The following is a 56,411-nucleotide window of genomic DNA, read 5'->3' as shown; positions in this document are numbered from 1 at the left end:
GTTGCCGGGGTAGGGGCCGATCCAGTCGCTCCCGGCGAACTGCGCCAGCTCCACCCGTTCCTCGGCGGCGCTCCCGGCCCGCCGCCGTCGGTGTGCGTACAAGGCGCCCCGGGCCGCCGCCGTACGCGCGTACCGGCCCCCGGGCGGCCGCGTGTGCGCGCCCGGGCCGCCGGGGCGGGGCCGGTACGGCCCGCCGTCCGGTCAGTGCACCGGCCCCGCCGTCCGGTCCGCCGTCCCGGCAGGGCTTCGGCCCCGCCGGCCGGTCAGGGCAGGGCCTCGCTCAATGCCTCGACCACCATCGTCCACATCGGCTGCGCCCCGGTGCCGAAGGCCGCCGCCAGCGCGTAGCCCACGGCCGCGTCGACCGGCCGGACCTTCGCCTCCGGGCGCCATTCGGCGTCCACCCGGCCGTCCCCGGTGGAGGTGAGGGCGCCTAGGCGGACTCCGTCCCGGGTGAGCCGGCTGTCCGGGACCGAGTCCGGCCGGAGCCGGTACGCGGCCCCGTCGTACGTGGCATCGACCCGGTACGACCGGCGGCTGAGCCGTCCCTTGGCGGGCCGGAGGGCGGCCTCTGCGCCGTCCACGGTGAGGGTGAGGTGCTCGGGGGCGCGGGTGCCGATCGGGATGTGCTCGTCCTGCTCCGACTCCGGCGCGCGGGTGATCTCCACGCGCGGGACGGCGTCTCCCTCGACCACCAGGCGCTGCCCGCCGGACGGGGTGGCGGCCAGGGTGACGGTGAGGGCGCCGAAGAGGGTGTCCTCGGCGGTGGTGGTGACGGTGGCGGTCTCGGGGCTCAGGGTGCTTCCTCCAGGATGCCCGACTGGGCGATCAGATAGCCGAGTTGGGCCCGGCTGCCGCTGCCGAGGGCCGCGTTCAGCTTGGCGATGTGGGCCCGGCAGGTGCGTACGTTCATGCCCAGGCGGCGGGCGATGGAGTCGTCGACATGGCCCTCCACCAGGAGCTTGGCGATGGACCGCTGGACGCCGGTGATGCCGTCGAGCTCGGGCGCGTAGGAGAGCTGCCCCTCCCAGGGGGTGGCGTGCAGCCACAACTGCTCGAAGACGCCCACCAGATAGCGCACCAGCCCCTCGTGGCGGAGTTCCAGGGCGACCTGGCGGTCGCTGCGGGCGGGGACGAAGGCCACCTTGCGGTCGATGATGATCAGCCGGTCGATGATCTCTTCCAGGGTGCGGACCTCGACCCCGTAGGCGCCGACGCGTTCGACGTAGGCGAGGCTCGACGGGTGGTGCCGCGCGGTGTGCTGGTAGAGGGTGCGCATCTTCACGCCGTTGCGCAGCAGGGGTTCCGTGCGGCGCAGGGCGGTCTCCAGGGTGTCGGGCCGGCGCCCGCTGCCCGGCTGGACGGTCAGGAGTTCCTCGTTGCACTCTCCGGTCACGCGGTCCAGAGTGGTGTTGATCAGGCTCAGGCCCTCCAGCACGGTGATCGCGTGCTGGGTGGAGAGGTCCTGGGCGGTGAGGCTCAGGAAGGGCTCGAAGGTGTCCGCGACGGTGAGGGCGAGTTGGCGGCGCTCCTGGATCTCGCGCTCGATGGGGTGCATCAGCTGGTTGAGGGCGAGGGCCGGCGGGACGGGCCGCAGCCACTGCGCGTCGTCGGGATCCGGGCGGAGCAGCGCGAGGTCAAGCAGGCAGGGCGCTTCCTTCACCTCTGAGCGGGACAGTTGGCCGGATCGCAATGCGGCCGCGTAGAGCTTTTTGCCCGCTTCGCAGAGTTCGCCAGCACTGTGACTATGTCCGAAACCATCATGATTAGACACCATTTGACACCCCCTCAGGGTCCTGCAATACAGGAACATGATGCCTGTGCTCGCTGGTGGAAGCATTCGGCGTGAGACATCGTCTTAGACGCGGGGGGAGGGTATTGAACAGAATGGGGTGGAGATCCTCCATGAACAGGATGGTTCGTATATTCTGCGCGCTCGGTCTTGCCGTGGCGGGTTTCGGTGCATTCGCCGCCCTCGGAGACCCGAGCTGGGAGTCCGAGCCGGCTACGGCGACCGTCGCGGCCGGGAACGACTTCTCGTGGGAGAGCGCGCCCACCGGTCGGGGTGCGGACGCATGACCATCCCCCCGGACGACCGGGTCTTCCGGCGCGAGATGGCCACGGCCTACCGGTCCGGGTGGCATTTCATCGATCTCGTCACGGCTATTCCCCACCGTGGCGACTCGTTGATGGTCACCCTGTTCGGCGAGCCGATCGTCGTCGCTCGCGAGGAGGACGAGGACGTCCGCGCGTACCGGTGCCTCCGTCGGCCGCGAGGCGCACCGCAGCCAGTCCGCTGTGCCATCAGGTACGGCATGATCTTCGTCAATCTCGACGCGCGTGACCACCAGCTCGTCGAGTCGGACGCCACCGCCACCCCCCGCAGTGCCTGAGCGGTTCCCCCGTCGTTACAGATCGCTCAGGTGCTTCCCCCACACAACGGCGCCATCGTGGACCTGAAACACGATGGCGCCGTTGTGCTGCCCGGAAACGCCCGGTGCGCTCGCGGCCGGCCCGGGCCGGCCGCCGTCAGGCGCGGCCCATCGCGCGGGTGAGGGTGATCTCGATGACCACCCGGTCCGGGTTGGGGGCGGGGGTGCGCTCGTAGCGGGCCGCGTAGCGGGCGACCGCGTCGGCGACCACGGCCTCCTCCGCGCGGATGCGTGCCACGCCCTCCAGCGTCGCCCAGCGCCCCTTGTCCACCTGGCAGACCGCGACCCGGGCGCCGTCCGGGCCGGCGGCCAGGATGTTGGCGACCTTGCGGCTGTGCTTGTTGGTGATGACCCGGGCCAGACCGCCCTCGGGGTCGTAGGTCACCCCCACCGCCACGACGTGCGGAGTGCCGTCCGCGCGGGGGGTCGTGAGCGTGCTCATGTGGTACTCACGCCAGAAGCTGAGGTAGGACGCGTCGGGGTTGCGCGGGTCGATGGCCATGGGGCGGAACCTATCCCCGGGATTCGCGCGCGCACCACATTGAGTGGAGTAGACTCAACTTTATGCACGTCGACTGAGGCAGTACTCATGACGGCAGCAGACAGCAGGAGAGCACCCGCCCGGGCGAGGAGGAGACACCGAACGTGGACGCCGAGCTGACCAACAAGAGCAGGGACGCGATCAACGCGGCGAGCAGCCGTGCCGTGCAGGACGGGCACGCCGACCTGACCCCGGCCCACCTGCTGCTGGCTCTGCTGACCGGCCGGGACAACGAGAACATCACCGATCTGCTGGCCGCCGTCGAGGCCGACCAGGCCGCCGTGCGCTCCGGCGCCGAGCGGGTGCTCGCCGCCCTGCCCAGCGTCACCGGCTCCACGGTCGCGCCGCCCGGGCCCAACCGCGAGCTGCTCGCCGTCATCGCCGACGCCGGCCGGCGCGCCAAGGAGCTCGGCGACGACTACGTCTCCACCGAGCACCTCCTCATCGGCATCGCCGCCAAGGGCGGGGCCGGCGGGCAGGTGCTCCAGGACCAGGGGGCGAGCGCGCGGAAGCTGCTCGACGCGTTCGCGAGGACCAGAGGAGGGCGCCGGGTGACCACACCCGACCCGGAGGGCCAGTACAAGGCGCTGGAGAAGTTCGGCACCGACTTCACCGCCGCCGCCCGCGAGGGCAAGCTCGACCCGGTCATCGGCCGGGACCAGGAGATCCGCCGTGTGGTGCAGGTGCTCTCGCGGCGCACCAAGAACAACCCGGTGCTCATCGGCGAGCCCGGCGTCGGCAAGACCGCCGTCGTGGAGGGCCTCGCCCAGCGCATCGTCAAGGGCGACGTCCCCGAGTCGCTGCGCGACAAGCGCCTGGTCTCGCTGGACCTGGGCGCGATGGTGGCCGGCGCCAAGTACCGCGGCGAGTTCGAGGAGCGGCTGAAGACCGTCCTCTCCGAGATCAAGGAGAGCGACGGGCAGATCATCACCTTCATCGACGAGCTGCACACCGTCGTCGGCGCGGGCGCCGGCGGCGACTCCGCCATGGACGCGGGCAACATGCTCAAGCCCATGCTGGCCCGCGGCGAACTGCGCATGGTCGGCGCGACCACCCTGGACGAGTACCGCGAGCGGATCGAGAAGGACCCGGCGCTGGAGCGGCGCTTCCAGCAGGTGCTGGTCGCCGAGCCCAGCGTCGAGGACACCATCGCCATCCTGCGCGGCCTCAAGGGCCGCTACGAGGCGCACCACAAGGTGCAGATCAACGACAGCGCCCTGGTCGCCGCCGCCACCCTCTCCGACCGGTACATCACCTCCCGCTTCCTCCCGGACAAGGCCATCGACCTGGTCGACGAGGCCGCCTCCCGGCTGCGTATGGAGATCGACTCCTCGCCCGTCGAGATCGACGAGCTCCAGCGCGCCGTGGACCGGCTGCGGATGGAGGAGCTGGCGCTGAAGAACGAGTCGGACCCGGCCTCCCGGCAGCGGCTGGAGAAGCTGCGCCGCGACCTCGCCGACAAGGAGGAGGAACTGCGCGGGCTGACCGCCCGCTGGGAGAAGGAGAAGCAGGGCCTCAACCGCGTCGGTGAGCTGAAGGAACGCCTGGACGACCTGCGCGGCCAGGCCGAACGCGCCCAGCGCGACGGCGACTTCGACACCGCCTCCAAGCTGCTCTACGGCGAGATCCCGACCCTGGAGCGCGACCTGGAGGCCGCCTCCGAGGCCGAGGAGGAGGCGTCGAAGGACACCATGGTCAAGGAGGAGGTCGGCCCGGACGACATCGCGGACGTGGTCGGCTCCTGGACGGGCATCCCGGCCGGGCGGCTGCTGGAGGGCGAGACGCAGAAGCTGCTCCGCATGGAGCAGGAGCTGGGCCGCCGGTTGATCGGCCAGGCCGAGGCCGTCCAGGCGGTCTCCGACGCGGTCCGCCGCACCCGGGCGGGCATCGCCGACCCGGACCGGCCGACCGGCTCCTTCCTCTTCCTCGGGCCGACGGGTGTGGGCAAGACCGAGCTGGCGAAGGCCCTCGCGGACTTCCTCTTCGACGACGAACGGGCCATGGTCCGCATCGACATGAGCGAGTACGGCGAGAAGCACAGCGTCGCCCGCCTGGTCGGCGCCCCGCCCGGATACGTCGGCTACGAGGAGGGCGGCCAGCTCACCGAGGCCGTCCGGCGCCGCCCGTACAGCGTGGTGCTGCTGGACGAGGTGGAGAAGGCGCACCCCGAGGTCTTCGACGTCCTCCTCCAGGTGCTCGACGACGGTCGGCTCACGGACGGGCAGGGCCGGACGGTGGACTTCCGGAACACCATCCTGATCCTCACCTCCAACCTGGGCAGCCAGTTCCTGGTGGACCCGGCCACCGGCGAGGAGGAGAAGAAGCGGCGGGTCCTGGAGACCGTGCGGGCCTCCTTCAAGCCCGAGTTCCTGAACCGGCTGGACGACCTGGTGGTCTTCTCGGCCCTCTCGCGGGACGAGCTGGCGCACATCGCGGGCCTCCAGATCGACCGGCTCGCGAAGCGGCTCGCCGAGCGCCGGCTCGTCCTGGAGGTCACCCCGGCGGCGCTGGAGTGGCTGGCGGACGAGGGCAACGACCCGGCGTACGGCGCCCGGCCGCTGCGGCGGCTGGTCCAGACGGCGATCGGCGACCGGCTCGCCAAGGAGATCCTCGCGGGCGAGGTCCGGGACGGCGACACGGTCCGCGTCGACCGCGTCGAGGACGGCCTGATCGTGGGCCCGGCGGCCCGGGGCTGACCGCCCGGGGCCGATCCTGTCAGCCCGTGGCTGACAGGGCGCGGCGGGGCTTGCCAGGGGCGGGCGGACATGGGAGAGGATGGCGGCATCCGTACGAAGGGAAATACACGGTGACCATCGATCCGTCCTCGATTCCGAACTTCGGGGGCCAGCCCCAGCCTCAGGCGGAAGGACCGGCGGGCCCCGTCGTTCCCGACCAGGACCTGGTCAAGCAGCTGCTCGACCAGATGGAGCTCAAGTACGTCGTCGACGACGAGGGAGACCTCGCGGCGCCGTGGGAGGACTTCCGCACGTACTTCATGTTCCGCGGCGAGAACGAGCAGCAGATCTTCTCGGTGCGGACCTTCTACGACCGCCCGCACCCGGTCGAGAAGCGCGCCGAGATCCTCGACGTGATCGACGACTGGAACCGCCGCACCCTGTGGCCGAAGGTCTACACCCACCTCCACGAGGAGGAGGACACGGCACCGACGCTCCGCCTCATCGGCGAGGCGCAGATGCTGATCGGCACGGGCGTGAGCCTGGAGCACTTCGTGTCGTCCACGGTGAGCTGGGTGCGCGCGTCGATCGAGTTCGACAAGTGGCTGGTCGAGCGCTTCGGTCTCGCCACCGGCGAGGACGAGAAGCCGGCCGACGAGGGCTGAGCCCGTCGCACACGCCCGAGGGGCCGGCCGGGAGCATCCGCTCCCGGCCGGCCCCTCGGCCTTCCCGGGTGGGTCAGGCGCGCTTCCCGGGTGGGTCAGGCGCGCAGGCCGCGCAGCCGGTCCACCGCCTCCTGGAGCACCGGGCGCCGCTTGCAGAACGCGAAGCGGACCAGGGTGCGTCCGGCCTCGGGGTCGTCGTAGAAGACCGCGTTCGGCACCGCGACCACCCCGCAGCGCTCCGGCAGGGAGAGGCAGAAGGCGGTGCCGTCCTTCTCGCCGAGCGGGGCGATGTCGGCGGTGACGAAGTACGTGCCCTGCGGGCGGTACACCCCGAAGCCGGCCTCGGCCAGCCCGTCCGCGAGCAGGTCCCGCCCGGCCCGCAGCTCCTCGCGGACGCCCGTGACGTAGGCGTCCGGCAGCCGCAGGGCCTCGGCGATCGCGTACTGGAAGGGGCCCGCCGAGACGAAGGTCAGATACTGCTTCGCCGTGCGCACGGCGGCGACCAGGGCCGGGGCGGCGGTCACCCAGCCCACCTTCCAGCCGGTGAAGGAGTAGGTCTTGCCCGCCGAGGAGATCGACACCGTGCGGTCCCGCATCCCCGGCAGAGAGATCAGCGGGATGTGCTCGCCGTCGAAGACCAGGTGCTCGTAGACCTCGTCCGTGACCACCAGCAGATCGCGTTCGACGGCCAGTTCCGCGATCGCGGTCAGCTCCTCGCGGGTCAGCACGGTGCCGGTCGGGTTGTGCGGGGAGTTGAGGAGGATCAGCCGGGTGCGCGGGGTGACGGCGTCCCGCAGGGCGTCCAGGTCCGGCCGGAAGTCCGGGGCCCGCAGGGTCACCGGGACGCGCTGCGCGCCGGCCAGGGAGATACAGGCCGCGTAGGAGTCGTAGTAGGGCTCGAAGGCGATCACCTCGTCGCCCGGTTCGAGCAGGGCGAGCATCGCGGCGGCGATCGCCTCGGTGGCGCCGGCGGTGACCAGGACCTCCGTGTCGGGGTCGACGTCCAGGCCGTAGTGCCGGAGCTGGTGCCCGGCGATCGCGGTGCGCAGCTCCGGGACGCCGGGGCCGGGCGGGTACTGGTTGCCCCGGCCGTCGCGCAGCGCCCGTACGGCCGCCTCCCGGACCTCCTCGGGGCCGTCCGTGTCGGGGAAGCCCTGGCCGAGGTTGATCGCACCGGTGCGGGCGGCCAGCGCCGACATCTCGGCGAAGATCGTCGTCCCGAACCCCGCCAGCCTGCGGTTGAGCAGCGGCCGGGGGCCCGTCTCGCGTCCTGTCATGGGCGCCATCCTGCGCCGAACCTCTGGACTTGCTCAAGTCTGCTTTGACCCGCCCGCGGCGCGGGGATTCCCCTCTCAGGCGCGTGAGGACGGCATAAGCGAACTCACGCGGAAGCAGGAAGCGGTCGCGCAGCGTCGCGGGGGACTCGCTTCGGGGGAACGAGAAGGATGGTGAAGTGATGATCGGAATCGTGATCGCCATCGGCCTGCTGGGAGCCGGCATCGTCGTCGCCAGGACGGTGACCCGGGGCCGCCGGAGGGGCGGCCGGCGCGCGGGCGGCGGCTCGGGCAGCTGGTGGGTCATGGGCGGCGACAGCGGCTCCGGCGGCGGATGCGGCGGGGGCTCCTCGTCCGGCGGCGGGTCGTCGTGCGGCGGGGGCGGCGGAGGCTGCGGCGGCGGAGGCTGCGGCGGCGGGAGCTGACACGGGGCAGCGGCCCGCGCCGGGGGAGGAACCCGGCGGTGAAAAGCCGCCGGGTTCCTCCCTGTTGACGGCCGCATGTGCCCCGGGCAGCCCAGCGCCTGTGGCGTGAAGCCCACTGGCCCTTTTTTCATTGAACAGTTGAACCGTTGGGCCCCCGAGGGGATGGAAACCACCGCACGTTGGGAAAAACCTCTGTGGTCGGCAATCCGTTCATGATTCCCTCATGACAGGGACCGAGCGGTTCCAGCCAGCCCCTCCGAACCGCCGGGAGCCGCGGCGGACCGGCAGGGGTCCGCCCCTCCCCATCGTGCGCTTCCCCGCCGGAGCGCCGGGTCCCGTGTCCACCCGCCGAAGCGCGTCCTGCGGAGCCCACCCATGCTCACGACCATCGACACCGCCTACACCGACACCCGCGCCGACGACCTCGCCTGGGCGCTCGGCCGGGAGCCGCTGCCCGCGCTGGCCGTCCTCGACCTCGAAATGGCCGGGGCGACGGTCCAGTTGAGACTGCTCGGCGCCTCCCACCAGGTGCTGCTGGAGGACGGCCGGATCTCCTGCTCGGAGACCGTCGCCTGTCTGCCCGGCAGCAGTACGCCGCTGCCCCTCGGGGTGGCCGAGCGGATCGGCGACTGGGACTACGAGTTCGCCGCGCGCGTGGAGACCCTGAGCCGGCAGGCCTTCGCCGGGCGGGCCCAGGAACTGCTGGCCCTGGTCGCGGACCACCCGCGCGGTCTCGCGGGCACCTTCCCCGGCGACCCGCACGCCTTCACCGCGCTCTTCGCCCAGCGGGCCGGCCACCAGGTGCAGTGGCGCACCTGGCACGCCTACCCCCAGGAGGGCCGGCTCGTGGTGACCCGCACCCGGGTCGGGGCCGTCCGCCGGACAGCGGCACGAACGGGCCGCGAACACCCCGCAACTCCTGTGAGTTAACTCGTGTGGGTGACAATAGGTAGAACTCTTGTGACGTAGCGTTACCAGGGTGATCGACCAGCACCAGTCCACCCCGCGCACGGACGGGGTGCTGCTGCCCGTCAGCCCCGAAGCCGGGCGGATCCTGGTGCTGGCCGTGGTGTTCGTCTGCGCCGCCTGCGGCCTGGTCTACGAACTGGAACTCGTCGCCCTCGCCTCGTACTTGATCGGTGACTCGGTCACCCAGGCGTCCGTGGTCCTCTCCGTGATGGTCTTCGCGATGGGCGTCGGCTCGCTGCTCGCGAAGCGGCTGCGCTGCCGTGCCGCCGTCGGCTTCGGCGTCCTGGAGGCCGTCCTCGCCCTCGTCGGCGGCAGCTCGGCGATGGTCCTCTACGCGGCCTTCGCGTGGACGGGCGGCTCCCGGCTGGTACTGGTGCTGTTCTCGCTCGCCATCGGGGTGCTGATCGGCGCCGAGATACCCCTGCTGATGTCCCTGATCCAGCGGGCCTCCCGGCGGGACGCCGAGGGCACCGTCGCCGATCTCTTCGCCGCGGACTACGTGGGCGCCCTCGTCGGCGGCCTCGCCTTCCCGTTCCTGCTGCTGCCCTGGCTCGGCGAGCTGACCGGGGCGCTGGCGACCGGCGCGGTCAACGCGGTCGCCGGGGCGGTTCTCGTGCTGTGGCTCTTCCGCCGGGAGATGAGCCGCCGGTGGCGCCGCCGCCTCCTCGTCCTCAACGGGGTGGTCCTCGCCCTGCTCGCCCTCGCGGCCGCGCTCGTCGGCGACTTCGAGGAGGCCGCCCGCCGGGCCATCTACGGCGACCAGGTGCGGGTGGCGGTGCGGACCGGAGTCCAGGAGGTCGTGCTGACCGGTCACCCCGACCGGCCGCCCGACCTCTTTCTCGACGGGCGGCTCACCGTCCGAGGCGGGGACGAGCGCGGCTACCACGAGGCCCTGGTCCACCCCGCGATGAACGGCCCGCACGCCCGGGTGCTGATCCTCGGCGGCGGCGACGGCCTCGCCGCCCGGGAGGTGCTGGGCTACGGGGACGTGGAGTCCCTGACCCTCGTGGAACGGGACGCGGGCCTGATCCGGCTCGCCCGCACCGACGAGCCCCTGGCCGCGCTGAACGGCCGGGCCTACGACGACCCCCGGCTGCGCGCCGTCACGGCCGATGCGTTCTCCTGGCTGCGCGGGGCCCGCCACGGCGCCTACGACGTGATCGTCTGCGACCTGCCCGGGCCCGGGGCCGCCGCGGACCCCAAGCTCTACTCGCAGGAGTTCTACGGCCTGGCCCGCCGTGCCCTCGCGCCCGGCGGCCGGCTGGTGGTGCACGCGGGGGAGCCGGGTTCGCGGCCGGGCGTGTACTGGACCGTCGACGCGACCCTGGTGGCGGCGGGGCTCGCCACCGCGCCGTACCGGGCCCCGGCGTCCGGCGGCGGTTCCTCCGGGGCCGGTGCGCCGGGGCGGGGGGCGCCGGGCCGCGACCACGGGTTCCTGCTCGCCGGGGTGGGGCATCCGCCGGCCCTCGCCCTGGACCCGGGCGCGCCCCGGCTGAGGACCGCCCTCCCGGAGCGCCTGGCCGGATACGGGCAGGCGGCGGAGAGCACCCGGCTGACCGGGCTGCCGCCCTCCACCCTGGTGCGACCCCGGTACGCGCACCAGAGCTGACCGGGCCGCGGCGGCGGAGGCCGGGGCGGGCCGCCGTGCGGGGCACGGGCGTGCGCGCGTGCCGTGTGAAAGGCAGACGCGGCGGGTGCGGCTGAGTAGGCTCGGTTGCCATGGAGCATGAGGCGTTCGTTCCGGTGCCGGCAGAGACCCTCCGACAGGCCCTGAGGGACCCCGCCCGGGTCGCCCGGTGCGTACCGGGGCTCCAGCAGGACGCGGACGACGCGGCCCGGCCCCTCTCCGGGAGACTCAAGCTCCGCGTCGGCAACCACACCATCACCTACCGCGGGGCGCTCCATGTCGTGGAGCAGGGCCGCGCCTTCGTCGTCGAGGGCGAGGGGACGGAGGCCCGCGGCGGCGGCTCGGTGAAGGTCACGCTGACGGTCCGTCCCGAACCGACGGACGGCGGCACCACCCTGACGTTCACCGGCTCCACCCGGGCCGAGGGCCGCCTCGCCGACCTCGCGCCGGCCGCGCGGACCGCCGCCGGGCACCGGCTGCTGGACCGGTTCGCCGAGTCGCTGGCGGCGGTGGCCTTCGACGACCCCTCGGACGGGCCGGCAGACGGCCCGGCGGAGGACGGTCGCGAGGGGCCGGGGCACTCCGGCGCGGCGGCCGTGGCCCCGGAGCCCTGCGTCGACGCGGCGAGCGAGCCCGCGCCGGGCACGGGCGAGGGCGGGACGGTGGACGACGCGGATGCCGGCCCGGCCCCGGGCGAGGCGCCCGCCGCCGGGGACGCCCTCGCGGCGGAGGACACACCCGAGACCGACCCCGCCCCGGCGGACGACCGCGCCGACGCTTCCGGCCCCGGCCGGGGCTCCGTCTTCGAAGTGCCCGTGCCGCCGCCGTCCCTGGGCCCGGACACCGAGGACGCCTTCGACGACGAGTCGGACGACGACGAACCGGGGGACGACGTGGACGACGTCGTCGACCTGGACGGCTTCGACGACCTCCAGGACCTGGACGGCAGCCCGCTCGCCCCCGCCGCCCCCGCCGACCCGGCCGCCGAGGCCGCCCACGCCCGCCGCACGATGATCGGGCGGAGCGCGGAGGAGGTGGACCACGCCCCGCCGCGCGGCCGTTACGCCCCCACGCCCCCGCCCGCCGCGTCCGGCACCGGCGCCGCGCTCCGTTGGGCCGCGCCCGCCGCGGCCCTCGCCCTCGCCTCCGCCGTCGTCCTGCACCGCGTGCTGCGCCGCCGGGGCGGCGGGGTCTGAGCGCGGCCCGCCTCGGACGGACCCGCCCCGGGGCGGACCCGCCCCCGGACGGACCCGTCCCGGGGCGGACCCGAGACCGTCGGTGCCGTCGGCGCGGACCGGCCCGGCGGGCGGCCTCCGCGCGGATAGTGTCCTCGTGTGAAGAGCAGCGAACAGAGCATCCGGCTCGCCGCCGGGGACGTCGAGTTGACCGTGCATCCGGAGAACGGCTGCCGCATCGGGAGCCTGCGCATCGACGGCACCGAACTGCTGCGCCAGGGCGAGCACTACGGCACCTTCCCCATGGCCCCCTGGTGCGGACGCCTGCGGGACGGACGCTTCCGCAACGGCGCCGTCACCCATCAACTCCCGCTCAACGCGGCGCCGCACGCCATCCACGGGACCGTCCGGGACACCGCCTGGCGCACCGCGCGGGCCACGGCGGACGAGGCCGCGTTCACCTGCGAACTCGCCGAGCCCTGGCCGTACCCGGGCAAGGTCACCCAGACCTTCGCCCTCACCCCCGACTCGCTCACCGTCGCCCTGGGTGTGGAGACGGCCGAGAACTCCTTCCCCGCGCAGGCCGGCTGGCACCCGTGGTTCCTGCGGAACCTCGGCGAGGGGGAGGACGCCCGGCTGGACTTCGCGCCCGAGTGGCAGGAGGAGCGCGGCGAGGACCATCTGCCGACCGGGAAGCGGATCGAGGTCCTGCCCGGCCCCTGGGACGACTGCTTCGGCATGCCGGACGGCGTCCGCGCCACCCTCACCTGGCCGGAACGCCTGGAGCTGACGGTCACCGGTCCCGCCCGCTGGGTGGTGGTCTACGACGAGCAGCCGGAGGCGATCTGTGTGGAGCCGCAGACCGGTCCGCCGGACGGCCTGAACACGGACCCCGAGCTGGTCACCCTGATCGAGCCCCTGGAGACCTCCATGACCTGGACCTGGCGGCGGCTCGACGGCTCCTGAACCGCTCCGGTAAGGCTCATGCGCGGCGCCGGGGCCGCTCCGGTACGGCTCCTGGGCCCGCCGGGGCGGCCGCCCGCCGGGCAGCGCATAAGCTCGTGGGCATGACTGACGTTCGCGCTGAGCTGCTCCAGCAGATCAAGGACAAGGCCGTGGTGCACGGCAAGGTGACCCTCTCCTCGGGCATCGAGGCCGACTGGTACATCGATCTGCGCCGGATCACGCTCGACGGCGAGGCCGCGCCGATGGTCGGCCAGGTCATGCTGGACGCCACCGCGCACCTGGACTACGACTGCGTCGGCGGCCTCACCCTGGGCGCCGACCCGGTCGCGACCTCGATGCTGCACGCCTCCGCCGCCCGGGGGCAGCGACTGGACGCCTATGTGGTCCGCAAGGCGGGCAAGGCGCACGGTATGCAGCAGCGTATCGAGGGCACCGACGTGAAGGGCCGCCGCTGCCTGGTGGTCGAGGACGTCTCCACCACCGGCGGCTCCCCGCTGACGGCCGTGGAGGCGGTCCGCGAGGCCGGCGGCGAGGTCGTCGCGGTCGCCGTGATCGTCGAGCGCGGTGCCGCTCCGAAGATCGCCGAGGCGGGCCTCCCCTATGTCAACGCCTACTCCCTGGACGAGCTGGGACTCGGCTGAGGGGACTCGGCCGAACGGGCCGGCCGGATCGGGCCGAATCGCCTCTGACCTGGTCAGACGGCAAGGGCGGGCTGTTTCACGTGAAACAGCCCGCCCTTGGTGCATCCGGGCGCCCCGGGCGCTGTGGTGCCGGAGGGGGAGTCTGGAAAGATAGCCCCGACGATGACGTCGCCCACAGGTCAGGGCCAGCACCACCACACCCGCACATCACAAGGAGCGGACACATGCCCATCGCGACTCCCGAGGTCTACAACGAGATGCTCGACCGGGCGAAGGCAGGCAAGTTCGCCTACCCGGCCATCAACGTGACTTCGTCGCAGACCCTGCACGCCGCCCTGCGTGGCTTCGCCGAGGCCGAGAGCGACGGCATCATCCAGATCTCCACCGGCGGTGCCGAGTTCCTGGGTGGCCAGTACAGCAAGGACATGGTCACCGGCGCCGTCGCCCTGGCCGAGTACGCGCACATCGTCGCCGCCAAGTACGACATCACCGTCGCCCTGCACACCGACCACTGCCCGAAGGACAAGCTGGACGGCTATGTGCGTCCGCTGCTCGACATCTCCGCCGAGCGCGTGAAGGCCGGCCGCAACCCGCTCTTCCAGTCGCACATGTGGGACGGCTCGGCCGAGACCCTTGCCGACAACCTGGCCATCGGCCAGGAGCTGCTGGCCCAGGCCGCCGCCGCGAGGATCATCCTTGAGGTCGAGATCACCCCGACCGGTGGCGAGGAGGACGGCGTCACCCACGAGATCAACGACGAGCTGTACACCACCGTCGAGGACGCCCTGCGCACCGCCGAGGCCCTCGGCCTGGGCGAGAAGGGTCGCTACCTGCTGGCCGCCTCCTTCGGCAACGTCCACGGCGTCTACAAGCCGGGCAACGTCGTCCTCCGTCCCGAGCTGCTGAAGGACCTCCAGCAGGGTGTGGGCGAGAAGTACGGCACGGCCTCGCCGTTCGACTTCGTCTTCCACGGCGGCTCCGGCTCCACCGCCGAGGAGATCACCACCGCGCTGGAGAACGGCGTGGTGAAGATGAACCTCGACACGGACACCCAGTACGCGTTCACCCGCCCCGTCGCGGACCACATGTTCAAGCACTACGACGGTGTGCTCAAGGTGGACGGCGAGGTCGGCTCGAAGAAGACCTACGACCCGCGCACCTGGGGCAAGCTGGCCGAGGCGGGCATGGCGAAGCGCGTCAGCGAGGCGTGCGTCGCGCTGCGCTCCGCCGGTACCAAGATGAAGTAACCGGCTGTCGTACCGCGGGCCCGGCTCCCTCTCGGGGGGTGCCGGGCCCGCGGCGCGCCCGGCAGCGGCAGAACCGACAGAACCGAGGAACAGGGAGGGGAAGCGCATGGGCTCGGGGACAACGGCGTCCGGTCCGGGGGCCGGGTTCGACTTCGACGCGGTGGTGGACCGGCGGGGCACCTGGTGCGTCCAGTGGGACGGGGTGGCCGACCGGTTCGGGGTGGACGGGCTGCTGCCGTTCACCATCTCCGACATGGACTTCCCCTCGCCGCCCGCGGTGCTCGACGCGCTGCGAAGCCGGATCGACCACGGGGTGTTCGGCTACACGGACTGGCAGCACGAGGACTTCCTCTCCGCCGTCCGGGACTGGTTCGCCCGCCGCCACGGGACGCGGATCGACACCGACCGGCTGGTGTACGCGCCCTCGGTGCTCAACCAGCTCTCGCAGCTGCTGAGGATGTGGACGGAGCCGGGCGAGGGTGTGGTCGTCCACACCCCGACCTACGACGGCTTCCGCAAGGCGGTCGACGGCCTCGGGCGGGAGCTGCGCGGGGTGCCCGTGGGCGACGAGAAGGCCCTGGAGGAGCAGCTCGCCCGCCCGGACAGCAGGGTCCTGGTGCTCTGCTCGCCGCACAACCCGACCGGTCGGGTGTGGACGGAGGCCGAACTGCGCCGTACCGCGGAGCTGGCCCGGGCGCACGGTGTCGCCGTCATCAGCGACGAGATCCACTCCGACCTGGTCCACGAGGGCGGCGTCCATCTGCCCTGGACCCGGTTCGCCACGGGCCGCTGGGCGCTGATCACCTCCGCGACCAAGGCGTTCAACTTCCCCGCGCTGACCGGCTCCTATGGGCTGGTCGGGGACGCGGACGACCACGCGGAGTTCCTGCGCCGGATGCGGACGGGGGAGGGGCTCGCCTCGCCCGCGGTGCTGTCGCTCACCGCGCACATCGCCGCGTACCGGGAGGGCGGGCCGTGGCTGGACGCGCTGCGCGGCTATGTGGCGGGGAACCTGCGGCTGGTGGCGGACCGGCTGGACGCGGCCTTCCCGGAGCTGGGGTGGCGGCCGCCGGAGGCTGGCTATCTGGCCTGGATCGACCTGCGGCCCCTCGGCATCGGGACGGCCGTCCCCGAGGAGACGCTGCAACGGGAGCTGATCGACACGGAGCGGGTCGCGGTGATGCCCGGCGGGACGTACGGCTGCCCCGGCTTCGTCCGCCTCAACGTGGGCTGCCCCCGGGCCAAGGCGGAACGGGGCGTGGACGCGCTGATCAGCGCGGTGACCCGGCTCCGCGGGGGCGGCAGCGGCGGGCGCGGCTGACGCGGCGGGGCCGGCCCGGTCGTGAGGGCCCGGCCCCACCGGGCCTGATCGGCCCGGCGCCGCCCGGTCGTGAGGGCCCGGCGCCTGTGGCCTGGGCCCGGCCGGGGCCCTCGGCCGTGGGTCGTCCGCCGCTCCGCCGCTCCGCCGCGCCCCGCCGTCGGACCGTCTGCGGCTCCCGTTCCCGTCAGCGGGGCGGACGGCCGGTGGGCCCGGGCCGCCGGGTCGTCGGGTGGGCGGGCGGCTGGGATCATCGCGGTATGGCCAATCGCCGGGACGAGGAGCCGCCGGAGCCCGGCCCCGCGCCGGGCCGCGCGCCCGCCGAGCACGGCGGCCCCGCGCCGGGCGGCAGCTCCGCGCCCGCCGGGGACGCCGACCCTGACCCGCCCGCTCCGGGGGGCGCCGAGGGCGCGGACCCGCCGGGCCCCGCCCACCCCGCGCCGGGCGGGGACCCCGCGCCGGGCCGCGCGCCCGCCGAGCACGGCGGCCCCGCCGACGCCGAGCCGACCGGTCCGGCGGCGGGGGGCGCCGAGGGTGTGGACGCGCCGGGTCCCGCCCACCCCGCGCCAACCGGCCCCGCCCACCCCGCGCCGGGCGGCAGCCCCGCGCCCGCCGAGCACGGCGGCCCCGCCGGGGGCGCCGACCCCGACCCGCCCGCTCCGGGGAGCGCCGAGGGCGCGGACGCGCCGGGTCCCGTGCCGGCCGGTGCGGCGGGTGCCGCCCCGGGCCCGCCCGGGGCGGAGATCCGGCTCGCCTCGCCCGTCGGCCGGTGGGTGGTGCTGACCACCGTCCTCGGGTCCGGGATGGCGCTGCTGGACTCGACCGTCGTCAATGTCGCCCTGCCCCGGATCGGCCGGGACCTCGACGCCGAGCTGTCCGTCCTCCAGTGGACCGTCAACGCCTACATGCTCACGCTCGCCGGGCTGATCCTCCTCGGCGGCGCCCTGGGCGACCGGTACGGGCGGCGGCGGATCTTCGTCCTCGGGGTGGTCTGGTTCGCGATCGGCTCGCTGCTCTGCGGGATCGCCCCCAACGGCGAGATCCTGGTGGCCGCCCGCGCCCTCCAGGGGATCGGCGGGGCGCTGCTGACCCCGGGGTCCCTCGCGCTGATCCAGGCGAGCTTCCATCCCGACGACCGGGCCCGCGCGGTGGGCCTGTGGTCCGGGCTCGGCGGCGTCGGCGCGGCGATCGGGCCGTTCGTCGGCGGCTGGCTGGTCGACGGGCCCGGCTGGCGCTGGGTGTTCCTGCTCAATGTGCCGCTCGCCGCGATCTGCGTGCCCGTCGCCCTGCGGCACGTCCCCGAGTCGCGCGACCCGCACGCGAGCGGCCGGTTCGACGTGCTGGGCGCGGTGCTCGGGGCGCTCGCCCTGGGACTGGTGACCTACGCGCTGATCGACGCGAGCGTCTGGGCCGGGCTGGCGGGCGTCGCGGTCGCGGTGGCCTTCGTCCTCGTCGAGCACCGGCGGCCCGAGCCGATGCTGCCCCTGTCGCTGTTCCGGATCCGGCTGTTCAGCGCCGTCAACGTGGTCACCCTCTGCGTGTACGCGGCCTTCGGCGGGTTCTTCTTCCTGGTCGCGCTCCAGCTCCAGGTGGTGTCCGGCTACTCGGCCCTCGGCGCGGGCACCGCCCTGCTGCCCACCACGGTCCTGATGCTGCTGCTCTCCGCCCGCTCCGGTGAGCTGGGCGAGCGGATCGGGCCGCGCATCCCGCTCACCGTGGGGCCCCTGCTCTGCGCGGCCGGGATGATGCTGATGCTGCGGGTCGGCGAGGACGCCTCCTATCTCCGGGACGTGCTGCCCGCGCTGCTGGTCATGGGCCTCGGCATGGTCACCCTGGTCGCGCCGCTCACGGCCACCGTCCTCGCCTCGGTGGACACGGCGCGCGCCGGGATCGCCAGCGGGATCAACAACGCGGCCGCCCGCGCGGCGGGCCTGGTCGCGGTGGCGGCCCTGCCGCTCCTCGCGGGCATGGGACCGGAGGCGTACCGCTCGGCGGAGGAGTTCGGGGAGACCTTCCGGCGGGCCATCCCGATCTGCGCCGGGGTCCTGGTCGCCGGGGCGCTGATCGCCTGGGCCACGGTCCGGCGGCCCGCGCCCGTCGCGCCGGAGGCCGACCGCTGCCACCCCGAGTGCCGGATCAACTGCGGTGTGGTGTCCCCGCCGCTGGAGCCCGCCGTCCCGGAGCCCGCGGGGGAGCGCGCGGCCGGCGGGCGGGCCGGCGGCGGCCGGGACGACGGGCCGCCCGGGGCGCCGCCCGGACGGGACACCGGCCGCGGTGACCTGTGACACTGAGGGCATGTCCATCCACGAGAACCTGCTCGGGGGCCCGCCCCCGACCCGTCTGCCCGACGAGCCCGAGCCGCGCGAGCTCCTCGCGAGCGGCACCTCCCCCGCCGATGTGGCGGCCAAGTACCCCACCAGCTCGCTCGCCTGGGCCCGGCTCGCCGACGACGCCTTCGAGAACGGCAGCGTCGTCGAGTCCTACGCGTACGCCCGCACCGGCTACCACCGGGGCCTGGACGTGCTGCGCCGCAACGGCTGGAAGGGCCACGGGCCCGTGCCGTGGGAGCACGAGCCCAACCGGGGCTTCCTGCGCGCCCTGCACGCCCTCGCCCGCGCCGCGCAGGCGATCGGCGAGCAGGCCGAGTACGAGCGCTGCACCACCTTCCTGCGGGAGTCGTCGGAGACGGCGGCCGACACCCTCGGCTGAGCGCTCAGGGCTCAGCGCTGAGCGCGGCGAGAGCCGAGCGCAGCGAGGGCGCTGCGGCCGAGCGGCAGGGACACGGGCCCGCGCCCCTTCGGGGGAGCGGGCCCGTCGCGCGCCCGCGCGGACGGGGCGGAAAAGGGGAGCGCATCTCACCCGTCCGCGCGCCGGAACCTCGCTTTATGATGCCGGTGGGGACCGGGGCCCACACCGGATCAGGAAGGGGCGGACCGCTACCCGGATCGTCGAGGAGACAGCGATGTCACATGACGCCGCCCCGAACCTGGATTTCGCGGGCACCACTCCCTACGAGGACTACGTGCAGGCGGACGTCCTCACCCACCTCCAGCACCCCCTCTCGGACGACCCGGGGGAGATGGTGTTCCTGGTGACCACCCAGGTCATGGAGCTGTGGTTCACCGTGATCGTCCACGAGTGGGAGACCGCCGCGCGCGCCCTGCGCGAGGACGACCTCCCCGTCGCCCGGGACGCCCTCAAGCGCTCGGTGCGCGAGCTGGAGGCGCTGAACGCCTCCTGGCGGCCGCTGGCCAATCTGACCCCCGCGCAGTTCAACTCCTACCGCAGCGCCCTCGGCGAGGGCTCCGGCTTCCAGTCGGCCATGTACCGGCGGATGGAGTTCCTGCTCGGTGACAAGTCGGCGTCCATGCTGGTCCCGCACCGGGGCGCGCCCCGGGTCCACGCGGAGCTGGAGAAGGCCCTCCACGAGCCGAGCCTCTACGACGAGGTGCTGCGGCTGCTGGCCCGGCGCGGCCATGACGTCCCGGCCGGGGTGCTGGAGCGCGATCTGTCGCAGAAGTACGAACCCTCGCCCGAGGTCGAGCGGGTCTGGGCCGAGCTGTACGGCGCCGAGGAGCAGGACACCGACCTGATGCGCCTGGCCGAGGCCCTGACCGACGTCGGCGAGCTGGTGTGGCGCTGGCGCAACGACCACCTGGTGGCGACCCGGCGGGCGATGGGCTCCAAGGTCGGCACCGGCGGCTCCGCCGGGGTCGCCTGGCTGGAGAAGCGCGCCCGCAAGAACGTCTTCCCCGAGCTGTGGACGGCCCGCAGCCATGTCTGAGTCCCTGGCCGGAAAGGCCGCGGCGCTCGACGCCGCAGACGAACTGGCCGGTGCGCGGAAGCTGTTCGCGCTGGACGACACCGTCTACCTGGACGGCAACTCCCTCGGCGCGCTGCCCGCGCACGTCCCCGACCGGGTCGCCGACGTGGTGCGCCGCCAGTGGGGCGAGCTGCGGATCCGGTCCTGGACCGAGGGCGACTGGTGGACCGCGCCCGAGCGGATCGGCGACCGGATAGCCCCGCTGGTCGGCGCCGCCCCCGGGCAGGTGGTCGTGGGCGACTCCACCAGCGTGAACGTCTTCAAGGCGGTCGTCGGGGCGGTGCGCCTGGTGGACGACCCGGCGCGTACGGACGTGCTGGTGGACGCGACGACCTTCCCCACGGACGGGTACATCGCCGAGTCCGCCGCGCGGATGACGGGCCGGCGGATCGTCCCGGTCGACCCGGCCGAGCTGCCCGCCGCGCTCGGCCCGGCCACGGCCGTGGCCCTGGTCAACCACGTCGACTACCGCTCGGGCCGGCTGCACGACCTGCCCGGCCTCACGGCGGCGGTCCACGCGGCGGGCGCCCTCGCCGTCTGGGACCTGTGCCACAGCGCGGGCGCGCTGCCGGTCGGGCTGGACGCGCACGGGGTCGACCTGGCGGTCGGCTGCACGTACAAGTACCTCAACGGCGGCCCCGGCTCGCCCGCGTACCTCTATGTCGCCCGCCGCCACCAGGACGCCTTCGACTCGCCGCTGCCGGGCTGGACCTCGCACGAGGACCCGTTCGCCATGACCCCCGCGTACGCGCCCGCGCCAGGTGCCGTGCGCGGCCGGGTCGGGACGCCGGACATCCTGTCGATGCTGGCGCTGGAGGCGGCGCTCGACGTCTGGGACGGCGTGCCGATCGAGGCGGTCCGGGCGAAGAGCCTGGCGCTGACGGACTTCTTCCTGGAGTGCGTCGCCGCCTACGTCCCCGAGGGCCGGGTCACCTCGCTGACGCCCGCCGCCCACCCGGAGCGCGGCAGCCAGGTGGCGCTGGCCTGCGCGGACGCGCCCCGGGTGATGGACGAGCTGATCGCCCGCGGGGTGGTCGGCGATCTGCGCCGCCCGGACGTGCTGCGCTTCGGCTTCACCCCGCTGTACGTGGGCTTCGCGGACGCGGAGCGCGCGGCGCGGGTGCTGGCGGAGGTGCTGGCGGGCTGATCCCGCGCCGGTCGCGGTGAACACGCGGGAGCCGCCCCGGGGTCCGTCAGGGACTCCGGGGCGGCTCCTTCGCGTCCGGGTCACGGAGCGTCAGCAGGACGCGGCCCGGGGAAGGTTGGGCGTTCAGGGGTTTGTTGACAGAGGAATCAATCTCGACTTAGGTATGCCTTACCTAAGTGCCGCGGGGCTCGCGCGTGCCGGCCGCCGGCCCCCGCGGTGCTGGGGAACAGGGCCCGACGGCCCGCCTTCCGGCACCATCCGACCCCGAGAAAGGCCCCTGTCCGTCATGAGAGCGCTCCCCTCCGCCCGTACCGCCGCCCGCGCGGCCCTCGCCGTCGCCGCCTCCGCCGCGCTGACCGTGGGCCTGGCCGGCTCGGCCTCCGCCGCCACCTCGACCCGCACGGTCACCGACGGCGGCACCACCTACAACCTCTCGCTGACCGGCCCCGACACGGCCGCCGCGGCGGGCCAGGTGGTCACCGTCACGGGCTCCGGCTACAACCCGGGCCAGGGCATCTACGTCGGCCTCTGCGTCGTCGACGGGGCCCCGGGCGCGAACAAGCCCACCCCCTGTCTCGGCGGCCAGGACGAGTCCGGCACCACCGGCGCCTCCCACTGGGTGTCCAACCTGGGCGGCGGCACCCTGCCCAACACCTCTGTCTTCGGGCCCGGCGGCTCCTTCAGCGTCCAGATCTTCGTGAAGGCCGAGCTGTCCGGCGGCCAGGTCTGCGGCGAGGACGTCACCTGCGCCGTGGTCACCCGCGCCGACCACATGGACACCAACGACCGCAGGTACGACGTCCACGTCCCGATCGCCTTCCAGTAACCGCCCGACCGGCCGGGCCCCGACGCACCGGGGCCCGGCCCCGGCATGCCCGGTCCACCCGACAGTGAGGTACCTCCATGGCAGACGCGACGCCCGCCGGCCCCGCGCCCGGCCGCACCCGCACCACTCTCCGTCCGGGGGCGGCGGCCCGCCGGGGCGCGGGCGTCCTGCTCGTCGCCGCGGCCGCGCTGGTGGCCGGGTCCGCGGTCCTCGGCCCCCTCCCGGCCTCGGCCGCCGACACCCCGGGGACCGGACTCGGCGGGGAGGGCCAGAGACTCACCGTCTCCGCCTCCGCCGGCCTGGACCCGGACGGCGAGACGATCCGCGTCAGCGGCGAGGGGTACGACGAGACCAAGGGCGTCTACGTCGCCTTCTGCAAGGACAACGGTCCGGGCCGGGTGCCCACGCCCTGCCTCGGCGGGGCGGACATGACCGGCGGGGGCGGCTCGAAGTGGATCGTCCCGCGCGGCGACAGCTACGAGGGCGAACTCGCCACCGCCTACGGCACCGGCGGCACCTTCGACGTCGGACTCCGCGTCGCCGCCCGGAGCGAGGGCCTCGACTGCACCCGGACCGCCTGCGCGGTCGTGACCCGCGTCGACCACCGCGGGGCGGGCGACCGGTCCCAGGACGTCCGGGTGCCCGTCGCCTTCCGCGGCCAGGACCCGGGTGGCGGCGGTGAGGGCGTGGACGTGCCGCCCGGCACCGTCGACCACCACCCCGCCGCGGTCTTCACCACCGCCGGGAAGCCGCTGGACCTGCTGGTGCACCCGGACTCCGGCACGCTGTACGCGGGCTCCGACAACCTCCCCGACACCGCCGACGTCAACGAGCAGGGCCTCTACGCCCTCGACCCGGCGAGCGGGGCCGTCCTCGCCCACATCGCCCAGGCGCCGGGCTCCACGGGCGCGTTGGCCGGACGCCGGGTCTCGGAACTCGTCCGTCCGCTGCCCGGCGACGGCGTGGTCTTCCACTACCCGCTGCGCGGCATCGGCCAGGCGCGCCCCGGCGACACGGCCGCGAGCGGCGTCTGGCTCGCCGGGGCCACGGTCACCGGCACCGGGCCGGGCACCGAGGCGGGCACGGTGCTCGTCGCCCAGGGCGGCGCGCTCTCCGAGGTCGAGACCGCGACGGGCGCGGTCCGGCGCACCGTGACGCTCGACGGGGGCAGTCTGCTCGCCGTGGACCCGGCCCGGTCGGCCGCCTGGTCCGCCGGGCAGGCGGGCGGCCGGCTCCAGCGGGTGGACACCGGCTCGTTCACCGTGACCGCCACGGCCGGGCTCCCCGACGACTTCACCGGGTTCGTCGAGACGGACCCCGCCACCGGCAACGCGTGGGTGGGCAGCGGGAATTCGGTGCTCGTCTACGGCCGGGACGCGAGGCTGCTGACGACCATCGAGGGCTCCGACGAGGCGGCGGCTGCCGCGTTCGACGCGGAGTCCGGGCAGGCGTACGTGGTCTGGCAGGACAGCGGCGACACCGGTGCGGGCGGGGACAACGACGGTTCGCTCGCGGTCTACGACACCGCGAGCCACGAGGAGACGGCCCTGCCGACCGCCCTGCCCGGCAACCACTCCCAGGTGGGCGGCGCGGCGGTGGCGGTGACCCCGGGCGGCGGCACGGTGTACGTCACCAGCCCGGCCGAGGGGACCGTGACCAGGCTGGAGCGTCGCGTCTCGCCCCGGGTGGTCCGCGCCCCGGCGGACACGACCGTGAAGCCGGGCGACGAGGTCACCCTCGACGCGGCGGCCGAGGGCACGCCGGAGCCTTCCGTGGCCTGGCAGTCGAGCACGGATGGGGGCGGGACGTGGGCCCCGGTCGAGGGGGCGACGGGCCCGGCGCTCACGTTCACGCCCGAGGCGGCGCAGGACGGGAACCGCTACCGCGCGGTGTTCACCAACCCGGCGGGGACGACCCGCACGGCACCGGTGACCTTGACGGTCACCGCGCCGCCCGGCACGGACGGCGGCGCCGACGGTGGTGCGGACGGTGGTGCGGACGGGGGCACGGTCGCCGGTGCCGACGGGGGCGCGTCCGGCGGCACGGACGCCGGAGCCGACGGGGGCACGAGCGCGGGCACCGACGGCGGTGCCGACGGCGGTGCGTCCGGCGGCACGGACGCGGGCGGTACGGCGGCCGGCGCGGACGGCGGCACGAACTCGGGTGCCGACGGCGGCACCACGGCGGCCGGCGCTTCCGGCGGTTCGGCCGACGGCGCTGCCGGTGGTACCCCCGGTGGCACGGAAGGTGGCACGGACGGCGGCACGGACGGCGGGGCCACCGGCTCCGGGACCGGCGGTGTGGTCGGCGGCTCCACCGCCGGGTCCGTGGGCGGCGGCGGTGGCGGTGCCGCCACCGGCAGCCTCGCCGCCACCGGCACCACCGTCCTCTCCGTCGCCGCCGGCGCGGCCCTGCTCGCGGGCACCGGCTGGCTCGCCGTCCGCCACGCCCGCCGGGGCCGCCGCGCTGTGTGACCCGCGGCGGCCGCGCGCCCCGGCCACCCGGTCGCGGCGGCCCGGACGTCACCGTCCGGGCCGCCGCGTACCGCCCCCGCCGTGCTGGTAGCGTCCCGGCTGGCCAGGTCGAATTCGCACGCACCGCGGGACTGTTGGAGCGCACATGCCGGACCCCGTCGCCCGGGACGCCGCCGAGGAAGAGTCGGCGTTCTCCCACCCTCCCGTCGAGCCCGACGCCTCCCTTCCCTACGGCGACCACCCCGATCAGCTCGTCGACTTCTACGCGCCGCGCGGCGGGCACGCGAGCGTCCCCCTGGTCGTCCTGCTGCACGGCGGGGCGTGGCGGGCGCCGTACGACCGGCGGCATGTCACCCCGTTCGCGGACTTCCTCGCCCGCCGGGGACTCGCCGTGGCGAACGTCGAGTACCGGCGGGGACGGGAGATCCCCGGTCAGCGCGGGTCGGGCCCCGTCGCCGGGCGCTGGCCCGACACCTTCGACGACGTGGCCGCCGCCCTCGACGCCCTGCCCGAACTGGCCGCGAAGGCACTGCCCCGGGCGGACCCCCGGCGCACGGTCGTCACCGGGCACTCCGCCGGCGGCCACCTCGCGCTCTGGGCGGCGGCCCGGCACGTCCTGCCCGCCGGTTCGCCCTGGCGGCTGCCCGCCCCGCCCGCGCTGCGCGGGGTGGTCGCCCTCGCGCCGATCGCGGACTTCGCCACCGCCGCCGGGCTCGATGTCTGCGGCGGCGCGGTCGGCCAGCTCCTCGGCCCGGAGGAGGAGTACGAGGCGCGCGCCGCGCACACCGACCCCGCCCTGCTGCTGCCGACCGGCATCGCGACCGTGGTCGTCCAGGGACGGAGCGACATCGTGGTGCCGCAGGCCGTGAGCGAGGCGTTCGTCGACGCGGCGGCCCGGGCGGGCGAGACGGTCGGCTGGACGCTGCTGGAGGAGGTCGGCCACTTCCCGCTGATCGACCCGGCGGCCGACGCCTGCGCGGTCGTGGCCGAGGAGATCGCCCAGCTCGCCTGGTGACACCCGGCTCGCCCGGTGACACCCGGCCCTTCCCGCGCCGGGAACGGCACCGCGTGGCCCGGTGAGTTGCGGACGGAAACCGTCCGCAAGCCCCTCTACGGTCGGTCGCATGACCTATCTCGTGACCGGAGCCACCGGAACCGTCGGCCGCCATGTCGTCGCCGCCCTGCTGGAGGGCGGCCACCCCGTCCGTGCCCTCACCCGCGACCCCGAGGCGGCCGAGTTCCCCGCCGGGATCGAGGTCGTGCGCGGCGACCTCACCGACCCGGAGACCCTGGCCGGGGCGCTCGACGGCGTGACCGGTCTCCATCTGATCACCTTCGCCGGGCCGTACTTCGCCCCGCTGGAGACCGGCCCCCGCATCCTGGAGCAGGCCCGGGCCGCCGGCGTCCGCCGGATCACCGTGCTGCACGGCGGCGGGCCGACCCCGCTGGAGGACGCGGTGCGCGCCGGGGACGTGCCGTGGACGGTGGTGATGCCCGTCGAGTTCATGGCGAACGCCCTGGAGTGGGCCGACTCCGTGCGCACCGCCGACGAGGTGCGCGAGCCGTTCACCGGCCGGCTCAGCGCCATGGTCCACGAGGCCGACATCGGCGCGGTGATCGCCGTGGCCCTCACCGAGGACGGCCACGGCGGCCGCGAGTACGTGGTCACCGGCCCCGAGGCGCTGACCGTCGCGGAGAAGACGGAGGCCATCGCGGACGCCCGGGGGCGGGCGGTCCGGCTGGTGGAGCTGACCGAGGAGGAGGCGCTGGCTCGGTGGCGGGCCGCCGGGATGCCGGAGGAGACCGTCGCCTTCCTGCTGGAGGTGTACCGGGACACCCCGGCCGTGGGCCGGACCGTCGTGGACACCGTGCGGGAGGTGACCGGCCGTCCGGCCCGCCGGTTCGCGGAGTGGGCGAAGGAGCACGCGGACGCGTTCCGCGCCTGACGCGGCCGGGGCGGGACCGGTCGGACCGGGCCCGCCCCCGGACCCCGCCCCCCGGAAACCCGCGTCGACCAGGTCATCCTCAAGGCGGATGCCCCAGGATCCGCAGCGATGCTGACGACCCCCGCCGCCGGGCCGCTTACCTTCGATACGTGACCGAGAAGACTCGCAGCCCCGAGTACCGCCTCGCCGAGGGCGCGCTCAGCGGCCTCCGCCAGGACCTGTTCCGCGACGCGTTCGCCTACCGACCCCTGCCTCCCCTGAGTACGGACGGCGCGCTGCTGCGCCGGCTGCCCGGCGGCCGGATACGTGACGCGGCGCGCTGGCTGCCGCACGCGACCGTGCTCTTCCTGGCCTTCTGGACCTTCCTGATCGCGGTGGCGTCCACGCCGGTCAACGCCCCCGACCTGGTGATCAGCCTGGTCCCGGCGGGGGCCGTGGTCATGACCCTGATCCGGCCGGTCGGCGCCTGGTGGGTCTCGCTGCTCAGCTCGCCCTTCGTGAGCGTGCTCACCGGCAGCTACAGCGAGTGGCCGTGGTCGCCCGCCGGCTTCCTGTCCCATCTGACGGTGATGACCGTGGTCGCCCTGCGCACAGGCCCCCGCGCCGCGGGCTGGATGTGGGCGCTGACCGCCGCGTACTCGGTCTTCGCCGACGTCGTCTTCAGCCGCGGCGACTACGGTTCGGTGGCCGCGCCGATGCTGTTCATCTCCGCGGTGGTCCTGCTGACCGTGAGCATGTTCCTGATCCGGCGCAACGCCGACCAGGAGGTGGCCGCCCAGCAGACCGTCACCGCCGTCGAGCGCGACCGGCGGACCCTGCTGGAGGAGCGCACCACAATCGCCCGTGAGCTGCACGATGTGGTGGCGCACCATATGTCGGTCGTCGCCATCCAGGCCGAGGCCGCGCCCTACCGGGTGGAGAACCCGCCCGAGGAGCTGGAGAAGGCGTTCGCGACGATCCGGGAGAACGCGGTCGCCGCGCTGACCGAGCTGCGGCGCATCCTCGGGGTGGTCCGGGCCGAGGACTACCAGGCCCCCGACGCGCCCCAGCCGATGCTGAGCGATCTCGACAACCTGCTGGCCAACGTCCGCGAGGCGGGTCTGGAGACCGAGAAGACGATCACCGGCGCGGTCCGCGAGCTGCCCTCGGGCGTGGAGCTCTCCGCGTACCGGATCATCCAGGAGGCGCTGAGCAACGCGCTGCGGCACGCCCCCGGCGCCACGGCGAAGATCGAGATCTCCTATGTCCTCGGCGGGCTGGGCCTGCGGATCGTGAACACCGCCCCGCAGGGCCTGGTGAAGCCCGCCCGTCGCCCGACCACCGCCCCTCACGGAGGGCTGCGCCCGCACCTGAGCATCGGAGCCGGCCACGGCATCACCGGCATGCGGGAGCGTGTCACCATGCTCAGCGGTGAGATGACCGCCGAACCGACCGCCGAGGGCGGCTACGAGGTGACCGCGTTCATCCCCGTCGCCGCCGACCGGGCCGCCGGGCCCGCCGGTGGCACGTCCCAGCCGGCCGAGGAGACCCGATGAGCATTCGCGTCATGATCGTCGACGACCAGGCCATGGTCCGCGAGGGCTTCTCGGTCCTGCTGGGCGCGATGCCGGACATCGAGGTCGTCGGCGAGGCCGTCAACGGCCGCGAGGCGGTCGCCAAGGTCGCCGAACTCGCCCCGGACGTGGTCCTGATGGACATCCGGATGCCGGAGCTGAACGGCATCGACGCCACCCGGGAGATCGTCGCCGCCGACACCGGCGCGAAGGTGCTGGTCCTGACCACCTTCGACCTCGACGAGTACGTGTACCAGGCACTGCGCGCCGGGGCCTCGGGCTTCCTGCTGAAGGACGCCTCCGCGCGGCAGCTGGCCGACGGGGTGCGGGTGGTCGCGGACGGCGAGGCGCTGCTCGCGCCGACGGTCACCCGCCGGCTGATCACCGAGTTCTCCAAGCTGGCCGAGAACCCCCGCCCGGCGGCGATGACGCAGGTCGGGGATCTGACCGAGCGTGAGACGGAGGTCCTGGTGCTGATCGCGCAGGGCCTGTCGAACGCGGAGATCGCCTCCCATCTGGTGGTCGCCGAGTCCACGATCAAGACGCATGTCAGCCGGGTCCTGGTGAAGCTGGGGCTGCGGGACCGGACCCAGGCGGCGGTCTTCGCGTACGAGGCGCGGCTGGTCACCCCCGCCTGACGCGACGGAGTGCGAGGGTCCTCCGGGCCGGTCCCGGGGCGGGTCCGGGGCTGGTCAGGGGGACGGGCGCGGGGCTAGCGTCCGGTCATGGAAGACCTCGCTCCCGACAGCCCCGTGGACCGGCTCTTCCGCCCGCAGGACCCGGCCTTCGCCGCCGACCCGTACCCGGCCTTCGCCGCGCTGCGGGAGCGCGGCCGGGTCCACTGGTACGAGCCGACCCGGCAGTACCTCGTCCCGCACCACGCCGACGTCTCGGCGCTGCTGCGGGACCGGCGGCTCGGGCGGACCTACCTCCACCGCTTCGGTCACGAGGACTTCGGCCGCACGGCCCCGCCCGCCGCGCACGAGCCCTTCCACACCCTCAACGACCACGGGCTGCTCGACCTGGAGGCGCCGGACCACACCCGTATCCGGCGGCTGGTCACCAAGGCGTTCACCCCGGGGACCGTGCGCGAGCTGGAGCCGGTGGTCCGACGGCTGGCGGCCGAGCTGGTCGCCGCACTGGTGAAGGCCGGCGGCGGGGACCTGGTGGCCGAGGTGGCCGAGCCCCTGCCGGTCGCCGTGATCGCGGAGATGCTGGGCGTCCCGGAGTCCGACCGGCCCCTGCTGCGGCCCTGGTCGGCCGACATCTGCGGGATGTACGAGCTGAACCCGTCGCAGGAGACGGCGGCGCGGGCGGTCCGGGCGTCCACCGAGTTCAGCGCCTATCTGCGCGAGCTGATCGCCCGCCGTCGCGACGACCCCGGCGATGACCTGGTCTCGGCCCTGATCGCCGCGCACGACGAGGGCGACCGCCTCAGCGAGCAGGAGATGGTCTCCACCTGCGCCCTGCTGCTGAACGCGGGCCACGAGGCGACCGTCAACACCACCGCCAACGGCTGGTGGACCCTCTTCCGCCACCCGGACCGGCTCGCCGCCCTGCGCGCCGACCACTCCCTGCTGCCCACGGCCGTGGAGGAGCTGATGCGCTTCGACACCCCGCTCCAGCTCTTTGAACGCTGGGTCCTCGATGACATCGAGATCGACGGGACGGTGATTCCGCGCGGCTCCGAACTCGCCCTCCTCTTCGGCTCGGCCAACCGCGACGGCGCCCGCTTCGAGCGCCCCGACGAGCTGGACCTCGCCCGCGCCGACAACCCGCACATCAGCTTCGGCGCGGGCATCCACTACTGTCTGGGCGCCCCGCTCGCCCGCGTCGAACTGGGCGCCTCCTTCGGTGAGTTGCTGCGGGAGGCGCCGGGGATGCGGCTGGTCGCGGAACCGGAGTGGAAGCCCGGGTTCGTGATCCGGGGTGTGCGGGAGCTGTGCGTGGAGCTGTGAGGCCGGGTGCGGCCCGACCCCCGTGCGGGCCGCCCGGGGTGTCACGTCCGGAGGTCCCGCCGGCGCAGCCCGCGGTCCCGCCGGCGCCCGGCGAGCCCCGCCGCGACCAGCGCGCCCGCCAGGAGCAGCAGCGCGCCCGCGCCCGTCCACGAGGGGTCGGCCGCGCCCGGGAGCTGCGGGAGGTGGGCGAACGGGGAGAGGTCCAGCACCGCGTCCGGGAGGTCCAGGCCGGGCCGATCCAGCCGATCGCCAGGACCGCGCCCGCCACGCCCCAGGCGGCCGGGGCGGCCGGGGCGGCGCGCGGGACCGCGCCGTGCAGCAGGACCGCGAGTGAGATGCTGGTGCGCTGGCGGGCGCTGCGGGCGGTACGGATGGCGCCGGGGGCACGGGGGTGCAGGGGCCCGGCCCCGACGCCTGAAAAGCGGAGAAGCATATGGTTCGCCCGCTTTAAAGGGATTTCAACGGGTACGCAATGTTCGGGTAAAGGTTGCACCCGGGGCACGCGCCCCACCCGAGCGGAAGGCGTCCACCATGGCCGTCCTACCCGACACGGAAACGGACCCCGGTCCCCGCCCGGACACCGACGACACCCGCGCGACGGCCGCCGCCGAGCCGTCCACCGCCCCGGTCGGCTCGCACAACGAGTGGGACCCGCTGGAGGAGGTCGTCGTCGGGCGGCTCGACGGCGCGACGATCCCCTCCCGGCACCCCGTCGTGGCCTGCAACATGCCGCCCTGGGCGGCCCGCCTCCAGGGCATGGCCGCGGGCTTCGCCTATCCGGGCCGGCTGGTCGAACCGGCGCAGGAGGAACTCGACGGCTTCATCGCCCTGCTGCGCTCACTCGATGTCACGGTCGTCCGCCCGGACGCCGTCGACCACGGCCGGCGCTTCGCCACCCCCGACTGGTCCTCGCGCGGCTTCTGCAACACCTGCCCGCGCGACAGCCTGCTGGTGATCGGTGACGAGATCATCGAGACGCCGATGGCCTGGCCCTGCCGGTACTTCGAGACCCACTCCTACCGGCGGCTGCTCAAGGACTGGTTCCGGCGCGGCGCGCGCTGGACGGCCGCGCCGAGGCCGCAGCTCACCGAGGAGCTCTTCGAGCCGGACTTCCGTCCCGCCGGGGAGGGCGAGCCCGTCCGCCGCATCCTCACCGAGTTCGAGCCGGTCTTCGACGCGGCGGACTTCGTCCGGGCCGGCCGGGACCTCTTCGTCACCCGCAGCAATGTCACCAACCGCTCGGGCATCGACTGGCTGCGCCGCCACCTCGGCCCCGGCTACCACGTCCACGAGATCGAGAGCCGCTGCCCCGCGCCGATGCACATCGACACGACCTTCGTCCCCCTCGCACCGGGCCGGGCACTGATCAACCCGGAGTACGTGGACCCCGACCGGCTGCCCGCCGTCCTGGACTCCTGGGAGATCCTGGTCGCCCCGGAGCCCGACCCGATCGACGAGCGCCTGCTGGGGATCACCTCGATGTGCGGCAAGTGGCTCAGCATGAACGTCCTGATGATCGACGAGACCCGGGTGATCGCCGAACGCCACCACACGGGCATGCTCCGCGCCCTCGAACAGTGGGGCTTCGAGCCGATCCCGTGCGACCTCCTCCACTACGCGCCGTTCGGCGGCTCCTTCCACTGCGCGACGCTGGACGTCCGGCGGCGGGGGGCGTTGGAGTCCTCCGTCTGACCCGGCCACGGCGGCGGGCGTTTCACGGCGCGGGCACCGGCATGCCCCGGGCCTCCGCGACCCGTGCGTACCGCAGCCGCTCCCGGCGCCCACGGACCGGGCGGGCCCAGATCAGCGACCCGCCGCCGGGCGGGGCCAGAACGCCCCCGCGCCGGGCGTCGCCGCACCACCACAGCACCCCGGCGGGGCCCGGGTCGGCCACGGGGTAGCGCTGCTGGAGCGCCACCACCCGCAGCGGCAGCAGCTCGCCGGTGACGGGGTCGGCGAGCACGACCCCGGCGGCCTGCAGGCCCTGCGGCACGGCCCGGGCGGCGCACGCACGCCAGGGTCCGGCACCGAGCGCGGCCGCCATCCGCCGGGCGACGGCGAGCGAGCCGAGCCCGATGGCACACGCCATCAGGGAGAACGTGATGACCGGGGCCATGAGCTGCCCGACGGGCTCCGCGACCCCGGCCGCCATCGCCGCCGCCACGGCCACGGCGACCAGCGCGCCGCCGAGCACCAGCCGCCCGGCCCGGCGACGGTAGGCCCGCAGTGCCCCGGCGGTCCGGGGGTCGGCCGGCGCGGGGGCCGGGACGGGTGCGTGCGCGAAGCCCCGGTCCGCGGTGGGCGCCCCGTCCGCGCCGCTCGGTCCACTGCCCGCCGCGACCGCTCTGCCCGGTTCACCGTTCACGGCGCCCCACCCCTGTCCGCCCTTGATCTGCCGGGAACCCTAGACCCCCTAGCCCCTCCCGCGCGGCGTCCCCGCCCGGTCAGGTGACCGGCAGGGTGAGCCCCCACGCCCCCGGACGCAGGGTCCAGGTGCGGGTGCGGACCGGGCCGGTGACATGCGCGTCGGCCCGGTAGCGGAAGTCCGGGCCGGAGACGGTGACCGTGAGCGCGTCGGCGCGGACCGGGTCCGGGTCGGAGGCCCGGCGGACGACGACCTCGGCGCGGCCGTCCCGGCCCGCCCGGACGGACACCGCGTCCACCGGCTCGTCCAGGTCCGCGAGCAGGACGCCGTCCGCCTCCACGCGCAGGCGCTGCGGCCGGGGCGGGGCGGGGGCCGGCGGGGCCGGGCGGACCAGGGTGCGCACCAGGGAGCGGGCCGCGTTCCACACCGACGCCTCGGCCCGGGCGGCGGAGCGCAGGGCGGGGATGGTCAGCCCGCCGAGGACGACGCCGTCCGACTCGTCGACGAGCAGATCGAGCCGGCGGACCGCCCCGTCGAGGACCGCGCGGGCCGCGGCGACCGCGCCCGCCGGGACGCCCAGCGACTGCGCGAGCTGCACGGACGCCCCGACCGGGACGACGGCCAGCGCGCCGTCCCCGAGCCAGCGGTCGCGGTGCAGCAGGGCGACCGCGCGCAGCAGGGCCCGGTCGTCGCCGACCACGACCGGCCGCCTCGGCCCGCGCCGGGCGAGTGCGCGGGCGAACTCCTCGGGTCCCTCGGGAAGACAGATTTTCGCCTCCGACCCACCGCACAGCACATCCTTCGCGATACGCACGGATTCGCCGTCCGTTCGGCGGGCGACCGGGTCGATGACCACCAGTAGCTGGTCGTGAGCCGACACCTCGGTCCTTCCTCGGGTAGCATCTTTGTGCAAGAGCCCCTTGCGCTATTGCGCCAGGGGCTTCGTCTATTCCGGGGCAACCGGTCCGAAGACTCAGGCACGGCTCAGGCCCCCTGACCTTGGTCTTGCCCCGCCCGGAAGGGGTGTACGCCTGTGCCCGCACTTGTGCTGCTCGGTGCTCAGTGGGGTGACGAAGGCAAGGGAAAGGCCACTGACCTGCTCGGTGGTTCCGTGGACTATGTGGTGCGCTATCAGGGTGGCAACAACGCGGGCCACACGGTGGTCGTCGGTGACCAGAAGTATGCGCTCCACCTCCTCCCTTCCGGAATCCTCTCGCCCGGATGCACTCCGGTCATCGGCAACGGTGTCGTCGTGGACCCGGCGGTTCTGCTCTCCGAGCTGAGCGGGCTGAACGACCGCGGCGTCGACACGTCCAAGCTGCTGATCAGCGGTAACGCGCATCTGATCACCCCGTACAACGTCACCGTCGACAAGGTGACGGAACGGTTCCTCGGGAAGCGCAAGATCGGCACGACCGGGCGCGGCATCGGCCCGACGTACGCGGACAAGATCAACCGCACCGGTATCCGCGTGCAGGACCTGTACGACGAGTCGATCCTCCAGCAGAAGGTCGAGGCGGCCCTCGACACCAAGAACCAGCTGCTGACCAAGGTCTTCAACCGGCGCGCCATCGAGGCCGAGAAGATCGTCGAGGAGATGCTCCAGTACGCGGAGCAGATCCGTCCGTACGTCGCGGACACCACGCTGATCCTGAACAACGCGATCGACGAGGGCAAGGTCGTCCTCTTCGAGGGCGGCCAGGGCACCCTGCTCGACGTCGACCACGGCACGTACCCCTTCGTGACCTCCAGCAACCCGACCGCGGGCGGCGCCTGCACGGGCGCGGGCGTGGGTCCGACGAAGATCAGCCGGGTCATCGGCATCCTCAAGGCGTACACCACCCGCGTCGGCGCCGGCCCGTTCCCGACGGAGCTGTTCGACGAGGACGGGGAGGCGCTGCGCCGCATCGGCGGCGAGCGCGGCGTCACCACCGGCCGCGACCGCCGCTGCGGCTGGTTCGACGCGGTGATCGCCCGCTACGCGACCCGGGTCAACGGCCTGACCGACTTCTTCCTCACCAAGCTGGACGTGCTCACCGGCTGGGAGCAGATCCCGGTCTGCGTCGCGTACGAGATCGACGGCAAGCGGGTCGAGGAACTGCCCTACTCGCAGACGGACTTCCACCACGCGAAGCCGATCTACGAGACCCTGCCGGGCTGGTCCGAGGACATCACCAAGGCCAAGACCTTCGCCGACCTGCCGAAGAACGCGCAGGCGTACGTGAAGGCCCTGGAGGACATGTCCGGCGCCCCGATCTCCGCGATCGGCGTGGGCCCGGGCCGCACGGAGACGATCGAGATCAACTCCTTCCTCTAGCCCGCCCGTCCACCGCACCGACGGCCCGCTCCCGGGGACACCTGCTCCCGGGGGCGGGCCGTCGGCGTGTGGGGGGCGGGTCAGCGGCGGTCCGTGGCCCGAGGGTGGCCCGCCCCGGCGAATGTGATCCAGCATGTCTCGCGGGCGGTGTCCACCAGGTACCAGACGCGTCCACCGCTGGTCACCTCGATCTGCCACTGCTCACAGGTCTGCCCGCGGTACATGACGTGCGCCAGTCCGCCTTTGAGCCTGTGGTGCCGGGGTGTCTCGGTCCTCGGCCGGGGATCGGTCCGTATGACGACCCACGCCTTGTACGTGTTCTCACGGGCCTGCTGGGCCAGGCTCTCCCAGCCCTTGGCTGCGGCGGCGTCGGAGAAGCGGACCTCCCACTGGCCGGCCGGTGCGGGGGGGGCGCGGCGCGGTCGCCGCGGGCGGCCGCTCATGTGAGGCTCCGGGGGTCCGGGACCGGGCCGTAGTCGGTGTCGTGATCCGCGGTGAGCGCGGCGAGCAACTCGGGATCGGAGTACACCTCGGCGGTGTGCTGCCAGGCGACGAGGAGCTGAGCGACGGATGCGTTGTTGTCGACCGAGTCCGCCGCGCGCATCGTCTCGACCAGCTCGACCGCGAACGCGTGGACGTCCGCCTCGGGCAGGAAGCGGACCCACGGGAACGCGTCCGGCAGGATGTCGAGCAGAAACTCCGTGCTTCCCGGCTCGCGCCGTGCCAGGGCCGCCAGCATGCGGGTGGCGGCCGCGACCACGGTCCGGTCCTGCTCTGCTCGTGCCGCGGTGGTGAGGACGAGATCCTCGCCGTCGCGACGGTGCAGCAGCAGTCGCTGGGTCTGCTTGAGTCTGGCCAGCGTCTGCTTGTTCTTGTTCACCAGCTCGGAGAAGTTCACGGCCGCGCTCTCGGGACTCATGTGTTTCAAATTACTTTGAAACTGATCCGCCAGGCGATCGCCCGGAAGGGTGACGTCCCGAACCGACCGGTAACCGGGGCGGGCCGACGGTGGGGGGCGGGGGAGTGAGTGGGATTCGAGGGGTGTGGGGCCGGTTGTCGTCGTTGTCTCGTACCATCCGGGCATGAGCGAGGGGGAGCCCGGGATACGGGTGATCGACGGTCGCTTCGAGCTGGAGGCACGGCTCGGAGGCGGCGGTATGGGCATGGTGTGGCGAGCGCGCGACCTGGTACTGGACCGGGCCGTGGCGCTCAAGGAGGTGCGCCCGCCCGATCCCGGGCTCGCCGAGTACGACCCCGGGGCGGCGGCCATGCTCCGCGAGCGGGTGCTGCGCGAGGCCCGAGCGCTGGCCCGGGTCGACCACCCGAACGTGGTCACCATCCACCACGTCGTGGACGGCGGCGAGCACGCCTACCCCTGGCTGGTGATGGAGCTGGTGACCGGCGGCTCCCTCGCCGACCGGCTCGCGCACGGACCGATGGAGCCGAGAGAGGCCGCCCGGCTCGGCCGCGAGGTGCTCGCCGCGCTGCGCGCCGCGCACGCGGCCGGCATCCAGCACCGGGACGTGAAGCCCGCGAACGTGCTGCTACGCCCCGACGGCCGCCCCGTCCTCACTGATTTCGGCATCGCGGCCATCCGTGAGTCGACCGCGCTCACCGTGACCGGCTCCATCATCGGCACCCCCGACTACATGGCCCCCGAGCGCATCTCCGGCGCCGACGGCGGGCCGGAGTCGGACCTGTGGTCGCTGGCGATGATGCTGTACGTCGCCGTCGAGGGGGACCACCCGCTGCGCAGGGGCACCACCCTCGCCACGCTCGCGGCCGTGCTCAGCGAGGAGCTGCCGCCGCCGCGGCGGGCGGGCGTGCTCGCGCCGGTGCTCGCCGCCGTCCTGGTGAAGGACCCGGCGGCGCGTGCGGGCGTGGAGGCCGTGGACGGGCTGCTCGCCACCGCGGCCGGGGGCGCGGAGCCGCCCGCGGCGAACGGGGACGGCGGGATCACCTCGTACCCCCTCGCGCCGCCGGGACGCACGGCCGGAGCGTCCGGAGCGTCCGCCGGCTCCCCGCCCGCACCGTACGCGCCCCTGCCCTCGCCGGGTTTCGGCCCGCCGTCCGGCGGGGGGTCGCCGGCCGGACCCGCCCAGGAGCCCTGGACGCCGTCCGGTGGCGTGCCGTCCCCGGGCGCGCCGACGCCGTACCCGGCCGGTCCCACTCGCTGGGTGGGGCCGTCCGGCGAGGCCGGGGTCGTGCTGGGCGCCCCGGGGTCGGCGCAGCGGCGCGAACGGGCCCTGCGGCGCCGGCTCTCGGTCGCGGTGACGGTGGTCGCCCTCCTGACCGCGGGCGTCGTGGTGTGGAGTGCTCTCCCCGACCGCGAAAAGAAGTCCCCGGACCCGGTGGCCTCCGGCCTTCGCAGCCCGGTGCCCTCGGTCTCGGGCGGCACAGACCCGGTCGGCGACGACAGCGGCACCGAGCCGGTCGGGGACGGCGGCGACGACGCCCCCGAGGACCTGCTGACCCCGGACGGCATTCGCACCGCCGTGAAGGCGCTGAAGGAGGCCTCGGGCTCGGACCGGATGGCCCGGTTCTCGGTCTACCCGGAGCACGTCTCGGCCAGCGTCATGCTCAAGGGCAGCAAGAGCCGCTACGACAGCTGGACCTACCGGGCGGGTGAGGGGGCGAAAAAGGGCATCATCAGTGGCTCGGTGACGCCGCTCGAAAGCCCCTTCGGCATCGACGACTTCAACTGGGACGCCGTCCCCGGCCTGCTCAAGCAGGCGGACAAGAAGCTCAATGTGAAGGACGTGAAGTCGCGCTATCTCCTCGTCGAGGGGGACGACCCGACGTTCGGCGACCCCAAGAACATGAAGGTCTACCTGTCGAACGCGTACAGCCAGAGCGGTTACCTGGAGGCCGATGCCCAGGGCAAGGTCATCAAGGTGATGCCCAACACCAAGGAGGACTGACCGCGGGCTCACCCCGCAGCGGGCGCCTCGGGGACCTCGACGGTCTTGCCGTCCTCGTCGACGGTGTGCGTGTCCCAGTACACGTCCCACTCGTCGTCGACCTGCTGCGGCACCTTGCCCTCGGGGTAGCGCGTGTACCCCTCCGGGACCTTCTCCCCGTCCTTGACGCAGGCGGAACCGGTCCCGCCGACCGAGAGGACGGGGTACTCGCCCCCGCCGCAGATGTCGTCCCGGAAGGAGAGGCCGGAGCAGCCGGTCAGGGCCACGACCGCGACCGCTCCCGTGAGCGCGGCACCCGCGGCGGCGCGGACCCGGCGGCGGCGTGAGGGGCCGCCGGCGGGACGGGCGGCGGGGCGGGAGCTGCTGGTCAGAGGGGTCAGGGGGGTGGTCACGGTCGTCTCCTGTCGGTCGTTCGGTCTGCCCCCACTGTCGTCCGCGGTGATCGCCGCAGCCTGAGTACCGGTACTCAAGCGGCAGTCCCGCCTCTACTCAACAGGGCCGGTTCCGGCCGTCCTTGGCCGGTTCCCGCTGAACCGGGACGGCCCTTCGGCTGAGTTGCTCCGCTTCAAGAGCCGCGCGTCCGCCACCGGGCTACAGTGCGATCCTGCTCGGCGTACAGCAGCCGTGGGGGGCCGGGGAGTTCGGATGGGACAGCGCGGGAACGACGGGGAAGACGACTACTTCGGTGGCGACGAGCCGCTCGACCTCGGGGCGGCGGACGGCGAACTCGCTCTCGCGCCACCGGCCCAGGGCGTGGGCGGGCCACCGTTCAGCTGGCAGTGCGCACGGACCGAAGGGCGTTGCGACGCCGATGTGCCGGGCAGCATGGACTTCACGCAGGACGGCAGCACCGTGTGCGCGTGCGGAGAGGACCTCACCTACCAGCCGCGCAGGCCGCGGAGCCCGCGGAGCTGAACCGGGCGGCCCCTGCCGGGGCCGGGTGGGGACGGCGGACGCAGGGGGAGGAGGACCGTGGGGATCATCTCGGCGCTCGCTTCGGGACCGGCGAAGCGCTGGACCGCGCTCATCAGCGGCGGCGCGTACGCCTTCGTCGCCGTGGTCGTGCTGCTGCTGCGCCCCTGGCGGCCACCCGCCGCCCGCTGCCCGGGCTCCGGCCTCACCGCCGTGGCGTGCGACGCCGGCAGCGGTGAACCCCTGGCGCTGGCCGCCCTCGGCGTGCTCGCGGTCGTCGCGGCGAGCGGCGCCTCCCTGGTGGTGATCGCCCTCGCGGGCCCGCTCGTCCACCTCCTGGCCGGCACCGCGCTGCCGGTGACCGGGCCGGTCGCCCGCCTGGTCGAGCGGCAGGTGGACCGGCGGGTGCGCGCGAAGCGGCGGCTCACCGCCCGGAGGGACGGAGCCGGGAAGAGCCGTGCCGTCGCCGAGGCCCGCCGGCGGCTGCACCGGCGCCCGGAGCAGGACATGCTGACCGCGCCGACCAGGACCGGGGACAGTTTCGCCGCCATGAGCGAACGCGTCCTCGGGCGCCACCGGTTGGACGTGAACCTCTGCTGGCCGCTGCTCCAGCAGATCTGCGACGAACCCGCCCGCCGCGACCTGGAGCGGGCCTCGGACGTGGTGCTCGGCCGGGCCCGCAATCTGATCTGGGCGGCGCTCACCGCCGTCGCCGTCCCGCCGCTCGCCCTGCTGGACCGCGTCCCCCTCTGGCCCGCCGCGCTCGCCGCTCTCGGCGGCGCCCTGGTCGCCGTGCTGCTCCTCGCCGGACTGGGCAACGGTGTGGACGAGTACACCGACACCGTGGAGGCGGCCCTGCTGCGCCACCGCGACGCCCTCTACGCCTCCGTCGCGTGGCCGCTGCCCGGGAGCACCGGGGACGAGAGGAAGACCGGCACGGCGTTCACCGCCTACCTCCGGCGCACCGACCACCCGGCACCGCAGGTCACCTTCGAACGCCCGCCGCCCGAGGAGCCCCCCGCCCGGTGATCGACTACACCCACCCCGAACGCCGGCCCGGCGGGGGCAGCGATCTGGAGACCGTACTCCGCGCCGCCTCGGACCGTGCCGCGCGCCTCACCCGGCTGCCCGCCCGCGGCCCGGAGGATCCCGTCGGGGAGCTGAACGACTGGCACGAGACGGTGCGGGCGGTGGCGGACGCCTGCGCACGGGCCGTCGCCGGGGCCGTCCCCTCGGCGGCCGTGGCGCGGCTGCTCGACGAGTGGCTGGCGCGGGCCACCGACTGCCTGGCCCCCTGCCGCAGACTGCTCCGCGCGGCACGGCAGCGCACCGAGCCGCCCCTGACCGATGCCGGGACGAGGGACGCCCACCTCGATCTGCTGGAACTGGCGCATATGGTGCACGAGTCGGCGGACCACATCCGCCGGACGCTCGCGGCCCGGCGCGACGGCATCCCCCCGGCGGAGGCCCCCGAACGGTTCGTGCGGTGCAGGATCCTGCACCAGGACCTGATGCGGCGGGCGCTGCGCCTGCTCCCGGAGGACGACCTGCGGCGGGACGAGTGGATGTTCCGGTACGTCGTCCTGGCGCAACGCGTCGCCGAGTACGGCGGCGACAGCCCCGGTGAGGCGGAGGCCGCACGGGAGACGGCGGGGCGGCTGGCCGTGGACGGCCGCCTGGACGACGGACAGCGGGCCCTGATGCGCGCGGCCGAGGCGGCGCTCGCCACCCAGGTGAGCACCGGCGGGGACGCGGCCCGCGCCACCGACGCGGCGGAACTCGCCCTGCGGCACCGCGCGGTGTGGCAGGCGGCACCGAACGACCCCCTGGCAGCCGCTCGTTACGGCGCGGAGCTGCTACGGGCGATCACGGTGGGCGAGAGCGTCGACGGGCTGGGCCTCCAGGACGCGGTCCGGGCACTGGAGCACGCCGTACGCACGATGGACCCCGCCGCCCCGGAGTGGCCGGAGGCCCTGGCGGCGCGAGCCCTGGCGCGTACGCAGGTGATCGGCACCTGGTCGGTCCGGGACCGCGAGGTCGCCGCCGTCGTCCATGAACTGGACGGTGTCCGCGGCCTGCTTCCCGCGGGGCACCCGCTGACGCCGTCGGTCGACCTCGCCTTCGTGCAGCTGCTGGCCCGGCGCGGCTCCGGGGAGGGCGCGCTGGGCGACACCCGCGCCGCCCTCGCCATGCTGCGCCGGGCGCGGGCCCGGCGCGTGGCCGACCCCCTGCACCGGCTGGTCCTGGACTCGGTCTTCGCGCAGGTCCACACCGCGTTCCACTACCACGCGGGGGCCGACGACGCGGACTGCACCGGCACCGGCGACGAGGCCACCCCCGCCCAGGACCGGACCGGGCACGCTGCCCGCACCCATGAGCTGCTGCGCCGGTGCGCGGACCGGGCGCGGACCCTGGCCGCCGCGCGGGAGGACCACAGCCCCGAAGTGCCGGCCCTGGTCCAGCACACCCTGGGCTGGTCGCTGCTCATGGCCGCCGCCTCCCTCGACGGTTCCGGCCCGGGCGGTGCCGAGCGGAACGCACTGCTGGCGGAGGCCCGTACGGTCCTGGCCGACGCGCTGGCCCGGACCGACGAGCGGTCCCCGCAGCACGCCGGACGGGAACTGATGCTGCACATCGCCTCGTTCGTCGGCGCCTGGTCGGAGAAGGCGCCGGCGGCCGTCGTCCGCGCGCACGCGGAGGGCATCGCCCGGCTGGCGGAGCGGCCCGACGTGGCGGCCCGGCCGCCGTTCCGGGAGACGGTGCGCGCCGTCCACCTCTACGCCGGGACGCTGCTGTCCTCCACCGGTGCCGGCGGGGCGGGGGCGGTGGACCGCTCCCGCATACTGCGGCAGATGGAGGAGGCCGTGGCGGCCCGGCCGGACGCGGTGGACACCCCCGCCGTGGATCTGCGGATGCAGCTGGCCCGGGCCCACCGTTCGGGGGATGCTCCGGTGGCCGGGCTCGCCGGACTGCTCCTGCGGGCCGCGCGGACCGGGCAGCCGCCCCCCGCGGCCGCCGGCGGGCGGGACGGGGCCGGCCGCGAGCGCTCCCGCCGGGTGGGACGGGAGGCCCTCGGCCTGCTGGCCCGGCGGGCGCTGGTGCAGGAGGTCGCCGCCGACGCGGTCCTCACCGCGGACCGTGCGGGGGCGCTCTCGCGCGAGGTCGCCGGCTGGTGCGTGGCGGACGGCGCACTGGCGGAGGCGGTGGAGGCGTTGGAGCGCGGCCGGGCGCTCGCCCTGCACACGGAGATGGCCACGGTCGACGTGCGGCGCGCCCTGGCCGGGCTGGGCCGCGCGGACCTGGCCGAGGAGTGGCGCCTCTGGCGCGAAGCGGCCGCCCGCCCGGACCGGGCCGGGGGCGGGGCGGCCGTCGCGGAGGGTGCCGCCGGTGACGTCTGGGACTCGTACACCGAGCACCCCCTGCCGGAGCGGCTCGGCGCCCGGGTCCGGGCGGCGCTGGAGGAAAGCGGCTCCCTGGGCGCCCTGTTGGCCACCGTCACGGTGCCCGGGATCGCGACGGCGCTCGCCGCGACGGGGAACGACGAACTCGTGTACCTGCTGCCGACGCAGAACTCGCCCGCCTCCGGTGGCGCCCTGCGCGTCGGGAGGGACGGCCGCGTACGGTGGACCAGCCTGAGCGGACTCGCCGATTCCGCCCCTCTGGACGCCTATACGGGCGCGCTGGAACTGCTGCTCTCCGCCCCGCGTTCCGAGGCGGTCGAGCACGCCTGGCGGGCTCGACTGGAGGAGTTGTGCGACTGGGCGGGCCGGGCCGTGGTGGAGCCCCTGCTCCGCGTGACGGGGCGGTCCGCCGCGGCGGACGGCGTACCGCGTCTGGTGCTGGTGCCCCTGGGGCCGCTGGCCGCGGTGCCCTGGAGCGCGGCCCGGTTGCCGGAGCGTGCGGACGGCCGACCGTGCCGGGCGGTCGACCGGCTGGTGCTGTCCACCGCTCCCTCCGCCCGGATGTTCGCCGCGGCCGCGGGGCGGCCCGCCGTCCGGGCCCGGGACTCCGCGCTGCTGGTCCTCGGACTCACCGGGGCGGAGGCCCGGATCTCCTCCAGCAGAGCGCTGCACCGGTTGTACCCGGACCCCCGGCTGCTGGCCCCGGAGTCCGGCCGGCCGTCCGGTGGCCGGGCGCGCCCGCCGGACGGCACGACGCGCCCCGCGGAGATCCTGGACGAGATCCGGCGCGCCGCTCTCCGGCACGGCATCGTCGACGTCTCCGCGCACCTGATGGCCGACCCGGCGGACAGCTGGCGCTCGCATCTCGCCTTCGGCACGGTCCCCGGGCAGGACGGGGCGCCCGCCGCCGGGGGCATCGACCGCCTGTCCGTCCAGACCATCGCGGCACAGCGGTTCCCGGTGCCGGCGACGGGGCCGGGGCTCTGCGTCTCGCTGGCCTCGTGCATGAACAGCCTGCCGCGCCGCCAGCACGACGAGGCGTTCACGATGGCGGCCGCGTTCCTGGCCGGCGGTGCGTCGTCCGTGCTGGGGTCGCTGTGGCGGGTGCGGCTGCACGCGACCGCCCTGGTCGACCTGCTGTTCCATCACTGGCTGCGCGCGGGCCGCCCACCGGCGGAGGCACTGCGCCGGGCCCAGCTCTGGATGCTCGGCCCCGCTCATGAGCCGCCGGACGGCCTGCCGGCCGACGTGGGGCGGCTCGCGGCCGAACTGCTGGGCGCGCTGCGGGCCTCGGGCCGTGATCCGGCGGACCCGGCGCTCTGGGCGGGGCTGGTGGCCGTGGGGCGCTGACGGCCGGGCAGCCGGACACCGCACCGGCGGCGCGACCGCGGGCCGCGGTGGGCCCGGGCCCCTCCGGGGCGGACGCGCCGGGTCAGGGGTGCTCGAAGCCCTGGAGGACGCCCGCCCCGGCGAAACACAACGCACCCGCCAGAGTGCCCCAGTTGGCGACCGCCAGGCTCACGGTCGACTCGGAGCCCGGGGTGACCAGGTCGGCGACGGCGGCCAGCATGAACAGCGCCGAGCCCGCCAGGTTCACGGCCACGATCCACCAGCCGAGGTCGTGCACCCGGATGCCCGAGCGGCCGTGGCAGACCTCCGCGAGGGCCAGTTGGCCGGAGATCAGGAAGAGCACACAGCCGATGACGTCCGGCGCCCACACCAGACGGGCCGCCTGCTGGGTGGTCAGACCCTGGAGGAAGGAGTCCAGCAGGTTGACGCCGAACACCAGGGTCCCGACGAACAGCAGGAAGGTGCCGAGCCAGTCGATCCGCATCGGCTCATAGCTCCACCAGCGCCAGGGCACCGGCTCCAGCCGGTCCCCGTCGGCCGAGCGGCGCGGCGCGTTCAGGGTCTGGAGGAGGGAGACATAGCCGCCGGTGTTGAAGAACATCCCGCCGGTGAAGTACGTGACCGTGGTGGCGATCACCTCCCCGGGCGCGGCGATCGCGAGCGAGGCCCCGGCGGCGAACAGGGCCCCGCCGGCGGTGAAGGTGATCGCGGCGAGGGCGTTGAGCAGCCGCAGCCGGGCCAGGGTGCGCCGGTCGGCGGGCCGCAGTACGGCCTCCGCCTCGTGCGCCGCCCGGACGGTGAGCGCCCCCAGCTTGCGCACCGCCCGTGACTCCCACACGGCGGTGCCGCCCTCGGCGCTGCGCCATGTCAGCCGGGTCGTGAACGGCCCGGCGCCCTCGGCCCGCGCCCCGCCCGGCTCCCCGCCCGGCCCCTCGTCACGGTCCGGTTCCCGGTCCCGGCCCGGCTCCTCGTCACGACGCACGCGCGCCAGCGTAGTGAGCCGTGCACGGCGATCCGCGCACCGACGCGGGGATGTGCGAAGCGGCCCGTACCGCGACGGGTGCGGTACACGACGCCCGGTGTCGATCAAGTCAAGATTCAGCGCGGGAGCACGAAGCGCTGCTTCGGTACATGTCCGATATCGCCGCTCGTTGCGAGAAGGCCGGAGCGTCGGTTCGCAATCGGCCGGTAACACTGCGCTCCCCTGCCGTGATGGCAGTTCCGCGAGGTTCCGTTTGGTGACCGCGCAGGTCACATCCGCGAAGCCACAGGGGTGTTCAACCTGAAAGCCCTGTTCAAGTCACCGGTTGGTATGTCCGTTGCCACCCCTGGGTCAAGACGTGACGATCACCCCAAGTAGCGGCGGGGGAACCGATTGCCTGCCGGTTCGGCCACAGCGCACGTTCGCACGGCTCATGGCCGGGAGGAGCGGGCTGTCCGTGGTGGGGCCGGTTGGGTGCGCCGCTCAGTGGTGACGTCCTATACAGGCCAATGGAGGGGAACCCAGAACATGTCCAGGACCAAGAGATTCGGCGTCGCGGCCCTTACCGGTATCGCGATCCTCGGCGCTTCACCGGCCTTCGCCGTCGACATGCGTATGAGCAATCCCGCTGTCGTGGCCCACAGCTACGGCGCCAACGGTGCGATCGCCGTAAGCGACGTCAAGGCCGACGACCGTGAGGTGTACGCCGACTACCACCGGAAGTACAACCGGAACCTGGAACTGCGCAACAGCCGGGGCAACGGCACCAGGGTCACCAGCAGCCACGACACCGGCAACCCCGTGACCAACCTGCAGGCCTGCGTGGCCGTGAACTTCTTCCCCGACACCTGCACGGGATGGTGGAGGTAGGTGGCAGGCCTGACCTGACACGGCAGGGGCGGCGCTCAGGCGCCGCCCCCCATTTCCCGTCCAACCGAAGAAGTCGGGCGGGCTCACGAACAGCGAGACCGGGGCTTCGGGAGACATGAGCGAACCTGTGCTGCACGTCAGAGGGCTTGACCACGCCATGGGAGGCCAACGGCTGTTCGAGTCGCTGAGTCTGGAGGTCCAGGCAGGCGAGTCGGTGGCCGTCACCGGCCCGAGCGGTTCGGGGAAGAGCACCCTGCTCTCCTGCGTCCTGGGGCTGATCCGGCCTGACGCGGGAGTCGTCGAGGTGGCGGGCATCGACATCGCGGCCCTGCGCGGCTCGTCCCTGGCCCGTTACCGCAGCGGGCACATCGGCATGGTGTTCCAATTCGGGGAACTGCTCCCCGAGTTGTCTCCCGTGGACAACGTCGCCTTGGCCGCTCTGCTCGCCGGGGTGCCGCGACGTGACGCCTACAGCCGGGCGGCTTCCCTCTTGGACGAGCTGGGTGTTCCGGCGGCGAAGTCCAGCGAGCACTTGTCCGGGGGCGAACGCCAACGCACCGCGGTGGCACGGGCCCTGATCAACTTTCCTGTGCTCCTGCTTGCCGACGAGCCGACAGGCGCTGTGGACGCCGGGACCCGGGACCGTGTGGCCGACCTCCTGTTCGGCATGCCGGCCCGCCACGATTGCGGGCTGCTCGTCGTCACGCATGACCGCGACATCGCCTTGCGGGCCGATAGGACCCTCGTCCTGACCGGCCGTGCGCTGTCCGCCGCGAACAGCACGGGAACGGGGCCCCGGTGAGAGAGCGTGCGGTGAGCCGGCAGCTGATGCGGGTGGGGTGGGCCGCATGCCGCGGCGCTGAGGCCGGGCGTATCCGGTTCGTCGCGCTGATGGCGGCCACTGTCGCTCTTGCGCTGGGTATCGCCGCCATGGTCGCTGTCCACGCCACCTACCAGGGCCAGGACGAGCGGGGCGTGGCACGCAACCCGATCACGCGGGAAGACCGTCCTGATCTGCCCGCCAAGGTCCGGTGGTCCACATCCCAGGACCATGTTCCCGGCAGCGGGACCTTCTATGTCATTCTCATCGCGCCGACGGCCCCGGACGCACCGCTCCCTCCCGGCCTCTCCGCGTGGCCGGCCCCGGGAGAAGCCGTGCTCTCCCCCCGCTTGCGACAGATCGGAGCCGACGACGGGATCTCCTCCCGTTACGGACGGGCAGTAGGACAGATCGGCGCCGAAGGGCTGCAGTCACCGGACGAACTCCTGGCTTACGTCCGTCCGCGGGCAGACCTTCCGCTGGACGCGCTGGATTCCGTCGTGGGCTACGGCCGTCCGCCCCGCGCCCTCCCGATCAACCCGGGGCAGCTCTCCTACGCCCAGCCCGAGTGGGTGTTCCAGGTGATGCTGGGCGGGCTGGTCCTGCTGCCCGTCACGGTTCTCCTGGTCGTGGCCGTCCGCTCAGGCTCGCACAGCCGGGACCGGCGTACGGCACTGGTGGACGCCTTGGGCGGCACGGCAAGGTCACGCGCTCTGATCGTCCTGGGCGAGGTCAGTGTGCCGGTCCTTGCCGGCTCGGCGTTCGCCACAGCAGTGCTGGCCGGATTCTTGGCCACCGACGTACGACTGCCAGTGACGGGCTTCATCGTGTCCGCGGGTGATCTCCGCCCGCGGTGGGGGGAGTTCCTGCTGGCCGTGGTGGCGGCGGCCGCGCTGGGCGCCCTCGCCTCGGTCGCCGCGGGACGCCTGGTCCGCGTGCGGCACAAGGGCAACCGGCCTGCGGGGGGCCGCCGCTCGCTGACGGGGTGGGCTGTCCTGTGTCCGGTGTTCCTGCTCGTTGCTGTGCGCGGACCGGAACTCTTCCCCACGGGGACGGCCGGGAACGTGCTGACCAACTGGTTCGGCGCGGCCGGCACGCTGGCCACCCTCCCCGCCGCCGTCGCCGTCCTCACCGCCCGGCTCGGACGCCGGATGAGCAGAGCCGGCCGCCGGCTCGGTCGCCCAGGGCTTCTGGTGGCCGGACAGCGCATGTTCGCCCACCCTGGCCCCGTGGCCAGGATGACGGCCGGAGTCGTGGTCTCCCTCGGCATCCTGATCCAAGTCGTGGCCTGGCAGGGCTTGTTCGGAGAACCAGTCAGGGCCGCGCAGGCGACCGCCGACCGGGTGGGCAGCAGCGCGCTCTTCGTCAGGACTAGCAGTGACGCGGCTCCCCGGCAGATGGACGCATTCGTTCGAGCTCTGCCCCGCGGGGTGCACGCGGTCCACCTCCTTACGGACCTCGACCGGAACACCACCACCCTTCAGGGAACGTGCCAGGGGCTGGCCGCCCTCCAACTGCCCTGTGATCGACGAGGAATCGCACTGAAGGGCGTGCCCCGGGACCCTCGGGTCCGCGAGATCACCGCTTGGCACGGGTTGGGGTCCGACGCTGTCACCGTGCGCGAGGCGTCCCGGAGCGCCAGCAGGGAAGCGTCCGACACGATTCTCGTATCTGCCGACGGACGCGACCTGTCCCTACCCGCGCTGAAGCAGCTGTCCTACCGATCCTTCACCGAAGGAGCGTTCATCCACACGCCGGGTGGTGAATGGCTCGTCACCAGTGAGACCACGAAGGCCCACGGACTGTGGATCGGGTTCTTCGGGGTCGTCGGAATCCTTGTCCTGACAGGCGCATCGGTCGTGAGCGGCACCGTCGAGTTCCTGCGCAACGGACGTGCCCTGGCCCCCGTCAGCACGCTTTCGGGAAACCGGCGGATCTACTGGGGCACCGCGGCGTGGAGCCTCCTCGTCCCCTTCGTCCTGGCGGGCGGTGCCGGCTGTCTGATCGGAACGTGGCTGGCGTATCCGAGGACGTCCGGCGGTGCCTCCTCCCTCTCCGGATCGTTCCTCGCGGCCTGCGGTCTGGGCGTGTCGGCGATGGCGCTTCTTGCCTGGGTCTGGGGCGCGAATGTCGCGGCTCGCCAGGCCGTCGCTTGGCGGCCGCGTGGCGAATGACCGGCAACTCGCCGCTCTCCTCTGCCGGCGCCAGGAGCCGGGACCCGGCCCGGCGGGCACCCCCTAGCGGCGGACGTACTCGCCCGGCTCCCCGTCCGCGCTCATCCCGTACAGCAGCAGCCGCTCCCGCCCGTCGAAGCGGTCGGTGCGCAGGTTCTGGGAGGCCGCGTCCCAGGGGCAGTCGGCGTCGGACGCCTTGCGGTCGGGGACGGGCGGGCCGACGACCAGGAGGTTGCCGACGCCGCCGAGGACCGCGGTGGACGCGCAGTTCATGCTGCCGCCGGCCGGCTCGCCCGTCTCGTCGTCCGTGCGCGGGAACACCGTGTCGTAGCGGACCACGGCGGAGCCGACCGGGCCCTGGGTGACCGTGACGCGGCGCTCGAAGAGGTCCGCCTGGCCGCCGTCCCACTCCGGGCCCGTCTCGTCCTCGATCCAGGTGCCGACGTACTTCGCCGGGACCGCCTCCGGGCCCGCGCCCGCCTTGCGGAAGGTGGCGGTGACCGTGCCGGAGGTCCACTCCAGCACGTCGGGGGAGCGGACGGTGAGACTCTGGTGCGCGGCCGGGGTGCACTGCTTCTCCGGGACGCTCACGGTCACATCGCTCTCGCCGAAGACGATCCGGTCGGCGTCCGCGGAGACCAGCACGGACCGGCCCATGCACAGGCGTTCACCGGTGACGGTCACATACACGGCCGTCTTCTCGCCCTGCTCGCCCTGGCCGATCTCGATGCGGCCGGTCGAGCGCGGGGCCTCGGCCGAACCGTCGAGTACGCCCTCCCAGGCGCCGAGGAAGACCTCGGGCACCGCGCCGGAGGTACGCGAGGCGCCGGCCGGGCGCTTGGCGTCGCCGTCGGGCCCGGTGGCGCCGCCGTCGGGCCACAGGGCGACGGCCGTGCCCGCACCGGCGAGCGCCAGCGCGAGGGCCGCCGCGGCGAGGACCCGGCCGCGCCGCCGGGCCGGGCGGGACCCGCTTCCGGGCTCGTGCGGACCGCCCGCGTCGGCGTCACGGCTGCCGGCCGGCGGGGTCGGATCGTGCGGGCCCCGGTCCGAGCCCGGCACCGGGGTGTCCGCGTCCAGTACCCGCGCGGCGCTGCGGCCGACCCGGGCGAGGACGTCCGCGGGCAGCCAGGCCCCGGCCGGACCCTGCTCCCCGGCCGCGAGCACCGAGGCGGGCGGACGCCGGGACGGGTCCTTGTCCAGGCAGGCGCGTACCAGGGGCGCGAGTTCGGACGGCAGGCCGGTGAGGTCCGGTTCGTCGTGCGCGATACGGAACATGGTGGCGTGCGCGCCGCTGTCCGCCGACCCGAACGGGGGTGTCCCGGTGGCCGCGTAGGCGAGGACCGCGCCCAGGCAGAAGACGTCGGACGCGGGGGTCAGCTTCTCGCCGCGCACCTGCTCGGGGGACATGAAGCCGGGGGAGCCGACCACCGCGCCGGTGCCCGTGAGTCCGCCGTCGGTGACGGTGTCCACGGCCCGCGCGATGCCGAAGTCGATGACGCGCGGCCCGTCCACGGTCAGCAGGATGTTGGACGGCTTCAGATCGCGGTGCACGAGCCCGGCCGCGTGGATATGGGTCAGCGCCTCGGCGAGACGGCCCGCGAGCGCCCGCACGGTCGGCGGCGGCAGGGGGCCGAACTCCTCGCCGACGACATCGCGCAGGGACGGGCCGGGGACATAGGCGAGCGCCACCCAGGGGGCCGTCGCCTCGGTGTCGGAGTCGATGACGGGGGCGGTTCCGGCGCCGCCGACGCGCTCCAGCGCGGCCACCTCGCGGGCGAACCGCCGCCGGAACTCCTCCTGTTCGGCGAGCTGCGCGTGGACCACCTTCACGGCGACCGCGCGGCCGCCCTCGGAGCGCGCCAGGAACACCCGTCCCATGCCGCCGGTGCCGAGCCGGCCGATGAGACGGAACGGGCCGATCGCGGCCGGGTCGTCGGGAGTCAGGGCGTCCACGCCCGCGATCCTCGCACAGGGGGCCCGGGGCCGTGGTGGCGTGTTCACGCCGCGTGCGGGGCGCTCGGGGCGGGTCCGGCCACCGGGGCTGAACGCCCCGGCCCCCGGACGCGTATGGAACGGACGAGACGGACGACAACGCACCGGAGCGGACCGGCCCGACCGGACCCGCACCCGGCCGGGCCGCACCGGCCCGCACCGCACCCGCACGACGAGGACCTTGGGGCCGCGCATGAAGCACGCACGACGGAACCTGCGGCGCCTGGTGCGTCTGGCGGCCGCCGGCGGGCTCGTCTGCGGCGGCCTGATCACCACCGGCGCCTTCGCCGCCGACCCCGACCCGGGCGGCGGGACGCGGCAGGCCGCACCCGTCACCGCCCTGGTCGACCGGCTCGGCACCGGGCGCACGGCGGGCAGCTGGACCGCCGCCGACGGGCGGACCGTCGTCGCCGTCACCGACCCGGACGCGGCGGACGAGGTGCGCGAGGCCGGTGCGGAGCCCCGGCTCGTCCGGCACAGCGCGGACCGGCTGCGCGAGGCCACCGAGTCGCTGCGGACCGCGCCCCGGGTGCCCGGGACCGCGTGGGCGGTGGACTACGCGTCCAACGAGGTCCGGGTCCGGGCCGACCGCACCGTCTCCTCCGGCGACTGGTCCCGGATGACCGGACTCGCCGAGAGCATCGGCGACTTCGTCCGGATGGAGCGGACCACGGGCTCCTTCACCACCCGGGTCAACGGCGCCTCCTCCATCGTCGGCGACCAGCGCCGTTGCTCGGCCGGCTTCAATGTGACCGACGGGCAGGACGCGTTCATCCTCACCGCCGGGCACTGCGGGCCGCAGGGCACGGCATGGTTCCGGGGCGGCGGCGGCCAGTCGGAGGGCCTGCTCGGCACGACGACCGCGTCCGCCTTCCCGGGCACCGACTACTCCCTGGTGCGCTACGGCAGCGACGCGGCGGCCGACCTCACCAACGTGGTCGCCATCGGCCAGGGGCGCGGGGTCCGTATCGTCGGCACGGCGGACGCGACCGTCGGCGCCCAGGTCTTCCGCAGCGGCAGCACCACCGGCTTCCGCACCGGCCGGGTGACCGCCGTGAACGCGACCGTCAACTACCCCGAGGGCACGGTCACCGGGCTGATCGAGACCACGGTCTGCGCCGAACCGGGCGACAGCGGGGGCCCGCTGTTCTCCGAGGGGCTGGCGATCGGGCTGACCTCGGGCGGCGACGGGGACTGCGACACCGGCGGCACCACCTACTTCCAGCCGGTCACCTCCGCCCTGGAGGACCTGGGCGTCCGCCTCGCGGGCGTCACCCCGGCGGCCGGGCCGGACGGCACCGGGGCGGGCGACGGCACCGGAGCGGCGGACGGCGGAACGGGCGAGGCGGCCGGCGCGGACGGCGAGGCGGGCGCGGCCGCGGGCGCACCGGGCGACGGAGCGGCCGCGGGTGAGGGCACCGGCCGGGACACCGGGAACGGCACCGGCACGGCCCCGGCGACGGGCGCGAGTTCGGGTGCCGGAGCGGTACCGGGGGCGGCCGCGCCGCCCGGGGACGCCCGCCGGGTCACCAGCATCGTGGAGTTCGACGACCCCGGCCTCGGACTGGGCGTCATCGGCGTCAGTCTGGTGGTCCTGGTGGCCGCCCGCTGGATCGGGTCGGCGCAGGAGCGGCGGGACTTCCGGAGCATCCAGTCCGCGACCTGGGGCTGAGCGGGACGGCATCCCCGGCACACCCCCTGCGCAATCAGGTACGCATACCCCCAACTCGCCCCCGTATGCGCTTCCGGGGGATGCGCATACGGGGGTCGTGCGAAGGACCGGTGTACGTTCTCGGGTGAGGGGCCTGGGAGGGCTGTGCCGCGTGGGGCGGACGGGACCGGTCCCGACAACGACACAAGGGGTGGGGCTGCGTGAAGCGGCGTCGTATCTGGGTGACGGCGGCCGTCGCCGTCACCTGTGTGACCGGGGTGCTGGTCGTGCAGGCATCGGGGGACGGGGGAGCCCGGCCCGCGGCGGCGGACGGACGGCCGGGGCCGGTGCGCGCGGAGGCGCACACCCGGCCGCTGAAGACGGCCGACCAGGGGCGCAGCGCCTCCCTGGCCCGGTCCGGCACCGAGCCGTTCAGCATGCTCGGCGTCACCTGGGCCGACCCGGAGGCCGGCGTCACGGGCACGGTCGAGGCCCGGACCCGTGCGGTCGGGTCCGGTGCGTGGTCGCCGTGGTTGCGGCTGGAGGCGGACAGCGGCCAGGGCGAGAGCGGAGCCGCCCGCGGCGGCACCGAGCCCGCCTGGGTGGGCCCGTCGGACGGCGTCGAGGTGCGGGTCCGCTCCGGGGGCGGCGCGACCGCCGGTCTGCCGGACGGCCTGCGCCTGGACATGATCGACCCGGGCCGGGGCGGTATGGCCCCGGCCGCGTTCGCCTCGGACGGCGACGAGAGCGCGAGCCCGTCGCCCTCGGACCCGGAGCCGACGCCCTCCGACCCCGTTTCCCCGGAGCCGTCGCCCGGACCGGGTGACCCCTCCGAACCGGCGGAGCCGTCGCCCACCGAGTCCGCGCCGACCGCCTCGCCGAGCGTGCCCGCCTCGCCGTCGGCCGCGCCGACCCCGGCACCGTCCCCCTCGGTCTCCACGCCCGTGCCCTCGCCGACGGTCAGCGTGCCGCCGGCCCCGCCGTCCACCGTGCCGAAGCCGGCGATCACCAGCCGCGCGGGCTGGGGCGCGGACGAGTCGATCAGCCCGGAGGCCCCCGGCTATCTGCCCGGGGAGAGGATCAAGGCGGTCGTGGTCCACCACACCGCCGAGTCGAACAGCTACACCTGCGCCCAGGCCCCGGCCGTGGTGCGCGGCATCTACGCGTACCACGTACGGCAGTTGGGCTGGAAGGACATCGGCTACAACTTCCTGGTCGACAAGTGCGGCACGGTGTACGAGGGCCGCAAGGGCGGTGTGGACCGGCCGGTGATGGGCGCGCACGCCTACGGCTTCAACGCCGAGACGACCGGAATCTCCGTCCTCGGCACCTACACCGACACCGCCCCGGCGCAGGCGGCGATGACCGCGGTGGCGCGCGTCGCCGCGTGGAAGCTCGGCCAGTACGGCGTGGACCCGGCCGGCACCACGACGCTGACGGCGGGCGCCGCCGGACGCAGCTACGCGGGCAAGACCTGGGCGAGCGGGGCGAAGCTGACGCTGCCCACGATCCACGGGCACCGGGACGGCTACAACACGCAGTGCCCCGGCAACGCCTTCTCCAGCCGGCTCGGCGCTCTGCGCACCCTGGCCGGCGGGCCCGTGTCGGGGCTGGCGATCACCTCCGTGACGGACGCGCAGGCCGCCGGGTCCACCTACTGGACGCGTTCCGCCGTCACCGTGAACTGGTCGGCGGAGACGCCGAGTTCGCTGGTCAAGCGGTACGAGCTGCTGGTCGGCGGCAAGGTCGTCGCGACCACGGCTCCGAACGTGCTGTCCGCGAAGGCGACCCTCACGGCGGGCAGCCACCAGCTCGCGGTCCGGGCGGTCCACCAGTCCGGCCGGACGGCGACCACGGCTCCGCTCACGGTGGTGGCCGAGACGACCGCGCCCACCTTCCCCGGCAAGCCCGCCCTCGCCCTGCGGACCGGCACGGTCGAGGCCGCCGCCGTCCCCGTGACACTGAGCTGGAAGGCGGCCGACAGCGGTTCGCTGAAGGAGGTCCGGCTGGCGGCCCCGGCCCGGACCTACGGGCCGACCGTGCTCAGCGCCGCGCACTCCGCCAAGCCCGCGGTGGCCACCACCTGGAAGCTGACCGCCCACGACCGGGCCGGGAACACCGCCTCGGCCTCCGTCGCCGGTACGCCGGTGATCCTCCAGGAGACCTCCGCCACCCGCGGCGGCACCTGGACGAGCCGCTCCTCCGGCAGCTACCTGGGCGGCAAGTCCCTCTCCAGCTCGGCCAAGAACGCCAGCCTGAGCTGGACCTTCACCGGTCGGTCGGTCTCCTGGGTGGTCTCCCGCGCGGCGACCTCCGGGCAGGCCCACATCTACGTGGACGGGGTGAAGGCCACCACGGTCGACCTCAAGTCCGCGACCACCAAGTACCGGGACGCGATCTGGACCAAGTCCTGGTCCAGCAGCGCCAAGCACACGGTGAAGATCGTCGTGGTGGGGACCTCGGGACGCCCGACGATCACCACGGACGGCCTGGTCTACCTCAAGTAATCCCGGGGGAGGGGCCGTTGACCCCGGCGGAGGGGCCGTCCGGCGGCCCCTCCGCCTCGATCTCCTCCATCGCCCGCGCCAGGCGCTCCAGGACGTCCGCGGTCTCGGCGAAGGCGGCCGGGCCGAGGGCGGTCAACAGGCGGTCTGCCAGGGCCGCGTGGCCCGGGTCGATGCTGCGGACCGCGTCCCGGCCGCGCTCGGTGGCGTGCAGGAGCTTGGCGCGGCGGTGGGCGGGGTTCTCCCGGTACTCGGCGAGGCCCTGCCCGACCAGGACGTCCGCGACGCGCTGCACGCTCTGGCGGGTGATCCCCATGGCGCGGGCGATGCCCGCGACGGACTGGGGGGCGCGGAGCACCGCGCCGAGGACCTGCCAGCGGGCGGCGGTGAGCCCGCCCGCGCGGGCGAGCCCGTCCGAGACGGAGAGGAAGCGGCCGTTCAGCCGGAAGACCCCGAGGGCGGTGCGGGTCAGCAGCTCCCGCGGATCGGGAGCGCCCGGCTCTGGCCCGCTGGCGCCCGGCGCCGTGGTCGCGTCGGCGGGGGACGCGCCCGGCCCGCCCGTGGTGGCGTCCGTGGTGGCGTCCGTGCCGGTGGTGTGGTGCTCGCTCACGCGGACAGGACCTCGTACGCCGACGGGTCCGAGTCGTGGAACAGGCGGTACCAGGCGTCCAGCTTCTCGCCCTCGTACACGCCCAGCCGTGCGAAGACCTCCCGGGCCAGGGCGACGGGCTCGGTCGGCCCGGCGGTGATCAGGTCGCCGTCCGTGAACGCGTCCGCCTCCACATAGCGCTCGCCGCCCCCGTAGCCGGTGGCCGCGAGGTAGAAGGAGACGGCGCTGGTGTGCGCGCGGTCGTCGAGCAGGCCCTCGCGGGCGAGCCCGGCCGTCGCCCCGCAGATCGCCGCGACCGGGACGCCGGCCGCCAGGAAGGTACGCGCGGCGGCGGCGAACGGCGCGAGCGCGTCCCCGGTGTCCCACAGGGCCGCGCCCGTGAGGATCAGCAGGGAGCTGTCGGCGGGGGACAGGTCCGCCAGGGCGAGATCGGGCTGGACGCGGAGCCCGCCCATGGTGGTGACCGGGCCGGTGGTGAGGCCGACCGTGCGCACGGTGAATCCGTTCTGCGTGAGATGCGCCGTGGTGTGGCCGGTCTCCCAGTCGGCGAAGGTGTCGTAGACGGCCAGATGGACGGTACTGCCGTGGGCGCTGCTGCCGGTCATGGCGCTCTCCTCGGTGTCGGCCCTCGGTGCCGGCCCGTCGTATCGAGCCGATGACAGCAGACTGCCATCATGGCAGCATGCTGTCAATGGATCGGGGTCGACGCCGCCGACGCCCGGCCCCGCGACGGCCGACGGGCCCCGCGACGGCCGACACCCTGCCCAGATATGCGCCCCACCCCCCGACAGGGTGGCCATGTCGGTCCCCGGACCCCTTCCTTACGCTGGCCCGCATGACCCCTCATGCCGATCCGCAGACCGGCGCCGCCGTCAAGGCGGCGGACCGCGCGCACGTGTTCCACTCCTGGTCCGCCCAGGGCCTGATCGACCCGCTCGCCGTCGCCGGCGCCGAGGGGGCGCACTTCTGGGACTACGACGGGAACCGCTACCTCGACTTCACCAGCGGCCTCGTCTACACCAACATCGGGTACCAGCACCCGAAGGTCGTCGCGGCGATCCAGGAGCAGGCGGGCCGGCTCGCGACCTTCGCCCCCGCCTTCGCCGTCGAGGCGCGTTCCGAGGCGGCCCGGCTGATCGCCGAGCGGACCCCCGGCGACCTCGACAAGATCTTCTTCACCAACGGCGGCGCCGAGGCGGTCGAGCACGCCGTGCGGATGGCCCGGCTGCACACCGGCCGTCCCAAGATCCTCTCCGCGTACCGCTCGTACCACGGCGGCACCGCGACCGCGATCAACATCACCGGTGACCCGCGCCGCTGGGCGAGCGACACCGCCTCGGCCGGCGTCGTCCACTTCTGGGGGCCGTTCCTCTACCGCTCGCCGTTCTACTCGGCGACCGAGGAGGAGGAGTGCGCCCGCGCCCTCGCGCACCTGGAGGACACGATCGCCTTCGAGGGGCCGGGGACCATCGCCGCGATCGTGCTGGAGACCGTGCCGGGCACCGCGGGCATCATGACCCCGCCGCCGGGCTACCTCGCCGGCGTCCGCGAGATCTGCGACCGGTACGGGATCGTCTTCGTCCTGGACGAGGTCATGGCGGGCTTCGGCCGTACAGGCAAGTGGTTCGCCGCCGAGCACTTCGGCGTGGTGCCGGACCTGATGACCTTCGCCAAGGGCGTCAACTCGGGCTATGTGCCGCTCGGCGGCGTCGCGATCTCCGAGCGGATCGCCGCCACCTTCGACCGCCGCCCCTACCCGGGCGGCCTCACCTACTCCGGGCACCCGCTGGCCTGCGCGGCGGCCGTCGCCACCATCCGGGTCATGGCCGAGGAGAAGGTGGTCGAGAACGCGGCCCACCT

48 protein-coding genes are annotated in these 56,411 nt (G+C 74.3%); 34 read left to right on the top strand and 14 right to left on the bottom strand.

Translation table 11 applies throughout. From position 1 onward, the window contains the following. Positions 1-263 precede the first annotated feature (263 nt). A complete protein-coding gene (locus tag ABZ457_RS22570) occupies positions 264-695 on the bottom strand; it encodes a hypothetical protein (protein ID WP_359159914.1) in 432 nt (143 codons plus the stop codon). Positions 696-793: 98 nt separating this feature from the next. Then, complete coding sequence (locus ABZ457_RS22565; protein ID WP_359159912.1) at positions 794-1,813, bottom strand: helix-turn-helix transcriptional regulator; 1,020 nt, start codon at positions 1,811-1,813, stop codon at positions 794-796. A 262-nt stretch (positions 1,814-2,075) separates the two neighbouring features. On the opposite strand from ABZ457_RS22565, the gene ABZ457_RS22560 reads away from it, so the two are divergent. Then, positions 2,076-2,393 carry a hypothetical protein gene (locus ABZ457_RS22560; protein ID WP_018845931.1) on the top strand — a complete coding sequence of 106 codons (318 nt, stop codon included), beginning with the start codon at positions 2,076-2,078 and terminating at the stop codon, positions 2,391-2,393. Positions 2,394-2,529: 136 nt separating this feature from the next. Here ABZ457_RS22560 and ABZ457_RS22555 read toward each other — a convergent pair whose 3' ends face one another. Then, positions 2,530-2,934: a TIGR03618 family F420-dependent PPOX class oxidoreductase gene (locus ABZ457_RS22555; protein ID WP_359159909.1), complete on the bottom strand. Its 405-nt coding sequence runs from the start codon at positions 2,932-2,934 to the stop codon at positions 2,530-2,532. 143 nt (positions 2,935-3,077) lie between these two features. Here ABZ457_RS22555 and clpB point away from each other — a divergent pair, with 143 nt between their 5' ends. Then, positions 3,078-5,669 (top strand): ATP-dependent chaperone ClpB, encoded by a 2,592-nt coding sequence (gene clpB / locus ABZ457_RS22550; protein ID WP_359159907.1) that lies wholly within the window; start codon positions 3,078-3,080, stop codon positions 5,667-5,669. Between the two features lie 110 nt (positions 5,670-5,779). Further along, positions 5,780-6,313, top strand: a complete 534-nt coding sequence (locus ABZ457_RS22545; protein WP_018845928.1) for a YbjN domain-containing protein — start codon at positions 5,780-5,782, stop codon at positions 6,311-6,313. A 95-nt stretch (positions 6,314-6,408) separates the two neighbouring features. Here the strand turns inward: ABZ457_RS22545 and ABZ457_RS22540 are convergent, their stop codons facing one another. Then, on the bottom strand, positions 6,409-7,590 hold the full coding sequence (locus ABZ457_RS22540; protein WP_359159904.1) for a pyridoxal phosphate-dependent aminotransferase: 1,182 nt from the start codon (positions 7,588-7,590) through the stop codon (positions 6,409-6,411). 179 nt (positions 7,591-7,769) lie between these two features. Between ABZ457_RS22540 and ABZ457_RS22535 the strand changes: the two genes are divergently transcribed. From ABZ457_RS22535 to ABZ457_RS22445, 19 genes are all read left to right on the top strand, one after another. After that, on the top strand, positions 7,770-8,012 hold the full coding sequence (locus ABZ457_RS22535) for a hypothetical protein (RefSeq protein WP_359159902.1): 243 nt from the start codon (positions 7,770-7,772) through the stop codon (positions 8,010-8,012). Between the two features lie 375 nt (positions 8,013-8,387). Next, positions 8,388-8,942, top strand: coding sequence for a DUF2617 family protein (locus tag ABZ457_RS22530; RefSeq protein WP_359159900.1), 555 nt, complete (start codon positions 8,388-8,390; stop codon positions 8,940-8,942). A gap of 49 nt (positions 8,943-8,991) precedes the next feature. Then, positions 8,992-10,590, top strand: a complete 1,599-nt coding sequence (locus tag ABZ457_RS22525; protein ID WP_359159898.1) for a polyamine aminopropyltransferase — start codon at positions 8,992-8,994, stop codon at positions 10,588-10,590. A 110-nt stretch (positions 10,591-10,700) separates the two neighbouring features. Continuing rightward, entirely contained in the window at positions 10,701-11,804 is a 1,104-nt protein-coding gene (locus ABZ457_RS22520; protein ID WP_359159896.1) for an SRPBCC domain-containing protein, read from the top strand. A gap of 138 nt (positions 11,805-11,942) precedes the next feature. Beyond that, positions 11,943-12,749: an aldose 1-epimerase gene (locus tag ABZ457_RS22515; RefSeq protein ID WP_359159894.1), complete on the top strand. Its 807-nt coding sequence runs from the start codon at positions 11,943-11,945 to the stop codon at positions 12,747-12,749. 101 nt (positions 12,750-12,850) lie between these two features. Continuing rightward, positions 12,851-13,390, top strand: a complete 540-nt coding sequence (gene pyrE, locus ABZ457_RS22510) for an orotate phosphoribosyltransferase (RefSeq protein WP_359159892.1) — start codon at positions 12,851-12,853, stop codon at positions 13,388-13,390. A gap of 224 nt (positions 13,391-13,614) precedes the next feature. After that, positions 13,615-14,637, top strand: coding sequence for a class II fructose-bisphosphate aldolase (fbaA, locus tag ABZ457_RS22505; RefSeq protein ID WP_359159890.1), 1,023 nt, complete (start codon positions 13,615-13,617; stop codon positions 14,635-14,637). A gap of 106 nt (positions 14,638-14,743) precedes the next feature. Next, positions 14,744-15,958 (top strand): MalY/PatB family protein, encoded by a 1,215-nt coding sequence (locus tag ABZ457_RS22500; RefSeq protein ID WP_359159888.1) that lies wholly within the window; start codon positions 14,744-14,746, stop codon positions 15,956-15,958. Between the two features lie 692 nt (positions 15,959-16,650). Next, the gene (locus tag ABZ457_RS22495) at positions 16,651-18,240 is read left to right on the top strand and encodes an MFS transporter (protein ID WP_359159920.1); all 1,590 of its coding nucleotides are present in this window, start codon (positions 16,651-16,653) and stop codon (positions 18,238-18,240) included. 10 nt (positions 18,241-18,250) lie between these two features. Further along, complete coding sequence (locus ABZ457_RS22490) at positions 18,251-18,664, top strand: DUF3151 domain-containing protein (protein ID WP_018845917.1); 414 nt, start codon at positions 18,251-18,253, stop codon at positions 18,662-18,664. A 253-nt stretch (positions 18,665-18,917) separates the two neighbouring features. Continuing rightward, positions 18,918-19,739 (top strand): tryptophan 2,3-dioxygenase family protein, encoded by an 822-nt coding sequence (locus tag ABZ457_RS22485; protein WP_359159885.1) that lies wholly within the window; start codon positions 18,918-18,920, stop codon positions 19,737-19,739. Then, a complete protein-coding gene (gene kynU, locus ABZ457_RS22480) occupies positions 19,732-20,925 on the top strand; it encodes a kynureninase (RefSeq protein WP_359159883.1) in 1,194 nt (397 codons plus the stop codon). The genes ABZ457_RS22485 and kynU overlap by 8 nt, the downstream gene beginning before the upstream one ends. 286 nt (positions 20,926-21,211) lie before the next feature. Then, positions 21,212-21,751, top strand: a complete 540-nt coding sequence (locus tag ABZ457_RS22475; protein ID WP_359159881.1) for a hypothetical protein — start codon at positions 21,212-21,214, stop codon at positions 21,749-21,751. Between the two features lie 77 nt (positions 21,752-21,828). After that, on the top strand, positions 21,829-24,225 hold the full coding sequence (locus ABZ457_RS22470) for a hypothetical protein (protein ID WP_359159879.1): 2,397 nt from the start codon (positions 21,829-21,831) through the stop codon (positions 24,223-24,225). Between the two features lie 145 nt (positions 24,226-24,370). Next, positions 24,371-25,240, top strand: a complete 870-nt coding sequence (locus ABZ457_RS22465; RefSeq protein WP_359159877.1) for an alpha/beta hydrolase — start codon at positions 24,371-24,373, stop codon at positions 25,238-25,240. A 109-nt stretch (positions 25,241-25,349) separates the two neighbouring features. Beyond that, entirely contained in the window at positions 25,350-26,171 is an 822-nt protein-coding gene (locus ABZ457_RS22460; protein WP_359159875.1) for an NAD(P)H-binding protein, read from the top strand. Between the two features lie 149 nt (positions 26,172-26,320). After that, a complete protein-coding gene (locus ABZ457_RS22455) occupies positions 26,321-27,706 on the top strand; it encodes a histidine kinase (RefSeq protein ID WP_359159873.1) in 1,386 nt (461 codons plus the stop codon). Next, positions 27,703-28,362 carry a response regulator transcription factor gene (locus ABZ457_RS22450; RefSeq protein ID WP_018845912.1) on the top strand — a complete coding sequence of 220 codons (660 nt, stop codon included), beginning with the start codon at positions 27,703-27,705 and terminating at the stop codon, positions 28,360-28,362. The genes ABZ457_RS22455 and ABZ457_RS22450 overlap by 4 nt, the downstream gene beginning before the upstream one ends. An 87-nt stretch (positions 28,363-28,449) precedes the next feature. Then, positions 28,450-29,682 (top strand): cytochrome P450, encoded by a 1,233-nt coding sequence (locus ABZ457_RS22445; RefSeq protein ID WP_359159871.1) that lies wholly within the window; start codon positions 28,450-28,452, stop codon positions 29,680-29,682. A 41-nt stretch (positions 29,683-29,723) separates the two neighbouring features. Here the strand turns inward: ABZ457_RS22445 and ABZ457_RS22440 are convergent, their stop codons facing one another. After that, the gene (locus ABZ457_RS22440) at positions 29,724-29,891 is read right to left on the bottom strand and encodes a hypothetical protein (RefSeq protein ID WP_359159869.1); all 168 of its coding nucleotides are present in this window, start codon (positions 29,889-29,891) and stop codon (positions 29,724-29,726) included. Positions 29,892-30,213: 322 nt separating this feature from the next. Between ABZ457_RS22440 and ABZ457_RS22435 the strand changes: the two genes are divergently transcribed. Further along, positions 30,214-31,374 carry an amidinotransferase gene (locus ABZ457_RS22435; RefSeq protein WP_359159867.1) on the top strand — a complete coding sequence of 387 codons (1,161 nt, stop codon included), beginning with the start codon at positions 30,214-30,216 and terminating at the stop codon, positions 31,372-31,374. Positions 31,375-31,396: 22 nt separating this feature from the next. Here ABZ457_RS22435 and ABZ457_RS22430 read toward each other — a convergent pair whose 3' ends face one another. Beyond that, on the bottom strand, positions 31,397-32,047 hold the full coding sequence (locus ABZ457_RS22430) for a hypothetical protein (RefSeq protein WP_359159865.1): 651 nt from the start codon (positions 32,045-32,047) through the stop codon (positions 31,397-31,399). Positions 32,048-32,126: 79 nt separating this feature from the next. Continuing rightward, positions 32,127-32,927, bottom strand: coding sequence for a diacylglycerol kinase (locus tag ABZ457_RS22425; RefSeq protein WP_359159863.1), 801 nt, complete (start codon positions 32,925-32,927; stop codon positions 32,127-32,129). A 153-nt stretch (positions 32,928-33,080) separates the two neighbouring features. On the opposite strand from ABZ457_RS22425, the gene ABZ457_RS22420 reads away from it, so the two are divergent. Further along, complete coding sequence (locus ABZ457_RS22420; RefSeq protein ID WP_359159861.1) at positions 33,081-34,364, top strand: adenylosuccinate synthase; 1,284 nt, start codon at positions 33,081-33,083, stop codon at positions 34,362-34,364. Positions 34,365-34,444: 80 nt separating this feature from the next. Here ABZ457_RS22420 and ABZ457_RS22415 read toward each other — a convergent pair whose 3' ends face one another. Both ABZ457_RS22415 and ABZ457_RS22410 read right to left on the bottom strand, forming a co-directional pair. Then, positions 34,445-34,807 carry a hypothetical protein gene (locus ABZ457_RS22415; RefSeq protein ID WP_359159859.1) on the bottom strand — a complete coding sequence of 121 codons (363 nt, stop codon included), beginning with the start codon at positions 34,805-34,807 and terminating at the stop codon, positions 34,445-34,447. Beyond that, on the bottom strand, positions 34,804-35,283 hold the full coding sequence (locus ABZ457_RS22410) for a hypothetical protein (protein WP_359159857.1): 480 nt from the start codon (positions 35,281-35,283) through the stop codon (positions 34,804-34,806). The genes ABZ457_RS22415 and ABZ457_RS22410 overlap by 4 nt, the downstream gene beginning before the upstream one ends. A 163-nt stretch (positions 35,284-35,446) precedes the next feature. On the opposite strand from ABZ457_RS22410, the gene ABZ457_RS22405 reads away from it, so the two are divergent. Continuing rightward, on the top strand, positions 35,447-37,285 hold the full coding sequence (locus ABZ457_RS22405) for a serine/threonine-protein kinase (RefSeq protein WP_359159855.1): 1,839 nt from the start codon (positions 35,447-35,449) through the stop codon (positions 37,283-37,285). An 8-nt stretch (positions 37,286-37,293) separates the two neighbouring features. Here ABZ457_RS22405 and ABZ457_RS22400 read toward each other — a convergent pair whose 3' ends face one another. Beyond that, positions 37,294-37,551: a hypothetical protein gene (locus tag ABZ457_RS22400; protein WP_359159918.1), complete on the bottom strand. Its 258-nt coding sequence runs from the start codon at positions 37,549-37,551 to the stop codon at positions 37,294-37,296. 379 nt (positions 37,552-37,930) lie between these two features. On the opposite strand from ABZ457_RS22400, the gene ABZ457_RS22395 reads away from it, so the two are divergent. From ABZ457_RS22395 to ABZ457_RS22385, 3 genes are read left to right on the top strand one after another with little or no spacing between them, the layout of a single operon-like run. After that, positions 37,931-38,200, top strand: a complete 270-nt coding sequence (locus ABZ457_RS22395) for a hypothetical protein (RefSeq protein ID WP_359159853.1) — start codon at positions 37,931-37,933, stop codon at positions 38,198-38,200. Positions 38,201-38,257: 57 nt separating this feature from the next. Then, positions 38,258-39,226 carry a hypothetical protein gene (locus tag ABZ457_RS22390; protein ID WP_359159851.1) on the top strand — a complete coding sequence of 323 codons (969 nt, stop codon included), beginning with the start codon at positions 38,258-38,260 and terminating at the stop codon, positions 39,224-39,226. Further along, complete coding sequence (locus tag ABZ457_RS22385) at positions 39,223-42,948, top strand: CHAT domain-containing protein (protein ID WP_359159849.1); 3,726 nt, start codon at positions 39,223-39,225, stop codon at positions 42,946-42,948. Before ABZ457_RS22390 ends, ABZ457_RS22385 begins: the two co-directional genes overlap by 4 nt. 82 nt (positions 42,949-43,030) lie before the next feature. Here the strand turns inward: ABZ457_RS22385 and ABZ457_RS22380 are convergent, their stop codons facing one another. Continuing rightward, the gene (locus tag ABZ457_RS22380) at positions 43,031-43,930 is read right to left on the bottom strand and encodes a hypothetical protein (protein WP_359159847.1); all 900 of its coding nucleotides are present in this window, start codon (positions 43,928-43,930) and stop codon (positions 43,031-43,033) included. Positions 43,931-44,458: 528 nt separating this feature from the next. Here ABZ457_RS22380 and ABZ457_RS22375 point away from each other — a divergent pair. The 3 genes from ABZ457_RS22375 (at position 44,459) to ABZ457_RS22365 (ending at position 47,794) form a co-directional block, all read left to right on the top strand. Continuing rightward, complete coding sequence (locus ABZ457_RS22375; RefSeq protein ID WP_359159845.1) at positions 44,459-44,800, top strand: hypothetical protein; 342 nt, start codon at positions 44,459-44,461, stop codon at positions 44,798-44,800. Between the two features lie 115 nt (positions 44,801-44,915). Then, complete coding sequence (locus ABZ457_RS22370) at positions 44,916-45,602, top strand: ATP-binding cassette domain-containing protein (protein ID WP_359159843.1); 687 nt, start codon at positions 44,916-44,918, stop codon at positions 45,600-45,602. A gap of 11 nt (positions 45,603-45,613) precedes the next feature. Then, positions 45,614-47,794, top strand: coding sequence for an ABC transporter permease (locus ABZ457_RS22365; protein ID WP_359159841.1), 2,181 nt, complete (start codon positions 45,614-45,616; stop codon positions 47,792-47,794). Positions 47,795-47,857: 63 nt separating this feature from the next. On the opposite strand, the gene ABZ457_RS22360 is transcribed toward ABZ457_RS22365, so the two are convergent. Further along, positions 47,858-49,747, bottom strand: a complete 1,890-nt coding sequence (locus ABZ457_RS22360; protein WP_359159839.1) for a serine/threonine-protein kinase — start codon at positions 49,745-49,747, stop codon at positions 47,858-47,860. Between the two features lie 232 nt (positions 49,748-49,979). Here ABZ457_RS22360 and ABZ457_RS22355 point away from each other — a divergent pair, with 232 nt between their 5' ends. Both ABZ457_RS22355 and ABZ457_RS22350 read left to right on the top strand, forming a co-directional pair. Beyond that, positions 49,980-51,458 (top strand): S1 family peptidase, encoded by a 1,479-nt coding sequence (locus ABZ457_RS22355; protein ID WP_359159837.1) that lies wholly within the window; start codon positions 49,980-49,982, stop codon positions 51,456-51,458. Positions 51,459-51,679: 221 nt separating this feature from the next. Continuing rightward, positions 51,680-53,944 carry an N-acetylmuramoyl-L-alanine amidase gene (locus ABZ457_RS22350; protein ID WP_359159916.1) on the top strand — a complete coding sequence of 755 codons (2,265 nt, stop codon included), beginning with the start codon at positions 51,680-51,682 and terminating at the stop codon, positions 53,942-53,944. Here the strand turns inward: ABZ457_RS22350 and ABZ457_RS22345 are convergent. Both ABZ457_RS22345 and ABZ457_RS22340 read right to left on the bottom strand, forming a co-directional pair. Next, positions 53,937-54,551: a MarR family winged helix-turn-helix transcriptional regulator gene (locus ABZ457_RS22345; RefSeq protein ID WP_359159835.1), complete on the bottom strand. Its 615-nt coding sequence runs from the start codon at positions 54,549-54,551 to the stop codon at positions 53,937-53,939. The genes ABZ457_RS22350 and ABZ457_RS22345 overlap by 8 nt on opposite strands. After that, positions 54,548-55,156 (bottom strand): DJ-1/PfpI family protein, encoded by a 609-nt coding sequence (locus tag ABZ457_RS22340; protein WP_359159833.1) that lies wholly within the window; start codon positions 55,154-55,156, stop codon positions 54,548-54,550. Before ABZ457_RS22340 ends, ABZ457_RS22345 begins: the two co-directional genes overlap by 4 nt. Before the next feature lie 230 nt (positions 55,157-55,386). Here ABZ457_RS22340 and ABZ457_RS22335 point away from each other — a divergent pair. Next, positions 55,387-56,411: aminotransferase class III-fold pyridoxal phosphate-dependent enzyme (locus ABZ457_RS22335; RefSeq protein ID WP_359159831.1), on the top strand; the 1,025-nt coding region annotated here is incomplete at its 3' end.

Source organism: Streptomyces sp. NPDC005805 (assembly GCF_040630445.1).
Taxonomy (GTDB): domain Bacteria; phylum Actinomycetota; class Actinomycetes; order Streptomycetales; family Streptomycetaceae; genus Streptomyces.
Note: the sequence above shows the minus strand (reverse complement) of the source record. Positions and strands in the feature narration are given on the sequence as shown.

Bases quoted from the DNA above. Each gene is read 5' to 3' on its own strand.
- ABZ457_RS22565 (WP_359159912.1), bottom strand. From the start codon at position 1,813: ATGTTCCTGTATTGCAGGACCCTGAGGGGGTGTCAAATGGTGTCTAAT.
- ABZ457_RS22560 (WP_018845931.1), top strand. From the start codon at position 2,076: ATGACCATCCCCCCGGACGACCGGGTCTTCCGGCGCGAGATGGCCACG.
- ABZ457_RS22555 (WP_359159909.1), bottom strand. From the start codon at position 2,934: ATGGCCATCGACCCGCGCAACCCCGACGCGTCCTACCTCAGCTTCTGG.
- ABZ457_RS22540 (WP_359159904.1), bottom strand. From the start codon at position 7,590: ATGACAGGACGCGAGACGGGCCCCCGGCCGCTGCTCAACCGCAGGCTG.
- ABZ457_RS22535 (WP_359159902.1), top strand. From the start codon at position 7,770: ATGATCGGAATCGTGATCGCCATCGGCCTGCTGGGAGCCGGCATCGTC.
- ABZ457_RS22530 (WP_359159900.1), top strand. From the start codon at position 8,388: ATGCTCACGACCATCGACACCGCCTACACCGACACCCGCGCCGACGAC.
- ABZ457_RS22520 (WP_359159896.1), top strand. From the start codon at position 10,701: ATGGAGCATGAGGCGTTCGTTCCGGTGCCGGCAGAGACCCTCCGACAG.
- pyrE (WP_359159892.1), top strand. From the start codon at position 12,851: ATGACTGACGTTCGCGCTGAGCTGCTCCAGCAGATCAAGGACAAGGCC.
- fbaA (WP_359159890.1), top strand. From the start codon at position 13,615: ATGCCCATCGCGACTCCCGAGGTCTACAACGAGATGCTCGACCGGGCG.
- ABZ457_RS22500 (WP_359159888.1), top strand. From the start codon at position 14,744: ATGGGCTCGGGGACAACGGCGTCCGGTCCGGGGGCCGGGTTCGACTTC.
- ABZ457_RS22490 (WP_018845917.1), top strand. From the start codon at position 18,251: ATGTCCATCCACGAGAACCTGCTCGGGGGCCCGCCCCCGACCCGTCTG.
- ABZ457_RS22485 (WP_359159885.1), top strand. From the start codon at position 18,918: ATGTCACATGACGCCGCCCCGAACCTGGATTTCGCGGGCACCACTCCC.
- kynU (WP_359159883.1), top strand. From the start codon at position 19,732: ATGTCTGAGTCCCTGGCCGGAAAGGCCGCGGCGCTCGACGCCGCAGAC.
- ABZ457_RS22475 (WP_359159881.1), top strand. From the start codon at position 21,212: ATGAGAGCGCTCCCCTCCGCCCGTACCGCCGCCCGCGCGGCCCTCGCC.
- ABZ457_RS22470 (WP_359159879.1), top strand. From the start codon at position 21,829: ATGGCAGACGCGACGCCCGCCGGCCCCGCGCCCGGCCGCACCCGCACC.
- ABZ457_RS22465 (WP_359159877.1), top strand. From the start codon at position 24,371: ATGCCGGACCCCGTCGCCCGGGACGCCGCCGAGGAAGAGTCGGCGTTC.
- ABZ457_RS22460 (WP_359159875.1), top strand. From the start codon at position 25,350: ATGACCTATCTCGTGACCGGAGCCACCGGAACCGTCGGCCGCCATGTC.
- ABZ457_RS22450 (WP_018845912.1), top strand. From the start codon at position 27,703: ATGAGCATTCGCGTCATGATCGTCGACGACCAGGCCATGGTCCGCGAG.
- ABZ457_RS22445 (WP_359159871.1), top strand. From the start codon at position 28,450: ATGGAAGACCTCGCTCCCGACAGCCCCGTGGACCGGCTCTTCCGCCCG.
- ABZ457_RS22435 (WP_359159867.1), top strand. From the start codon at position 30,214: ATGGCCGTCCTACCCGACACGGAAACGGACCCCGGTCCCCGCCCGGAC.
- ABZ457_RS22415 (WP_359159859.1), bottom strand. From the start codon at position 34,807: ATGAGCGGCCGCCCGCGGCGACCGCGCCGCGCCCCCCCCGCACCGGCC.
- ABZ457_RS22410 (WP_359159857.1), bottom strand. From the start codon at position 35,283: ATGAGTCCCGAGAGCGCGGCCGTGAACTTCTCCGAGCTGGTGAACAAG.
- ABZ457_RS22405 (WP_359159855.1), top strand. From the start codon at position 35,447: ATGAGCGAGGGGGAGCCCGGGATACGGGTGATCGACGGTCGCTTCGAG.
- ABZ457_RS22395 (WP_359159853.1), top strand. From the start codon at position 37,931: ATGGGACAGCGCGGGAACGACGGGGAAGACGACTACTTCGGTGGCGAC.
- ABZ457_RS22375 (WP_359159845.1), top strand. From the start codon at position 44,459: ATGTCCAGGACCAAGAGATTCGGCGTCGCGGCCCTTACCGGTATCGCG.
- ABZ457_RS22370 (WP_359159843.1), top strand. From the start codon at position 44,916: ATGAGCGAACCTGTGCTGCACGTCAGAGGGCTTGACCACGCCATGGGA.
- ABZ457_RS22355 (WP_359159837.1), top strand. From the start codon at position 49,980: ATGAAGCACGCACGACGGAACCTGCGGCGCCTGGTGCGTCTGGCGGCC.
- ABZ457_RS22340 (WP_359159833.1), bottom strand. From the start codon at position 55,156: ATGACCGGCAGCAGCGCCCACGGCAGTACCGTCCATCTGGCCGTCTAC.